Source organism: Pararoseomonas baculiformis (assembly GCF_017813395.1).
In the GTDB taxonomy this organism is placed as follows: domain Bacteria; phylum Pseudomonadota; class Alphaproteobacteria; order Acetobacterales; family Acetobacteraceae; genus Roseomonas; species Roseomonas baculiformis.
Window position 1 is genome coordinate 56772 of record NZ_JAGIZB010000018.1, and the last position, 42229, is coordinate 99000.

Annotated in this window: 35 protein-coding genes (1 of these 35 running past the window's edge); 14 read left to right on the forward strand and 21 right to left on the reverse strand. The window is 71.7% G+C overall.

Going from position 1 to position 42229, the window contains the following annotated elements; translation table 11 throughout:
• Positions 1–1084, reverse strand: partial view of a glycogen debranching protein GlgX gene (gene glgX / locus J8J14_RS17505; RefSeq protein ID WP_209380870.1) — the 5' portion only. The gene continues 1001 nt to the left of window position 1, outside the view; 1084 of the gene's 2085 nt are visible here — the first part of the coding sequence; the start codon lies at positions 1082–1084; its stop codon lies off the left edge, out of view.
• 210 nt (positions 1085–1294) lie between these two features.
• Between glgX and crcB the strand changes: the two genes are divergently transcribed.
• Both crcB and J8J14_RS17515 read left to right on the forward strand, forming a co-directional pair.
• The gene (gene crcB / locus J8J14_RS17510) at positions 1295–1669 is read left to right on the forward strand and encodes a fluoride efflux transporter CrcB (protein WP_209380835.1); all 375 of its coding nucleotides are present in this window, start codon (positions 1295–1297) and stop codon (positions 1667–1669) included.
• Positions 1670–1806: 137 nt separating this feature from the next.
• Complete coding sequence (locus tag J8J14_RS17515) at positions 1807–2403, forward strand: DUF1194 domain-containing protein (RefSeq protein ID WP_209380836.1); 597 nt, start codon at positions 1807–1809, stop codon at positions 2401–2403.
• 10 nt (positions 2404–2413) lie between these two features.
• Here J8J14_RS17515 and J8J14_RS17520 read toward each other — a convergent pair whose 3' ends face one another.
• Together J8J14_RS17520 and J8J14_RS17525 are read right to left on the reverse strand one after the other, a co-directional pair.
• Positions 2414–3748, reverse strand: coding sequence for an aspartate aminotransferase family protein (locus J8J14_RS17520; RefSeq protein ID WP_456307525.1), 1335 nt, complete (start codon positions 3746–3748; stop codon positions 2414–2416).
• Between the two features lie 5 nt (positions 3749–3753).
• A complete protein-coding gene (locus J8J14_RS17525) occupies positions 3754–4776 on the reverse strand; it encodes a phosphotransferase (RefSeq protein ID WP_209380837.1) in 1023 nt (340 codons plus the stop codon).
• Between the two features lie 107 nt (positions 4777–4883).
• On the opposite strand from J8J14_RS17525, the gene J8J14_RS17530 reads away from it, so the two are divergent.
• The 4 genes from J8J14_RS17530 (at position 4884) to J8J14_RS17545 (ending at position 9103) form a co-directional block, all read left to right on the forward strand.
• Complete coding sequence (locus tag J8J14_RS17530; RefSeq protein WP_245215908.1) at positions 4884–5777, forward strand: LysR family transcriptional regulator; 894 nt, start codon at positions 4884–4886, stop codon at positions 5775–5777.
• A gap of 97 nt (positions 5778–5874) precedes the next feature.
• Positions 5875–6756, forward strand: a complete 882-nt coding sequence (locus tag J8J14_RS17535; RefSeq protein ID WP_209380839.1) for an NAD(P)-dependent oxidoreductase — start codon at positions 5875–5877, stop codon at positions 6754–6756.
• Positions 6749–8290 carry an aldehyde dehydrogenase family protein gene (locus J8J14_RS17540; RefSeq protein WP_209380840.1) on the forward strand — a complete coding sequence of 514 codons (1542 nt, stop codon included), beginning with the start codon at positions 6749–6751 and terminating at the stop codon, positions 8288–8290. Before J8J14_RS17535 ends, J8J14_RS17540 begins: the two co-directional genes overlap by 8 nt.
• A 144-nt stretch (positions 8291–8434) precedes the next feature.
• Entirely contained in the window at positions 8435–9103 is a 669-nt protein-coding gene (locus tag J8J14_RS17545; RefSeq protein ID WP_342452480.1) for a Crp/Fnr family transcriptional regulator, read from the forward strand.
• Positions 9104–9403: 300 nt separating this feature from the next.
• Here the strand turns inward: J8J14_RS17545 and J8J14_RS17550 are convergent, their stop codons facing one another.
• Positions 9404–9949 carry a hemerythrin domain-containing protein gene (locus J8J14_RS17550; RefSeq protein ID WP_209380841.1) on the reverse strand — a complete coding sequence of 182 codons (546 nt, stop codon included), beginning with the start codon at positions 9947–9949 and terminating at the stop codon, positions 9404–9406.
• Between the two features lie 179 nt (positions 9950–10128).
• Here J8J14_RS17550 and J8J14_RS17555 point away from each other — a divergent pair, with 179 nt between their 5' ends.
• Together J8J14_RS17555 and J8J14_RS17560 are read left to right on the forward strand one after the other, a co-directional pair.
• Positions 10129–11421: an amidase gene (locus tag J8J14_RS17555; protein ID WP_209380842.1), complete on the forward strand. Its 1293-nt coding sequence runs from the start codon at positions 10129–10131 to the stop codon at positions 11419–11421.
• Positions 11422–11522: 101 nt separating this feature from the next.
• On the forward strand, positions 11523–12167 hold the full coding sequence (locus J8J14_RS17560) for a peroxiredoxin-like family protein (protein ID WP_209380843.1): 645 nt from the start codon (positions 11523–11525) through the stop codon (positions 12165–12167).
• A gap of 25 nt (positions 12168–12192) precedes the next feature.
• Here the strand turns inward: J8J14_RS17560 and J8J14_RS17565 are convergent, their stop codons facing one another.
• A complete protein-coding gene (locus J8J14_RS17565; RefSeq protein WP_209380844.1) occupies positions 12193–12681 on the reverse strand; it encodes an Lrp/AsnC family transcriptional regulator in 489 nt (162 codons plus the stop codon).
• A 113-nt stretch (positions 12682–12794) separates the two neighbouring features.
• Here J8J14_RS17565 and hppD point away from each other — a divergent pair, with 113 nt between their 5' ends.
• From hppD to J8J14_RS17590, 5 genes are all read left to right on the forward strand, one after another.
• On the forward strand, positions 12795–13898 hold the full coding sequence (gene hppD, locus J8J14_RS17570) for a 4-hydroxyphenylpyruvate dioxygenase (RefSeq protein WP_209380845.1): 1104 nt from the start codon (positions 12795–12797) through the stop codon (positions 13896–13898).
• Positions 13899–14096: 198 nt separating this feature from the next.
• The gene (locus J8J14_RS17575; protein WP_209380846.1) at positions 14097–14696 is read left to right on the forward strand and encodes a PEP-CTERM sorting domain-containing protein; all 600 of its coding nucleotides are present in this window, start codon (positions 14097–14099) and stop codon (positions 14694–14696) included.
• 135 nt (positions 14697–14831) lie between these two features.
• The gene (locus tag J8J14_RS17580) at positions 14832–15797 is read left to right on the forward strand and encodes a glutathione S-transferase family protein (protein ID WP_209380847.1); all 966 of its coding nucleotides are present in this window, start codon (positions 14832–14834) and stop codon (positions 15795–15797) included.
• Positions 15798–15888: 91 nt separating this feature from the next.
• Positions 15889–16254, forward strand: a complete 366-nt coding sequence (locus J8J14_RS17585; RefSeq protein WP_209380848.1) for a hypothetical protein — start codon at positions 15889–15891, stop codon at positions 16252–16254.
• 87 nt (positions 16255–16341) lie between these two features.
• A complete protein-coding gene (locus J8J14_RS17590) occupies positions 16342–16683 on the forward strand; it encodes an NIPSNAP family protein (RefSeq protein WP_209380849.1) in 342 nt (113 codons plus the stop codon).
• A gap of 84 nt (positions 16684–16767) precedes the next feature.
• Here J8J14_RS17590 and J8J14_RS17595 read toward each other — a convergent pair whose 3' ends face one another.
• The 13 genes from J8J14_RS17595 to J8J14_RS25505 all read right to left on the reverse strand — a co-directional run bounded on the left by J8J14_RS17595 (position 16768) and on the right by J8J14_RS25505 (position 36317).
• The gene (locus J8J14_RS17595; RefSeq protein WP_209380850.1) at positions 16768–18654 is read right to left on the reverse strand and encodes an SDR family oxidoreductase; all 1887 of its coding nucleotides are present in this window, start codon (positions 18652–18654) and stop codon (positions 16768–16770) included.
• 155 nt (positions 18655–18809) lie between these two features.
• Positions 18810–19538, reverse strand: a complete 729-nt coding sequence (locus tag J8J14_RS17600) for an endonuclease/exonuclease/phosphatase family protein (protein WP_245215909.1) — start codon at positions 19536–19538, stop codon at positions 18810–18812.
• Positions 19539–19548: 10 nt separating this feature from the next.
• Positions 19549–21639, reverse strand: a complete 2091-nt coding sequence (locus tag J8J14_RS17605; RefSeq protein WP_342452481.1) for a VTT domain-containing protein — start codon at positions 21637–21639, stop codon at positions 19549–19551.
• 189 nt (positions 21640–21828) lie between these two features.
• The gene (locus J8J14_RS17610; protein ID WP_209380852.1) at positions 21829–23163 is read right to left on the reverse strand and encodes a nucleotide sugar dehydrogenase; all 1335 of its coding nucleotides are present in this window, start codon (positions 23161–23163) and stop codon (positions 21829–21831) included.
• A 99-nt stretch (positions 23164–23262) separates the two neighbouring features.
• Positions 23263–25185 carry a polysaccharide biosynthesis protein gene (locus J8J14_RS17615; protein WP_209380853.1) on the reverse strand — a complete coding sequence of 641 codons (1923 nt, stop codon included), beginning with the start codon at positions 25183–25185 and terminating at the stop codon, positions 23263–23265.
• A gap of 18 nt (positions 25186–25203) precedes the next feature.
• Positions 25204–27858 (reverse strand): glycosyltransferase family 4 protein, encoded by a 2655-nt coding sequence (locus tag J8J14_RS17620; RefSeq protein ID WP_209380854.1) that lies wholly within the window; start codon positions 27856–27858, stop codon positions 25204–25206.
• The gene (gene wecB, locus J8J14_RS17625; protein ID WP_209380855.1) at positions 27855–28958 is read right to left on the reverse strand and encodes a non-hydrolyzing UDP-N-acetylglucosamine 2-epimerase; all 1104 of its coding nucleotides are present in this window, start codon (positions 28956–28958) and stop codon (positions 27855–27857) included. Before wecB ends, J8J14_RS17620 begins: the two co-directional genes overlap by 4 nt.
• 74 nt (positions 28959–29032) lie before the next feature.
• Positions 29033–30310: a glycosyltransferase family 4 protein gene (locus J8J14_RS17630; RefSeq protein ID WP_209380874.1), complete on the reverse strand. Its 1278-nt coding sequence runs from the start codon at positions 30308–30310 to the stop codon at positions 29033–29035.
• The gene (locus tag J8J14_RS17635) at positions 30307–31539 is read right to left on the reverse strand and encodes a DegT/DnrJ/EryC1/StrS family aminotransferase (RefSeq protein ID WP_209380856.1); all 1233 of its coding nucleotides are present in this window, start codon (positions 31537–31539) and stop codon (positions 30307–30309) included. Before J8J14_RS17635 ends, J8J14_RS17630 begins: the two co-directional genes overlap by 4 nt.
• 147 nt (positions 31540–31686) lie before the next feature.
• Positions 31687–32364, reverse strand: a complete 678-nt coding sequence (locus J8J14_RS17640; RefSeq protein ID WP_209380857.1) for a sugar transferase — start codon at positions 32362–32364, stop codon at positions 31687–31689.
• Positions 32357–33619, reverse strand: coding sequence for an O-antigen ligase family protein (locus J8J14_RS17645; RefSeq protein ID WP_209380858.1), 1263 nt, complete (start codon positions 33617–33619; stop codon positions 32357–32359). Before J8J14_RS17645 ends, J8J14_RS17640 begins: the two co-directional genes overlap by 8 nt.
• Positions 33616–34518: a hypothetical protein gene (locus tag J8J14_RS17650; RefSeq protein WP_209380859.1), complete on the reverse strand. Its 903-nt coding sequence runs from the start codon at positions 34516–34518 to the stop codon at positions 33616–33618. Before J8J14_RS17650 ends, J8J14_RS17645 begins: the two co-directional genes overlap by 4 nt.
• Before the next feature lie 29 nt (positions 34519–34547).
• Positions 34548–36317 (reverse strand): heparinase II/III domain-containing protein, encoded by a 1770-nt coding sequence (locus tag J8J14_RS25505; protein WP_209380860.1) that lies wholly within the window; start codon positions 36315–36317, stop codon positions 34548–34550.
• 86 nt (positions 36318–36403) lie between these two features.
• On the opposite strand from J8J14_RS25505, the gene J8J14_RS17660 reads away from it, so the two are divergent.
• Positions 36404–36811: a hypothetical protein gene (locus J8J14_RS17660; protein WP_209380861.1), complete on the forward strand. Its 408-nt coding sequence runs from the start codon at positions 36404–36406 to the stop codon at positions 36809–36811.
• Positions 36812–37211: 400 nt separating this feature from the next.
• Here J8J14_RS17660 and J8J14_RS17665 read toward each other — a convergent pair whose 3' ends face one another.
• The 3 genes from J8J14_RS17665 to J8J14_RS17675 are packed head-to-tail and all read right to left on the reverse strand — an operon-like array spanning position 37212 to position 41726.
• Entirely contained in the window at positions 37212–38774 is a 1563-nt protein-coding gene (locus J8J14_RS17665; protein WP_209380862.1) for an AAA family ATPase, read from the reverse strand.
• A 2-nt stretch (positions 38775–38776) separates the two neighbouring features.
• On the reverse strand, positions 38777–40975 hold the full coding sequence (locus J8J14_RS17670; protein ID WP_209380863.1) for an integrase catalytic domain-containing protein: 2199 nt from the start codon (positions 40973–40975) through the stop codon (positions 38777–38779).
• Positions 40965–41726 carry a TnsA endonuclease N-terminal domain-containing protein gene (locus tag J8J14_RS17675; protein WP_209380864.1) on the reverse strand — a complete coding sequence of 254 codons (762 nt, stop codon included), beginning with the start codon at positions 41724–41726 and terminating at the stop codon, positions 40965–40967. The genes J8J14_RS17670 and J8J14_RS17675 overlap by 11 nt, the downstream gene beginning before the upstream one ends.
• Between the last annotated feature and the right edge of the window lie 503 nt (positions 41727–42229).

Here is a 42229-nt window from a genome sequence, read left to right on the forward strand (position 1 = left end):
CCTGCTGGCAGACCTTCAGGAAGCCGCTCTGCTCGTCGAAGCCATGCGGCTCGCGCGCCAGGATGGTGCCCAGGTCGAAGCGGAAGCCGTCGATATGCATCTCCTGCACCCAGTAGCGCAGGCTGTCCGTCACCATCTGGATCACGCGGGGATGGGAAAGGTTCACCGTGTTCCCGGTGCCGGTGTCGTTGATGTAGTAGCGCTTCTGGTCCGGCAGCAGGCGGTAGTAGCTGGCGTTGTCGATGCCCTTGAAGGAAAGGGTCGGCCCCTTCTCATTGCCTTCGGCCGTGTGGTTGTACACCACGTCCAGGATCACCTCGAGCCCGGCCTCGTGCAGCCGCGCCACCATCTCCTTGAACTCGCGCAGGCTATTCGGCACGTCCGATGCGTAGCGCGGATCCGGCGCGAAGAAGCCGATGCTGTTGTATCCCCAGTAGTTCGTCAGGTCCTTCTGGAGCAGGAAGTCATCGTTGATGAAGGTATGGACAGGCAGCAGCTCCACCGAGGTAACGCCGAGGGACTTGATGTACTCCACCACATCCTTCTGGCCGAGCCCGGCATAGGTGCCGCGCAGGTCCTCTGGCACCTTCGGGTGCAGCCTGGTGAAGCCCTTCACATGCGTCTCGTAGACGATGGTGTGGTCCCAGGGCACGAAGCGGCGGCCGGGCTCGCCATGCCAGTCGAAGTTCGGGTCCACGATCACGCATTTCGGCATGAAGGGGGCGCTGTCGCGCTCGTCGAAGGTCAGGTCGTCCCCGGTTTCCATCTGGTAGCCGAAAACGGCCGGATCCCAAGTCAGGCTTCCCGCATGGGCGCGGGCATAGGGGTCCAGCAACAGCTTGTTCGGATTGAAGCGGTGGCCCGCCTCCGGCTCATAGGGCCCATGGACGCGGTAGCCGTAGAAGGTGCCGGGCCCGACATCGGGCAGATAGCCGTGGAAGATCTGGTTCGTGTATTCCGGCAGCTCGATCCGCTCGATCTCCCGCTTCCCGGTGCTGTCGAAGAGGCACACCTCCACCTTCGTCGCATTCGCCGAGAAAAGCGCGAAATTCGTGCCGGCGCCGTCCCAGTTCGTCCCGCGCATGGCGGGCGTGCCTTCCTTGATCCGAGACTTGATGATGTCCGCCAAAATACGTTCCGATCGTGATGCCTGCGGGGCGGGCGCGCCCTTGCGCGGCGGGAACGACGCAGGGTGGATGCTGGTTTGCTCCTTCGGCCCGCCTACGCGGACTTGATGAGCCGCCCTTGCCGCCAAGCCACACCCCCCGGATGATCCGGCCGAGGCGGAGGACGGATGAGGACCTATCTCTGGATCGCCCTGGGCGGGGCCCTGGGCAGCCTGGCGCGGGCCTGGGGCTCGGCGCTGGCCCTGCGGCTGGCCGGTGCTGGCTTCCCCTGGGGCACCATCGCCATCAACGTCACCGGCTCTTTCGTCATCGGCGCCTTCGCGGCCTTCAGCATGCGGTCCGGCGCGCATCCGGATCTGCGCGCCTTCGTCATGGTCGGGCTCTGCGGCGGCTTCACCACCTTCTCCGCCTTCAGCCTGCAGACGCTGGAACTGCTCCAGGACGGGCGCATGCTCTCCGCCCTGGCGAATGTCGCCCTCTCCGTCCTGCTTTGCCTGGGTGCCGCCGCGGCAGGCCATGCTCTGGCCAGCGGAGGACCGTGACGCGGGATCGTTGCCTTGCCGAATCCCCTGTTGCCGGGCCGATGGAATGCAAGTTGCGAAGCCCGCGCATGAATTCGTGATCGCAGCCCCCGCTTGACCGTTCCGTTTCACCGATAGGCCGATTCGGAACTCGCCTCATGCTCGCATGCACCCTGGCGCTGGTCCTTCTGATGGATGTCTCCGGCAGCGTGTCCCAGACCAACTACGAGATGCAGCGCGACGCCACCGCGGCCGCGCTGCGCGATCCCACCATCACCCGCCTCGTCGAGAACCAGGGCGGCGTCGCCGTCACTGCCATGGAATGGTCCTGGACACAGACCACCACCGTGCCATGGGCCGTGCTGCGGAATGTGGAGGATGCCCGCGGCTTCGCCGACCGCCTGGCCGCCACCACCCGCTCCCATGCCGGCTCCACCCATATGGGCGAGGCGATCCATGCGGCCATCGACCGGTTCGAGCAGGCGCCCTGCAAGGCGGAGCGCATGGTCATCGACATCTCCGGCGACGGCGGCAGCAATGGCGGCCGCCCCGTGGAGGAGGCGCGCGGCCGCGCCATGGAGGTCGGGATCGTGGTGAACGGGCTTCCCATCCGCACGCCGGAGGAACCCGACATCGTCGAATACTACCGCAGCTCCGTCGCCACGGTGGGCGGCTTCGTCATGGAAGCAGATGGCTGGCCCGGCTTCAGGCTCGCCATCCGCCGCAAGCTGGCGCTGGAGATCGCCTCGCGCTGAGCCGCGCGCCTCAGGCCACGCGCAGCACCTCGTCCAGCGTGCCGATGAACAGGTCCGCCTGCTCGCGCGAAAGGCAGAGCGGCGGACGGATCTTCAGGATGTTCGCGCCGGGGCCGGAAGCGCTGATCAGCACGCGGCGCTCGCGCAAGGCGTTCACGATGCGCGCCGTCTCCGCCGTGGCGGGCTCGCGCGTCGCGCGATCCGTCACCATCTCGGCGCCGATCGAAAGCCCGGCGCCGCGGACATCGCCGATGATCGGGTGGCGCTCGGCTAGGGCCGCAAGCCCGGCCAGGAGATGCGCGCCCACCGCCGCCGCATTCTCCGGCAGCCTCTCGTCCCGCAGCACCTGCAGCACCGCCAGCCCCGCGGCGGCGGAGACGGGATTGCCGCCGAAGGTGTTGAAGTAGCGCACGGAGCCGCCGAAGCGCTCCAGCAGCTCCGGCCGGATGGCCAGCCCCGCCACCGGATGCCCGTTCCCCATGGGCTTGCCCATGGTGACGATGTCCGGCTCCACGCCATGCCGCTGGAAGCCCCACATCGTCCCGGTGCGCCCGAAGCCCGGCTGCACCTCATCCGCGATGAACAGCGCGCCCGCCGACCGGGCTGCCTCCGCCGCCTGGGCCAGGAAGCCGGCGGGATCGGGGAACACGCCATCCGAGGTGAACATCGTGTCCACCAGCAACGCGCAGGGCCGGATGCCATGGCGGCGCAGATCGGCGAAGGCCGCAGCGATATCCGCCGCGAAGCGCGCCGGCATCCCGGGCCCGCCACGATACGCATCCGGCGGCGCCACCGCCGTCACATGCCGCCCCAGCGGCACGCCCTCGCCCAGGGAAGGAGACAGCTCGGCCAGCGACGCCGTCACCCCGTGATAGGCGAGCGAGGTGACCACGATGCCTTCGCCGCCCGTATGCGCCCGCGCGATCCGCAGCGCCAGGTCATTGGCCTCGGACCCCGTGCAGGTGAACATCACATGGCCCAGCGAGGCCGGGAAGGTCGCCAGCAACGCCTCGGCATAGTCCAGCACCGTCTCGTGCAGGTAGCGCGTATGGGTGTTGATCCGGCCCGCCTGCCGCGCGATCGCCTCCACCACATGCGGGTGCGCGTGCCCGAGGGATGCGACGTTGTTGTAGCAGTCGAGGTAGCGGTTGCCCTCGGCATCGAAGAGCCAGGCACCCTCGCCCCGCACCAGATGCACGGGATGCTCGTAGAACAGCCGGTAGGCCGGGCCCAGCAGCCGCTGCCGCCGCTCCACCATCGCCCGCTCCTGCGCGCTCAGCCCCGTGGCGCGGGTGGGATCGAAGGCGTTGATCATGGCCATGCCCTTGGGCGCGGTATCCGGCATCGCCGTCATCCTTCGATCGTTGCGTGGGAAAGCCGCGCGAGCCGTTCCAGCCCGTCGCGGGCCCGGGGCATGTTGCGCAGGATATAGGCCGCGTTCTCCGGCTGCCGCCGCGCGCGCCAATGGGTGATCAGCACCGTCATCGCCATGCGCGTGGCGATCAGCACGGGCAGCAGCGCCGCCTCCGCCGCGGGCAGCGGCAGCACCGAGCGGTAGCCGGCCAGGAAGGAAGCCGGGCCGGAGAGCGGGTCATCCCCGGGCGCCAGGAGATAGGCGCAGGCCGTCGCCACCTCCTGCAGGCGGGAGGCGCGGACCATGTCGCCGAAGTCGATGATGCCCGCCAGCCGCGCGGGGTCATCGGCATCCACCAGCACGTTGTGCGGGTTCAGGTCGTTATGGATCACCTGCATGGGCAGCCCGGCCAGCGCGGCCGCCGCGCCATGCTCGAAGCGGTCCAGCGCCGCCGCCGCCAGCGCCCGCAGCCCCGCATCCTCCACATCGCCCAGGAAGGCCCGCAGCGCCGGTGCCTCCCGGATATCCCAGAGCAGGCGGCGCGTATCGGCCGGATGCGCGAAACCCTCCAGCGCCCGGTCCAGCCGCGCCGCCAGCACGCCGAGTCCGCGCGCGGAGCCCAGCGCCTCCGTCATCACCCGCCCGGGCAGGAAGCTCAGCACGCGCAGCAGGCAGGGCCGCCCATCCTCGGCCGCGAAGGAGGCCGAGGTGCCGCCATCCCGCGCGCGGATCATACGCGGCAGGGGCAGCCCGGCGCCCGCCGCTTCCAGGTGCAGCAGCGCCGCCGTCTGGAAATCCGTGATGGCTGGGTCCTCGTCCGGATGCGCCACCTTCACCAGCAGCGGCGGCCCATCGGCGCGGTCCAGTCGGAAGTTCCGGTCCCGCTCCCCGCCCAGGGCATGCAGCGCGCCGTCCAGCCCCCAATGCAGGGCCAGCGCCCGGCCCAGCGCGGCCGGATCGATCACCGGCGGGGCCGCCAGGATCAACGGATCGAGCAGCGGGTCGGCGCGCTTCGGCACGGTCGGGTTCAGCCTCCTGGCCTGCAGGGATGCCGGGCCGGTCTAGCCCATGCCGCCTGCCCCGGCCATTGCCGCCGGCACCCACGCCCGCCACCCTGCGCCCCCGCATGAATGATCGCGCGCTCCGCTATTTCCTGGCCGTGATCCGCGCCGGTTCCATCCGCGGCGCGGCCGAGGCGCTGAACCTTGCCGCCTCGGCCGTCAGCCGGCAGGTGGCCGAGCTGGAGGCCGAATGCGGCGTCGCGCTGCTGGAACGCCTGCCCCGCGGCATCCGCCCCACCGAGGCCGGCCGCATCGTCACCGCCCATGCGCTGCGCCAGGCCGAGGATTCGGCCCTTCTGGCCGAAAGCCTCCAGCGCCTGCGCGGCATGCGCCAGGGCCGGGTGCGCCTGCATTGCGGCGACGGCTTCCTGCCGGACCTGATGGAGAACGGCCTCGCCGCCTTCGCCGAGGCGCATCCGGGACTCTCCTTCCAGGTCGCGCTCGGCACCACCGACGCCATCCTGGCCGCCCTCGCGGAAGGCGAGGCCGAGCTGGGCTTGGCCTACAACCCGCCCGCCCATCCGGCGCTGCGTTCCCTCGCGCTTTCGCGCCAGCCCCTGGCCGCCATCCTGCCCGCCGCCCATCCGCTGGCCGGCGACCCGCGGCCCCTGCGCGACTTCGCATCCCTTCCCGCCGCCCTGCTGCCGCCCGATCACGGGGTCCGCCGCCTGCTCGGCCGGGTGGAGGCGGATGGCGGCTTCCGCCTGCCGCCACGCCTGGAATCCGCCTCCTTCGAGATGCATCGCCGCTTCGTCCTCGCCGGTCTCGGCGTCGCCTTCCTGCCCCGCTTCGCGGCGGCCCGCGAGATCACGGACGGCACGCTGGTCGCGGTGCCACTGGCCGATCCCATCCTGGCCGAGGCCAGTGCCCATCTCCTCGCCCGCGCCAGTGGCCGCCTGCCGGAAGCGGCGGAGCGCATGGCGGACTGGCTGATCGCCCATCTCCGCGCCCTGCGGTGAAGCGTTGCCGGAGCGGCAACGAGCCGTTCGAAAAGCTCTGCTTGTTGGAACGCCCGGCCCACCCGATCCTGCCCCGGCAGGGCATCGGAAGACGGGCATGGCGATCGCGACGGTCGGGGTGGTGGGCCTCGGCAATATGGGCCTGGGAATGGCGGCCACCCTGGCGCGCAAGGGTTTCGCCGTGCTGGGCCACGACATCAGCGAGGCGCGCCGCCCCGCCGCCGAGGACGCCGGCATCCGCTTCCTGTCCCTGGCCGAGGTGCTGAACGGGGCGGACGCCCTCGTCTTCTCCCTGCCCTATGCGCGCGACGTGGAAGCCGTCGTCACCGCCCCCGGCGGCCTCCTCACCCGATTGGACCGGGAGGTGGTGGTGATCGACACATCCACCTCCGATCCGGTCACCACCCGCCGCCTCGCTGCGCGGCTGGCCGAGGCTGGCCATGGCCTGCTGGACGCGCCCGTCAGCGGCGGCCCCTCCGGCGCGGCCGAGGGCACGTTGACGGTGATGATCGGCGGGGACGAAGCGCATCTGAACGCGGCCCGGCCGGTGATCGAAGCGATCTCGGCCAGGGCCGTGCATGTCGGCCCCTCCGGCGCCGGCAACATCGCCAAGCTGGTGAACAACCTTCTCGTCGCGGCCCATCTCATCACCACGGGCGAGGCGATGCGCCTTTCCGAAGCCGCGGGCCTGCCGGCGGAGGATGCGCTGAAGGTGGTGAACGCCGCCACCGGCCGCAGCGCGATCAGCGAGGTGATGATGCCCCGCTGGATCCTGCCCGGTACCTTCGACAGCGGCTTCGCGGCGGGGCTGATGCGCAAGGATGTGCGCCTCGCCCTCGAACTCGCGGAAGCCACGGGCAGCGAACTGCCCCTCTCCGCCCATGTCGCCCGGATCTGGGACGAGACGCGCGCCCGCATCACGGATGCCGATGACTTCACCCGCATGGCCGACCACCGGAAGGACAACCCCGATGCCTGACGGCGCCACCCTGCCCAACGCCTCCGCCCGCATCGCGGAGCTTCTCGCCACCCTTCTCCCCGGCGCCCGGGTCGGCAGCTTCGTCGCGGGTGAGGTGGTGGAAGGCACAGGCGAAAGGCTGGACCTCACCAACCCCGCCGATGGCCGCGTCTTCCTCTCCTATGCCGATGCCGGCCCCGCCGTGGTGGATGCCGCCATGAGGGCCGCCCGCCAGGCCCAGCGCCAGTGGTGGGGCATGACCGCCGCCGCGCGTGGCCGCGCCATGTGGGAGGTCGCGCGCCTCATCCGCCAGCACGCCGATGCCCTGGCGGAGCTGGAAACACTCTCCGCCGGCAAGCCCATCCGCGACACGCGCGGCGAGGTCGCGAAGGTGGCGGAGATGTTCGAATACTATGGCGGCTGGGCCGACAAGCTGCATGGCGAGGTCATCCCCGTTCCCACCAGCCACCTGAACTACACGCGCCCCGAGCCCCATGGGGTGGTGGTGCAGATCACGCCCTGGAACGCGCCGGTCTTCACCGCCGGCTGGCAGATCGCCCCTGCCATCTGCGCGGGCAATGCGGCGGTGCTGAAGCCATCGGAGCTGACCCCCCTCACCTCCCTCGCCCTCGGCGCCCTCATCGACCGGGCCGAGGGCATCCCGCGCGGCCTCGTCTCCGTCCTCGCCGGCGCGGGACCGAGCACGGGGGCGGCGGCGGTCTCCCATCCCGAAACCCGCCTTGTCGTCTTCGTCGGCAGCGCCGAGGCGGGCGCGGCCATCGCCGCCGCCGCGGCGCGCAATATCGTTCCCAGCCTGCTGGAACTCGGCGGCAAGTCCGCCAACATCGTCTTCGCCGATGCGGACATCCCCCGCGCCCTGATCGGCGCCCAGGCCGCGATCTTCGGCGGGGCGGGCCAGAGCTGCGTCGCGGGCTCCCGCCTCCTGGTCGAGCGCTCCATCCATGCCGAGTTCGTGGAGCGCCTGGCCCGCGCCGCCGCCCACATCCCCTTCGGCCAGCCCACCGATCCCGCCACCCAGATCGGCCCCATCAACAACCGTCGGCAGTTCGACCGGATCACCGGCATGGTGGACGAGGCCGCACGCGCCGGGGCCCGCATCGCCACGGGTGGCGGCTGCCCCGAGGCACTGCACCGCACCGGCGGCTTCTTCTACGCCCCCACGATCCTCGACGCCGTCTCCCCCAACGCCGCCATCGCGCGGGAGGAGGTCTTCGGCCCCGTCCTCGCCGTGCTGCCCTTCGATACCGAGGAGGAAGCGATCACCCTCGCCAATGCCACGCCCTTCGGCCTGGCGGGCGCCGTGTGGACGGGGGCTGTCGGCCGCGCCCACCGCGTCGCGGCCGGGGTGCGGGCCGGCACCTTCTGGATCAACAGCTACAAGACCATCAACGTCGCCTCGCCCTTCGGCGGCTTCGGCCGCAGCGGCTTCGGCCGCTCTTCCGGGCGGGAGGCGCTGGCGGCCTATACCCAGGCGAAGAGCGTGTGGGTGGAGACGGCGGCGCAGCCGGGGGTGGCCTTCGGCTATGTTGGGTAGCAGGCCGGGGCACGGCACCTTCGCTGCCATTCGCCGGGCGCGCGCCCTCCATCTGAACAATCCGGTCCAAATCCCGCGCATGGGCGCCTATACTGCGACCACTGCAGGGAGGCTCTCGCCATCAGCACCGTCTGTTCCGAATGCGTGGTCCGTGACCAGTCGCTCTGCGGCAGCCTGAACGACGAGGAGCTGCTCACCCTCAACCGCATCGGCCGCCAGCGCCGCCTGGCGCGGGGGGAAACCCTCGTCTGGGCGGGCGAGGAGGCGGTGGTCTGCGCCAATCTTCTCACCGGCGTGCTGAAGCTCAGCGCCACCACGGCGGATGGGCGGGAGCAGATCGTCGGCCTTCTCTACCCCGCCGATTTCGTCGGCCGCCCCTTCGCCGAAGAGGCGGAGCACAGCATCACCGCCCTCACCGATGTCGAGCTCTGCGTCTTTCCGCGAAAGACCTTTGAGACGGCGCTGGAGAACCATGTGCGGATGGAGCGCCTGCTGCTCCGCCGCACCCTCGCCGCGCTGGACGAGGCACGGGCCCGCATGCTCCTGCTCGGCCGCAAGACCGCCGAGGAAAAGGTGGCGAGCTTCCTGCTGGACATGGCCAGCCACCTGGGCGGCCCCTGCAAGCCCGGCGAGGCAAGCTTCGACCTTCCCCTCACCCGCGCCCAGATCGCGGATGTGCTGGGCCTGACCATCGAAACCGTCAGCCGGCAAATGACGAAGCTGAAGCGGGATGGGCTGATCGGCCTTCCCTCCGGCCGCATGGTCACCATCCGCGACCGGCAGGCGCTGCAGCACCGTGCGGAAGCAGCCTGAGGCGGCGCGACGCTCGTTCTGATCCGCCGGTTCCCGGAGAGGGCTCTGCCCTCTCCGGACCTCACCCGCCAAGGGCCTGAGGCCCTTGGAACCCCGTCTGGCTGCCGCGGATACGGTGCAACACGGGGTTTCTTAGGTCCCATCCTACCCCTGCAGTCGCCTCGGGTCGTGGACCCGAGGCGCACCGTCAGCCGAGCTTTTCCAAACATCTAAAAGAAGATGATGGTGAGGGGTCCGGGGAGAGGAAGAATTCCTTCTTCCTCTCCCCGGGACAGACCACCACAGCAAACCTGAACAGCTTCAGGCCGCGGCGGTGCCCGTCCGCAGGCAGGCTTCCAGCAGGGCGTCCGTATCCCGCGAGAGCCGCGGCCCTGCCAGTTTGAGCAGCGCCAGTTCCTCGAAGGCCATGGCGCGCCGGCAGCCATCGAAGAAGCAGCGGAGCATGTAGCCCAGCGCCTCCGCTGCCATGCCGGGGCTTGCCGTTTCCAGCGCCCCCGCAAGGTCCTGCGCATGGACCGCGTCCGTGATGTGCTGGCCCCGGATGCGCTCGATCAGCGATCGTTCGATCGCCGAGCCGCCTCCGGAGGGCAGAAGGGAAGTCAGCAGTTCGTCTTCCCGGTCCTGGTGCGGCGGAAGCAGCGCCGCCAGATGGCGAGCCAGGAGCTGGCGTTCCTCTTCCGGGGGCAGGCCGGGCAGGCCATCCGCGATCGTCTCCAGCCGGTCGCACAGCGCGCGCAGCGCCACGTGCTCGGCCACCAGCGCGCGCACCCGCCTGTCCACCCGGTCGTGCCAGGATTCGCAGAACCGCGCCCGGGCCGGCCCGCCGCCACTTCGTTCGAGCACCATCCGGCCTCCTTTGCCGGATGGGTTTGCGCCAGCCCTGATGCCCTTTCTTTGACCTCGATCAACCGGTCTGCGGATGCCTGTCCTCGCGCATGGTCGCGCCTCGGCGGCGGCGGGCACGGCCCGCTGTGGGCTGGCGGCCCTGTTGCTCCGCTGATGCCCGGGGCGGCATGCTGCCCGGGATGACCGAAGCCAGCCCGCTCTCCGCCACCGAGACCGCCCGCCGCATCCGCGCCGGCATCCTCAACGCCACGGCGGTGATGGAAGCCTGCCTGGAACGCGCCCGGGCGCGGGAACCGGTGCTGCGCGCCTTCGCCCATCTGGATCCGGAGGCCGCGCTGGAGAGGGCACGCGCCGCCGATGCCCGCGCCGCCTCCGGCGCCCCCCTCGGCCCGCTGCATGGCCTGCCCCTGGGAGTGAAGGACGTGCTGGATGTGGGCGGCATGCCCTGCGGCTACGGCTCCCCCATCTGGCAGGGCCATGTGCCCCGCGCCGATGCCGCCTGCGTCGCCCTGGCCCGCGAGGCCGGGGCGGTGGTGATGGGCAAGACGGTGACCACCGAATTCGCCACACGCCAGTCCGGCCCCACCACCAACCCGGTGAATCCGGCCCATACGCCGGGCGGTTCCTCCTCAGGTTCCGCGGCGGGCGTCGCGGCGGGGCTCTTCCCCCTGGCCTATGGCACGCAGACCGCGGGCAGCGTCATCCGCCCCGCGGCCTTCTGCGGGATCGTCGGCTTCATGCCCACCCATGGCTCCATCCACCGGGCCGGGATGAAGGTGATGAGCGAATCGCTCGACACCATCGGCGCGCTCGCCCGCACGGTGGCCGATTGCGCCCTGCTGATCGGTGCCGCTTCCGGCCGCGACCTGGGTGACCCGGAGCAGCGGCCGGAACGCGCGCCGCGCCTGTTGCTCTGCCTCGGCCCGCATGCCGCGCAGGCTGCCCCCGAGACCCTTGCACTGATGGAGCGTGCCGCCGAGGCGGCCAGCCGCGCCGGCGCGCAGGTGGCGCGGGGCGAGCTTCCCCCCGTGGTCACCGCTGCGGCCGAGGCCCATCCCATCGTCATGAACGGCGAAAGCGCCCAGGCCCTGGCCTGGGAGCTGGCGCATCACCGGGACCAGGTCTCCGCGGTGCTGCGGGAAAAGCTGGAACCCGCCCGCGCCCTGGGCGCCCGGGCGCTGGAGGAGGCGCGCGCCAGCTTCGCCGCCGCCCAGGCCGCCTTCCCCGGCGCGATCGCGGAATACGACGCCATCCTCACCCCCGCCGCCCCCGGCGAGGCGCCGGAGGGCATTGGCTGGACCGGCGACCCCGCCTTCAACCTGCTCTGGACCGCTCTCCACGCCCCCGCCGTCACCGTCCCGGCCGGCACCGGGCCCCGGGGCCTGCCGCTGGGCCTGCAGCTCGTCGCCGCTCCTGGCCGCGACCGCGACGCTCTCCGCTGGGCGGAGTGGATGCGCCAGGTGATGGGCTGAGGCGTTAGGAGTGAATAACGGGCGGGCATCGAAACCATGCCCGCCCGGCGGGCTGACGGCGTTCCGCCGATCGCACAGATTGCAGCCCATAGGAGGCCCGCATGAGGCTGAGCGAAATTCTGGACGGCATCCGGACCGGCGCGGAGGAAACCCCTGCCGTGATGGCCGCGATCAGGGAGGCGGTGGCGGAGCTGCGCCGCAACGGCACGGGGCTGCATGCCCTGACCGTGGGCGAACCCTTCCCCGATTTCATGCTGCCCTGCCCCACCGGCCGGCTGGTGGAGCGGGACGAGCTGCTGGCCACGGGGCCGCTGGTCGTCACCTTCTTCCGCGGCCACTGGTGCCCGATCTGCGTCGCGGCGCTGGACGCGATGCTCGAATGCCTGCCCGCGATGCGGGAGAGGGGGGCTGGCCTCGTCGCCGTCTCGCCCGAGACAAGCGGCAATGCGCTGCGCCCGGGCTTCAAGGCGCCACCTGGCTTCCGCTTCCTCTCGGATGTGGATAACGGCCTGGCCCTCTCCTGCGGCATCGCCTTCAAGACTCCGCCCGCCTACCGCGCCCTGCTGAGCCGGGAAGGCTGCGACCTTGCGGAGCGCCAGGGCAGCAGCGCCTGGTTCCTGCCCGTGCCCGCCACCTTCCTGGTGGACCGGGAGGGAATCGTGCGCTGGTCCTTCGTGGATGTGGACTTCACCCGGCGCGCCGAACCCGCCGAGGTTCTCGCCGCCCTCCGCGCCCTGCCGGGGTGACGTCCCCCGGCCATCGCCGGGAGCCCTATTCCCGCCGCAGCGTGCGCAGGGGCAGCCGCTTCGATTCCTTCAGCCGGTCCAGCACGATCGATGAACGCACGCGCGCCACGCTCTCATGCGGCAGCAGCACGTCGTTCACCAGCGCCGAAAGCCCCTTCAGGTCCGGCACCACAGCCTTGATGAGGTAGTCGGCGTCGCCGGTCATGGCATAGGCCTCCTGCACCTCGTCGATGCGGGCCACGAGCTCGCGGAAGCGCTGGGCATTGTCGCGGCTATGGGCCGCCAGCGTCACCTGCACGAAGACAAGCAGCCGCAGGCCCAGTGGCTCCGCCGCCAGCTCGGCATGGTAGCCGCGGATCACCCCCGACGCCTCCAGCGCCAGGCGCCGGCGCGAGCATTGCGATGGCGAAAGCCCCACCCGCTCCCCCGCTTCCTGGTTGGTCAGCCGCCCATCCTCCTGCAGCGCTGCAAGGAGGCGGAGGTCGATCGCGTCGAGATGAACGGTTTCCTGCACCAGGAGACGTTAACGCGCACGGAACGTGCATTCAACCACCCGGATCCGCGCGAGTTCGCACGCCTCTCGCATGCGAAGAGGCTTAGCCTTCTCCATAATCAGAGGAGACTTCCATGGGTCCGTTCCCCCACGACGCCCCGCGCGCGATCATCTCCGACCACAACCCTGCCGGCACGGACGGCTTCGGCTTTGTCGAATATGCGAGCCCCGAGCCCGAGAAGCTGCACGCGCTGTTCCGGCAGATGGGCTTCACCGCCGTCGCCCGGCACCGCGCGAAGAAGAGCACCCTCTACCGCCAGGGCGACATCAACTACCTGCTGACCGAGGAGCCCGGCTCCCACGCCATGGGCTTCGCCGCCGAGCACGGGCCCTGCGTGCCCTCCATGGCCTTCCGTGTCGTGGATGCGCAGCACGCCTTCGCGCATGCGGTGAAGAACGGCGCCGAGCCGGTGACCGAGGGCAAGACCATGGACCTGCCTGCCATCAAGGGTATCGGCGGATCCTATCTCTACTTCATCGACCAGTATGGCGAGGGCCGCTCGACCTATGACGCCGAGTTCGAGTGGCTGGGCGAGCGCGATCCCCGGCCGGCGGGCGCGGGCCTCTACTACATCGACCACCTGACCCACAACGTGTTCCGCGGCCGGATGGATGTCTGGTACGCGTTCTACAACAAGATCTTCAACTTCCGGCAGATCCGCTACTTCGACATCAAGGGCGAGTACACCGGCCTCTTCTCCCGCGCGCTCACCAGCCCGGATGGCCGCATCCGCATCCCGCTGAACGAGAGCGCGGATGACGAGAGCCAGATCGAGGAATACCTGCGCGCCTACAAGGGCGAGGGTATCCAGCACATCGCCTGCGGCTGCGACGACATCTACGGCACGATCGAGGGCCTGCGCGAGGCCGGGCTGAACTTCATGCCCGCCCCGCCCGAAACCTATTACGAGAAGGTCGATGCCCGCCTTCCCGGCCATGGCGAGGACCTGGCCCGGCTGAAGAAGAACGGCATCCTCGTGGATGGCGAAGGCGTGGTGGAGGACCGCAAGGCGCGGCTGCTTCTGCAGATCTTCTCCGCCAATGTCATCGGGCCCGTCTTCTTCGAGTTCATCGAGCGCAAGGGCGATGACGGCTTCGGCGAGGGCAATTTCCGCGCGCTGTTCGAGAGCATCGAGGAAGACCAGATCCGCCGGGGCGTGCTCTCCAGCGCGCGCTAGGCGGCGGAGTGACGGGATGGGGGAAGCGCTCCTTCCCCCATGGCCCGCCCGGGCTCGTCGGCAGGGTTTACAGAATACGGCTGACACTCGCCTGTCATACGATAGGTCTTTGATCTAAAAGGGCAAAAAGCTCTGGCCCCGATGTTGCTGCTTCCTGTTCGTGCGCCTCACGGCGCCTGAACCGAGGAAGGAGCCCCTATGCTGCTCAACATGAAGGCCCTGGCACTGACGACCGGGGTTGCGCTGCTCTCCATGGCTGCTCCGGCACATGCGGACGTCATCCTGTCCTTCAACCAGGTGACGCCGGCCCCCTCCAGCGCCGCCTCCTTCTCCGGCCGTGCCGTCCTGACGGACGATGCCTTCGCGAATGGCGGGACGCTCTCCTATTCGCTCGACAGCAGCGGTGCGACCGTGACCGGCGCCGAGGGGGTCATCTCCCTCTTCGTCTCGGCCGTCATCCAGGGCTTCAGCCTCACCCTGTCCGACCAGGACTTCCTCCAGCCCGGCGCCTTCCCCGCCGGCACCACCGCCACGGCGACCATCACCACCGCGCCGGGTGGCCTGCCCTTCGGCAGCATCAACGTGGACAACCCCCTTTTCTCCCTGGACGTCACCCTCGCGGGCGCCAGCTTCTCGGGCCTCTTCAGCTCGGGCTTCCTCTGCACGACGGCGCCCTGCAGCTTCACCGGCGAAACCACCGTTGCCATCCCCGAGCCCGCCTCGATGGCCCTGCTCGGCGCCGGCCTGCTGGGCCTTGGCATGCTGCGCCGGCGCAAGCCCGCCGAAAACGTCGCCTGATCCAGCGCCCCCGCTCTCCCCGCCCCACCATCGGACATCCGCCGCAACGGCGGGTCCGGGCGGGGGGAGCGCCCTTGCGCCAGGGCGGACGAATGCCCGGCCCGCGCGTTACTCCCGGCGATCAGGAGTGATGCGATGGGCTTGCTGGTGGACGGCCAGTGGCGGGACGAGGGCTATGACACGACATCCACCGGCGGCCGCTTCATCCGGAAGGACAGCGCCTTCCGGAACTGGATCACGCCCGATGGCTCGCCCGGCCCATCCGGCGAGGGCGGCTTCGCGGCCGAGCCGGGCCGCTATCACCTCTATGTCTCCCTCGCCTGTCCCTGGGCGCATCGCGCGCTGATCATGCGCGCCCGCAAGGGGCTGGAGGAGGCGATCACCCTCTCCGTCGTGCATTGGCGCATGGGCAAGGATGGCTGGAGCTTCGAGGAAGGCCCCGGCGTCATCCCCGATACGGTCAACCACACCCGCTTCCTGCACCAGGTCTACACGGCGGCGAACCCGCGATATTCCGGCCGCGTCACCGTGCCCGTGCTGTGGGACAAGCGGCGCGGCACGATCGTGAACAACGAATCCGCCGAGATCATCCGCATGCTCGACCAGGCCTTCGGCGCAGGCGAGCACCATCCGCCGGAGTTGCGCGCAGGGATCGACGCGCTGAACGCAGCGATCTACGACCGGGTGAACAACGGCGTGTACAAGGCCGGCTTCGCCACGACGCAATCCGCCCATGAGGACGCCGTCCGCCCGCTCTTCGACATGCTGGACGAGCTGGACAGGCGCCTGTCACGCCAGCGCTACCTGATGGGCGAACGCCTGACCGAAGCCGATATCCGCCTCTTCACCACCCTGGTTCGCTTCGACCTCGTCTATCACGGCCACTTCAAGTGCAACCTGCGGCGCATCGCGGACTATCCCGCGCTGTTCCCCTATCTGCGCGACCTGTTCCAGACGCCAGGCTTCGGCGAGACCTGCGATTTCGGCCACATGAAGCGCCATTATTACGAGAGCCACGCCTCCATCAATCCAACCGGGATCGTGCCCCTCGGCCCCATCCAGGACCTCGCCGCCCCGCATGGGCGGGATGCGCTGGGATAGCGTTCCGCAGGCCGGTCCCGACCCGCCTTGCGCATCTTGGAAGCCCCGTCCTCCTCCCGGCAGAGTTCCCGATGGCCGGGAGGAGGATCCCATGAAGCACAACACCGCAAGCCGCCGCTTCCTGATCGCGCTCGGCGCCGCGGCGCTGGCCGCGCCCGCCCTGGCCCAGGATTCCGGCATCCGTCTCTTCAAGGTTGTCAGCCCGCGTGACGAGGTGACGATCGGCCTCACCACCGCCGAGCTGAACGCACTTGGCGGCGGGCCGGAGGTGGAGCGCATCGCCCGCAAGCTCGTGGCCGATGGCCAGCTCACCGCCTGGCTCTATGCCGTCGGCCGCGCACCGGACGGGTCCACGCGCTGTGCCGCGCTGCGACGCATCGCGCTGCTGCGGAACGAGACGCTGCGGATCGAGCCGCTCGCCCCCGCCCTCCCGGTCGCCCCGCCACCATCGGGCTGAACGCGGCACCCTGGACGCGGATCCGGCCCTCGGTGAACCTGCTCCGCGCCGGGCGCCAGCCCGGCATGGACGACAAGGAAACCGCCAATGATCGTGGACCTGCGGATCTACACCTGCCAGCCCAACCGCATGGCCGAGTTCGTGAAGCTCTACGAAACCATGGCCTGGCCGCTGCAGAAGAAATACCTGGGCCGCTGCCTGGGCTGGTACACCACGGTGGAAGGGCCGCTGAACCGCGTCGTCCATCTCTGGGCCTATGACAGCCAGGCGGATCGCGAGCAGCGCCGCGCCGCCATGGCAGCGGATCCCGAATTCCAGGCCTACCTCAAGAAGACCGCCGAGCTGGGCGTGCTGCGGGAGATGGAGAACCGCATCGTCGCCCCGGCCCCATTCTACAAGGCCCATCTCGAAGCCGGACAGCAGGCATAGGAAAAGCGGGAAGGGCAGCCCTTCCCGCTCGTCTCGCCCTGTTTTCGCCGGCGCTGCTCGGCGCCGGCGAAAACGCCGCCTCTCCTACAGGCGGGACTTGAGGAAGGCGTTCACGCGCTCCAGCAGGCTTTCGCCCTCCTCCGCCGCATGGCGGCCGCGCCGCTCCGCCTCGTGCCGCGCATGGCCGAACAGGCTCCAGCCACGGTCGCGCGCGTCGTCATAGGTGTCGCGCCCCTCGGCGCGTGCGCGCTTGAACAGATGCCAGCCGCGATCGCGCGCATCGTCATACGCCTCCTCGCCACGATCACGGGCGCGGCCGAACAGACTCCAGCCACGGTCGCGCGCGTCGTCATAGGTGTCGCGCCCCTCGGCGCGCGCGCGCTTGAACAGATGCCAGCCGCGATCGCGCGCCTCGTCATACGCCTCCTCGCCACGATCGCGGGCGCGGCCGAACAGGCTCCAGCCACGGTCGCGCGCGTCGTCATAGGCGTCGCGCCCCTCGGCGCGCGCGCGCTTGAACAGGTGCCAGCCGCGGTCACGCGCCTCGTCATACGCCTCCTCGCCGCGATCGCGGGCGCGGCCGAACAGGCTCCAGCCACGGTCGCGCGCGTCGTCATAGGCGTCCTCGCCCCGGCCGCGCAGGTCGCGGTAATAGGCGCGGCCACGATCCCGCGCGCCCTCATACAGGTCGTCGCCCCGCTCCCGCGCATCGTCATAGAAGGAGGAAGCATAGCGGCGCGCGCGATCGGCGAAGCGCTCGCCCTCCTTCCGCGCCTGGCGCAGATAGGGGCGTGCCCCGCGCCCGGCATGATCCGCATAGTCCCAGGCGCGATGGGCGATCCGGCCCGCCCCGCCGCCCAGGGAACCGATGCCATGCCGCGCCTCATGCGCCAGGGACCGGCCATACCGCCAGGCGCGGTCGGAGAGGCGCTTCGGCGCGGGCTCCTGCCGGCGCAGCGTGTAGACGCCCAGCGCCGCCCCGGCGAGCAGCGCCGCCGCCCCCAGCATCAGCCCGGCCGGCCCCAGCGGGTTCATCTGCGCCTCCAGCAGGAAGGAGGTGCGCCGCGGCGGCGGACCGTCGAGCGAGGAGGTCTCGGCCAGGTCTTCCCTCGGCTCGTACATGTTGTCGCGCCGCTGCTCACGGCCCGGCTGCTCGGAGGATTGGGAGGGCTTGGCGATCTTGCTCATGATCAGGTCCGTCAGTTTCGGGGCGAGGCGGCCCATGGCCGAAACCACCCATCCGCCGCCGCCCACCACCAGGTCCCGAACCGGCGTAGAGCAGGCATAGAGGATGGCCCGCGCCACCACGCGCGGGTGATAGGCCGGCGGCGGGTTCCGCACGCCCGGCGTGCCCATCAGGTTGCGGGCATGCTCCATGTACGGGGTGTCGATCGGGCCGGGCTTGATGAGCGTCAGGCTGATCGGATAGCCCTCGGCGTCGAACTCCGTGCGGAAGCTCTCCGTCACGCCCTTCACGGCGAACTTGGCGGCGGAATAGGGCCCCTGCAGCGCCATCGCGCGGTCGGAGAGGACGCTGCCGATATTGATGATCGCGCCGCCCCGGCCCTTCAGGTGCCGTGTCGCGACCAGCGTGCCATGCACCACGCCCCAGTAGTTCACGTCGAAGACCCGCCGCTGGTCCTCCAGCGGCACATCCTCCAGTTCGCCATAGAGGGCGATGCCGGCGTTGTTGCACCAGGAATCGAAGCCGCCGAAGGCGGCAATGGCGGTCTCGCTGATCCGCTCCACATCCTCCATCCGGGACACGTCGGCCACCACGGGCTCCACGCGCCCGCCCTTGCCGCGGATCTCGGCCGCCAGCGCGTTCAGCGCATCCTCGTTGCGGGCCGCGATCACCAGGGCGGCGCCCTGGTCCGCCGCCTCGCGCGCGGTGGCCAGGCCGATCCCGGAGGTGGCGCCGGTGATGACGATGACCTGTTCCGAGAGAGGCTTCAGCTTCAATGCGGGCATGGGTTGGTTCCTGGGATTTCGGGGTCTCAACGACGGAAGCCCCCCAGGGTTACGCGCCGCGCCCGGCGCGGGAACCGCGCCCCCGCCGGGCATTTTGCGGGGCGGGATCAGCACGATCCCGGGAGGATGGCGGCCCGCCCCCCAAGCCCCGCCCGCTACGCGACGAGGGCCCGTGTCACCCGCCCCTCTGGCTCCGCCATGGCCACTTCCGCGATCACCGGCAGATGGTCCGACGCTTCCCGCGCCGCCTTGTCGGTCCAGCTCCGCAGCAGGGCCGCGCGCGGGCGGGCATAGATCCGGTCCAGCGCGAAAAGCGGCCTGCCCACGGGAAAGGTGCGCGCGAAGGTGCGGGAGGGCAGCGTGCCCAGAAAGGCCCGGTCCACCGGACCATGCGGCTCCCAGTCATTGAAGTCGCCAAGGGCCAGCAGCGGATCCGGCGTGGCGCGCGCGATGGCGGCCAGCCTGGCGGCCTGCATCCGCCTCTCCCGGAATCCCAGGCCGAGATGCGTCGCCAGCAGCCGCAGCGGCCCCGCCGGTGTCTCCACCCGGGCCGTGATCGCGGTGCGCGGCTCGCGCCCGGGCACGGAAAGGTCGTGCAGCACGCCCTGCTCCAGCGGCCAGCGGCTGACCAGCATATGGCCGTAGCAGCCATCCGCCGCATGGAGCGTGGGCGCCTCCATCGCATGCCCGCCCAGCGCCTCCCGCAGCATGGCGAAGGGCTGCGTGCCCGGCCGGCCGCGCCCCTCCACCTCCTGGATCGCCACGATATCCGGATCGTGCTGCCGGATCAGGTCGATCGCCCGCTGCAGGTCGTGCCGGCCGGAACGGCAGACAGCGCCATGGATGTTCCAGGTCATCGCCCGGAGGGTGGCATGCTCCGCCATGCCGGGCGGCTTACTCGCGGCGGAAGCGCCGGAACAGGGTCTGCAGCCCCCAGGTCACCGCCGCCCAGGCCGTGAGCACGAGCAGCAGGATCCCGATGTTCCGCGGCGTCGGGTTCTCCAGAATGCGCGAGAGGCTCTCCCCCGCCAGGGAGAGCAGCGCAATGCCCGGAAGAAGGCCCAGCGCCGTGCCGACCATGTAGTCCAGGAAGCGGATGCGCATCGCGCCGGCCACAAGGTTCACCAGGGTGAAGGGCGCCACCGGCAGCAGCCGGATCGTCGTCACCGCGAGAATGCCGTTGCGGTTCACCGCCTGGCTCACCCGGTTGATCCGCGGCCCGAGCACGCGGCGCAGCAGGTTCGGCCCCAGCTTCCGCCCGGCGCCATAGGTGGCCGCGGCCGAGACCATGGCGCCCACCGCCGCATAGGCCAGGCCCGGCCAGGTGCCGAAGGCCGCGGCCGTGCCGAGGATGAGCACGTTCACCGGGAAGGCCACGAAGCCCAGCAGCAGGAACAGCCCCACCGAGACCGCCGGCCCCCAGGCCCCGCCAGCCGTCAGCGCGTTCCGCATGGCCTCCGGCGTCATGTAGCCGGACAGGGGCGTCATCTTCCACAGCAGGATCAGCAGCGCCACGGGCAGCAGCATCAGCGCGGCCCGGGCCAGCAGCGGCCAGGGCTTGCCGGAAGGCGGGGCGAGGTCGGGGCTGCCGAGGTAATCGGCCAGCGCCTCCCCGGATTCGATCGGGCGGCGCGGATCCGCCGCGCGCTCGATCCCGGGCAGCAGGGCGCGGGCGGGGCGGTCTCCATCCTCCACGCCGCGCAGGCTCTTTCCCCCGGCCGAAAGCCCCTCGACCGCCCGGAGGATGGAGCCCGTCGCGCGCAGCCGCTCCGCCACCTCCTCCGGCGAAACGCCCGTGTGCTCGGCGATCAGCCGGTCGCGCAGCGCCGCCACGGCGGCCGCCTGCTCCGGGCTTTGTGCCTCCACGACCAGGTCGCACTCGGTATCCGTGCCCATGGAGCGGTTGCAGAGATTGGAGGAGGCCACGCGCAGGAACCGGTCGTCCACCGCCATCACCTTCGCATGCACCATCACTTCCGTTTCCACCTCCCCATTGGTCACATGCGGGAACACCAGCCGCACCCGGTCCCCCAGCCCCGCGCGGCGGATCGCGCGCATGAAGCGGATGCGGCCGGCCAGCATGGTCCGGTGCTCCAGCCAGGTATGATGGGTCCTGGGCGCGACGATCAGCGCCTCCAGCTCCGGCCGCTCCTTCAGGCGGCGGATCAGCGCCCGCGCCAGCCTGCCGCAGGTGAGGAACTGGTTCTCGATGTAGAGGATGCGCTCCGCCGCGCCGATCATGTCGCGATAGAGCGCCTCCACCTCCCGCACCTCGGGCAGGCCGCCATGGCCGGGCATGGTGCGGGCGATCCCGATCCGGACCCCCTGGACATCGGGCCGCACCGAGGCGGGCCAGGGATCATGCCCCGGCTCCGCCGGTGAAACAGGCAGGTCCAGGCATTCCTCGCAGGCGCGGTTCCAGCGCTCCTGCACCAGCTCGGCCAGGGCGGCGGCCGCGTCGCCATCCACCAGCATCTGCACGTCATGGAAGGGCGGATAGGGCCGGCCGGCCGGATCCACCCGCAGCGGATCGGCAGGGTCATGCGCGCTGCGGTCCCAGCGCCGGATGGTCAGGTCCAGCCCGCCGGAAAAGGCGATCTTTCCATCCACCACCACGATCTTCTGGTGGTGGGAGGCCCCGAAGGGGGTCTGGTCGTCCAGGCAGAGCTCCACCGCATCCGGCGTGTTCCAGCGCAGATGCAGCGCCGGCAGCGGCTCCCGCTCCAGCGCATAGAGCACCGAGTAGTCCCAGAGCAGCAACTTCACCGAAAGCCCGGGCCGCCGTTCCACCAGCGCCGTGATGAAGGCGCCCAGCTCCACCGGCAGCCCATCATCGGGCGGCACATCGCCGATCAGGCGCGTGCGGCTGTCGATGTCCCATCCAACGACATGGATGCTGTGGCGGGCATTGCGCATGGCCTCGCGCACCGCGCCGAAATAGCTGGCGCCATTCGCCAGCACCGCCATGCGCCCGGCACGTGCCACGCGCCAGACATTCCGGCCCGGATCGAAGAGGGAGGCAGGGGAAGCGGCCGGGCGCGCAGGCGCAGGGGAGGGCCGCACGAGGGGGGGCGCTTCGGTCAGCATCGTTCCGCTAACGCAGGAGCAGCAGCTTCGTTCGCTGCCCGGGCGACACCCGTTTTCGCGGGATTCTCGCCCGACCCGCCGGGCCGCTCAGGCGGCGACCACCACCCCCGGCCCTGCCCCGCGCAGGGCGCCGCGCGTATCCACCACCAGCCGCGCCGCGCGCCGCACCAGCTCCAGATTCATCCCCGGCTGGGGCGTGACCAGCAGCACCGCGTCCTGCGCCGCCACCATTTCCTCCTCCAGCGCCACGCTCGCCAGATCGGGGGAGGTGCCCTGCAGGCGGCGCGTGGCGGGGAAGCGCGGCACCAGCGGATCATGGTAGGAGAGCATCGCCCCCCTCTCCTCCAGCAGGCGGAAGATCTCCACCGCCGGGCTCTCCCGCGTGTCCGGCACCCCGGGCTTGTAGGCCAGGCCCAGCAGCAGGATGCGCGCCCCGCGCAGCGTCACGCCGTGCTCGTCCAGCGCATCCCGCAACCGTGCGACGGCATAGCCGGGCATGGCATCGTTCACCCGCCCAGCCAGTTCCACGAAGTCGCTCGGCACGCCCAGCTCCCGCGCCTTCCAGGCCAGGTAATAGGGATCGACCGGGATGCAGTGCCCGCCCAGCCCCGGCCCGGGGCGGAAGGGCATGAAGCCGAAGGGCTTGGTCGCCGCGGCGTCGATCACCTCATGCACGTCCAGCCGCATGGCATGCGCGATGCGCTTCAGCTCATTCACCAGCCCGATATTCACGGCGCGGAACACGTTCTCGTAGCACTTGGCCAGCTCCGCCACGGCCAGGGACGAGACCGGCACCAGGCTGCCCGCCACGGGCGCGTAGAGCGCCTCCCCCACCGCCAGACAGGCCGGGGTGGCACCGCCCACCAGCTTCGGCACCCGCGCCACCGTGCCATCGGGATTGCCGGGGTCCTCGCGCTCCGGGGAGTAGACGACGAAGGCATCCTCCCCCACGCGGAGCCCGGCGCGGGCGAGAACAGGCAGCACCAGCTCCTCCGTGGTGCCGGGATAGGTGGTGCTCTCCAGCGCGATCGCCTGCCCGGGGCGCAGATACGACGCCAGCGCGGCCAGGGTATCCCGCACCGCGGCCAGGTCCGGCTCCTTGTGCGTTCCGATCGGCGTGGGCACGCAGATCACCAGCGCATCGCATCCCGCCGCCGCCTCCGCCGTGGCATGGGCGCGCATCCCGCTCTCCGCCACCCGCGCATCGGGGATGCCATGCACCGGGCTCCGCCCCGCTCCGATGGCCGCGACCTTGGCGGGATCGATGTCGAATCCCTCCACCGCGAAGCCCGTCTCGGCGAAACGCAGCGCCAGGGGCAGGCCGGCATAGCCCAGCCCCACCACGCCGATCCGCGCGGTCCGGAGCCGAAGCCGGGCGATCAGCCCTTCACGCCACAGGGCCGGGTGGTCCGAACCATCCATGCGGGTCAGGCCGCGCCAGGGCGCGCAGGGCCCCAAGCCATGTTGCTCTCCGTTTCGTGAACAACATGGAAGCCCAGGCGGAACGAAGCCGCAAGCCCGTCAGGCGCGCCCTGCCGCCGGGGCGTTGGGGGCGTGCTCGAACTCCGGCACCAGCCGCGCGAGGCCCGCCAGGGCCAGCCGCGCCTGCCCGCCCCGCGCGGCCGCCGAAACCTCGTCGATCGCGCGCCCGACCAGCGCCGCATCCGCGGTGCGGGGCGTGGCCACCAGAAGGCCGGGGAAGCCGGTCGGCCGCGGCGGCTCCTGCCCGTGGAACAGCTCCTCGAACAGCTTCTCGCCGGGGCGCAGCCCGGTGAAGCGGATCTCCACATCCACCTCCGGCTGCAGTCCGGCCAGGCGGATCATGCGCCGCGCCAGATCCACGATCTTCACGGGCTTGCCCATGTCCAGCACGAAGATCCCGCCATCCGCCAGCTCCTTCGGCTGGTCAGCACGGTCCTCGGCGCCGATCACGCTGGCCTGCAGCACAAGGCCCACCGCCTCACGCACCGTCATGAAGTAGCGGCGCATATCCGGATGCGTCACCGTCAGCGGCCCGCCCCGCTCCAGCTGGCGGCGGAACAGCGGCACCACGGAACCGGTGGAGCCCAGCACATTGCCGAAGCGCACGGTCACGCAGCGCATGCCGCCCCCCTGGCGCGCGGCGACGTCCAGCGCCTGGCAATACATCTCGGCCAGCCGCTTGGAGGCGCCCATCACGCTGGTCGGGTTCACCGCCTTGTCCGTGGAGATGAACACCATCGCCCGGCAGCCATTCGCCCGCGCCGCATCGGCGATCAGGCGGGTGCCGAGCACATTGGTCAGCAGCCCCTCCAGCGGGTCGTTCTCGACCATCGGCACATGCTTCAGCGCCGCGGCATGGAAGACCAGCTCCGGCCGGATATCCTCCATCAGCCGCCGCAGCCGCGGCTCATCCCGCACATCCGCCAGCACGGGGCGGCGCGCCACGCCCGGATGGCTCTCCGAGAGTTCCAGGTCGATCTCGTAGAGCGCGAACTCGCCATGATCGAGCAGGGTGAGCGTGGAAGGACCCAGCGCCGCGATCTGGCGTGACAGCTCGCTGCCGATCGTGCCGCCCGCGCCGGTCACCAGCACGCGCCGGCCCTGGATCAGCCGCGCCATGCCCTCGCGGTCCAGCGGCACCTGCGGCCGGTCCAGCAGTTCCTCGATGGAAACTGGGCGCAGGTCCATCCGCCGCTGCGCCTGGGGCCGCGCCGTGGCGGGATCGAGCGCGGTGGGGCGCGGTGCCCGGCGCAGCGGCACGCCATGCCGGTCCGCCGCGTCCAGCAGCGATTCCAGCGCGGCGCCCGAGAGCGCGGGGTCGGTCAGCACCAGCAGCGCCGGCAGCCGCCCATCCGTCCGGAGCGCATCCAGCACCGCCCCCGCATCCTCCACTGCCCCCAGGATGGGAACGCCCAGGATGCGCCGCCCACGCTGCCGGGCGCGCGGGGCCAGGATGCCCTCCACCCGGTAGCCGGGCGCGCGCTGCGCGATCAGGGCGCGGATGAACAGGTCCGCCGTATCGCCGCTGCCGGCCAGCAGCACGGGCTGGGCGGGCAGGTCGGAACCCGGCCCCGCGCGATGCGCGGAGCGCAGCCGCCCCATCAGCCGCGCACTGCCGACAAGCGCGGCCATCACCCCGGCATGCAGCACCGGAAAGGCCGCGTTCGCCGGGCGCCAGCCGCCCAGGACCAGCAGCCCCACCCAGAACAGCGCGGCGGCCAGGGCCGAGGCCCCCAGCACCGGCAGGAGATCGGGCAGGCCGGCATAGCGCCAGTATTGCCGCGGCAGCCGCAGCGGCAGCGCCGCCGCGGCGAAGGCGGCCAGGGCACCCGCCAGCCCGCCCGGCCACCAGCCCATAGGGGGCCATTGCCCGGGGGCGGCGAGCCAGAGGGCGGCCGGCAGGGCCAGCGCCGCCAGCGCAAGGTCCAGGCCAAGATTCAGGAGGATGCGCTGTGGCGCCATGGCGCCCCCTTAGCGGCCCTAGGCCGGCGGCGCCACTCCCTCAGTGCCCGTCGCCCTGCCTGACTGCAGCAGGGTCCATTCCGGCGGCACCGGATCGGGCGGCGCCCGGCGCACGGACAGCCGCAGCCCCGCCTCCACCAGCGGAACATCGGAGGTGACCGGCGGCAGCTCGGGCGGCGCCGGCGGCTCCTCCGGCGCGCGTGCCAGAAGGGTGGCGACGGAACTGGGCAGCCCCTTGCTTCCCGAAAGCCCCGCCTCGTTCAGCAGGCGCGGCCCATCCGCGTCCGGCGGCAACTGGATCGGCTGGCCCGTCAGCGCAGGCCCGGCCAGCTCCGGCGCCTTCGGGGCGGGGCGCGGCGGAGGGGGCGGCGGGGGCGGCGCCCCCGCGGCTTCCCGCATCCCGGCCAGCAGGGCGAAGACCGGCTCCGCCGGCGCGGCGGGGCGCGGCCCGGGCGGCGCGCCGGTCCGCAGCGCCTGCACCATGGATCCCAGGGCCAGGGTGGGCGTGGGCGGGCTGGCGGCAGGCTCCCGCCTCGGCAGCGCCGCCTCGTCCGGAAGGGGCCCGAGCACCTGGGAAGGCGGCGGCAACTCATCCCGCGATGCCGGAACCGGGGGCGGCCCGGGCGCCGCCTCGGCCTCCTTGCGGGCCAGCAGCGCGGCCAGCCCCGCAGGCATCGCCTGCCCATCGCCCAGCGCGGCGTCCAGCAACAGGCGCGGCGCGCCCTCTCCCATAACGCCCGGGGGAGGCGCCATCGGCAGAAGGCCGGGCGCGGGCGGCGCGGCAAGCTGCGGAGCACCGGCAGGAGCCGCCGGTCCCGCGGAAAGCCCCGCATCCAGCAGGAGGCGCGGCGCAGGCGCGGCGCCCGGCGTGGCCGGGGGCGGAGGCACCGCCGCGTCCTGGCGCGCGAAGAAGCTGGACAGGGCGGCGGGAACCTCCCCGGCCGCCTCCGGCGCGGCATCCAGCAGAAGGCGCGGCGCGGCGGATGAGGCCTCGGGGGCCGGATCCGCCGGCCGGGATGCCACGCCGCGCATGGCGGCGGAAAGGCTCGCAAAGGCCTCGGCGGCATTGCGCGACACGGGCTGGGGCGGCACGGCGGCGTTGGATGCCGCCGGCGCGGGTGCTGGCTGCGCGGGTGCCGGCGGCGCAGGCGCGGCCAGAACGCGCGGCGGCTCCGGTGCAGGCGGGGCGGCAGGTGCCAGCGACGCGACCGGAGAGGCTGCTGGAGAGGTTGCCGGAAAAGGCTGGAGCAGCGCGGGCAGCGCGGGCAGCGCGGGCTCGGGAAGCGGCGTCGCCGGCGGTTCCGGCACCAGGGCGGGAGCCGGCGGGGGCTGCTGCGGCGTCGCGGCCGCCGCGCGCCCGGCGTCCAGGAGCAAGGGCGGCGGGGGCGCCGGAAGAGGCGGCTCCGGCTGGCCTGCCTCCAGCCCGGCCAGCCGCGAGGCCGGCAATGGCGCCAGCTCTTGATACAACCGGACCAGCCGGTCGGCTTCGCCCGCCCAGCCGAAGCGGCCCAGGGCGGCGGCGCGGCCCGCCGCGCCCATTTCCGCACGCAGATGGGGGTCGGAAAGGGCGCGCACCGCCTCGGCCACCGTCTCCGGGTCGGCCGTGTCCACCAGCACGCCGCATCCGGTCTCGCGCACCACCGCTGCCACTTCCTCGGCGAAGCTGGGCACGATCACGGGCAGGCCGGCCAGCATGCAGTCGAACAGCTTGTGCGGCAGTGCCAGGCGGTGGTTCTCATGGCCGGGCTGGAACAGCACCAGGCCGATATCGGCCTCGGCCGCCAGCTTCACCGCGGCCTCGTGCGGCAGCCAGCCATGGCGCTCCACCGCGCCGCCCAGCCCCAGCCGCCGCGCCTCGGAAAGGAAGTCGGTCTCGGAGGAATCCGTGAAGCGCCCGATCAGCGAGAGGCGGGTGCCCTCCGGGCACTTCGCCAGGGCCCGCAGCATCTCGAAGGCGCCCCGCTCCCGCGTCAGCGCGCCGAGATGCACCAGCGTCACCGGCCCGTGGCGATGGGCGCGCGGCTGCACGGGCACGGCGGCGGCGTAGTTGCGCACCGGCACCACCTCGGTCCCGGGGAAGGCGTCCTCCAGCCCATCCTTGGCCACCACCACGGCATCGGCCCGCTCCGCCATCCAGCGGCAGGCGGCCCGCACGGCATGCCGGCCCAGGCCGCGGAAAAGGCCCGGCAGCCTCGTATCCAGCCGCGAGGGATAGTGCTCGTGCACGTCCAGCACCACGGCGGCGCCGGTCTGCCGCGCGGCCAGGATGGCGGCGTACCAGCTATCCGGCTCATGCGCGTGGATCACGTCGGGCTTCAGCCGGATGGCGCGCTTCGCCAGCGCGCGGGCGCCCCGCATCCGGCCCAGCCAGCCGGAGCTGCGGGGATAGGTGGCGATCTCCACCCCCGCCATGGCCTGCGGCACGTCCCTGGCGCCCCGCAGCGGCGCGGGGGCGAGATGGGTGACGCGCCAGCCGGCCTCCGCCAGCGCCGCGCCCTCCTTGCCCACGATGCGCAGATCCGCCGGCGGATGCGCGGCCGAGAGCATCAGCACCAGCGGCGCGTCCTGCGCCGCGGCCCGCTTCAGCGCGGCCGCCGCCTTTGCGGCATGGTCACCCGATGCCCGCTGGACCTTGGGTCCTGACTTGGATGGGGCCTGGCGCGTCCCGCTCATGCCGCGATCTCCTGATGCGCGGCGCTCAGCCGCTCCGCCAGATGCGCCACCATGCGTGCCCCCGCCCGCCCGTCCCAGAGCGGGATGGGCCGCGCGCGCGGCGCCTCCCCCGCCATCACGGCGTCCACGGCCCCGGGCAGCAGCGCGGGCGCCACCAGCCGGTTGGTGCCGGCCTCCAGCGTCACCGGCCGTTCCGTCGAGGGGCGGAGGGTAAGGCAGGGCAGGTTGAGCGCCCAGGCCTCCTCCTGCACGCCGCCGCTATCGGTCGCGACCAGGCGCGCATGGGCGAGAAGGCCCAGGAAATCCAGGTATCCGAGCGGCGGCAGGAGCATGACCCCTTCTGGCACGGAGAGGCCGAATTCCGATAGGCGTCCCGCGGTGCGGGGATGGACCGGCCAGGCGAACGCAAGGCTCCGTGCCGCGCGCGACACGGCATCCAGCAAGGCGCGCAATGCCCCGGGATCGTCCACGTTTCCCGGCCGGTGAAGCGTCAGCACCCCATAGCAACCGGGCTCAAGCCCCGGGGGCAGCGGGCGGGCCCGGGCGGCGGGCAGGGCGCGCAGCAGGCTGTCGATCATCGCGTTGCCCACGGCCCGCACCGCGCCGGGGTCATGCCCCTCGGCCAGGAGGCGCGCGGCCGTTGCCTCATCAGGGGCCCAGAGAAGGGTGCTGATCGCATCCACCGCCCGCCGGTTGATCTCCTCCGGCATGTCCAGGTCGCCGCAGCGCAGGCCGGCCTCCAGATGCGCCACGGGGATCGCCAGCTTCCGGGCGGCCAGCGTCGCCGCCAGCGTGCCGTCCACATCCCCGGCCACCACCACCATGGCCGGGCGCCGCGCGGCCCAGAGATCGGCGCAGGCCATCATGGTGCGCCCGGTCAGCCCCGCATGGCCGCCGCCGGACACCCCCAGCGACACATCGGGCGGCGCCAGGCCGAGATCGGCCAGATGGCCGCCGAACATCGCGGCATCATGGTGCTGGCCCGTATGCACCAGCACCGGGCGGCAGAAGGGCGGGGCCTCCGCCAGGGCATGGATCAGGGCCGCGAGCTTCGGCAGGTTCGGGCGCGCGGCGGCGACCAGGTGGAGTTCAGGAAGCACGCGTCACCACCGGGGAGGTATGCCCCGGCCCTTTCTGCTGTCGTGGATGCCGGCCCTGCGGGTGCCGCTTCGCTTCAGGCGGCGCGCGCCAGGGGCCGTTCGCCCGCCGCGGCCTCCAGCAGGTCGCAGAACCGCGCGGCATGCAGCCGCCGGTCCCAGAGCCGCACCGCCCGCCCCCGTGCGGCGGCGCCCATCGCGGCCCGGCGAGCCGGATTCGCGGCGAGCGCCGCCAGCGCGTCGGCCAGGGCCGGCGCGTCGCCGGGGGGCGCGGCGATGCCGCAGGCGCCATCATCGCCATGCGCCTCCACCAGCCGCGCGGCGCGGCCCGGGGCGTTGGTGACGACCGGCAGCCCGGCGGCGAGATAGTCCATCAGCTTGTTCGGCGCGGTCCATTCGGCGAAGGCCGGCACGGGCGCCAGCAGGTGCAGCCCGATCCCCGCGCCGGAGAGCAGCCCGGCCAGCCGCGCCTTCGGCATGGGATCGAGGAAGGTGACGTTCCGCAGGTCCCGCCGCGCCGCTTCCTCCACCAGCCGGGCACGCTCCCCGCCCTCCCCCGCCAGCAGCAGGCGCAGGCGGCGTTCGCCCCCGTTGCGGAGGATGGTCGCCGCCCCGATCGCGGCATCCAGCCCGTTCGCGCGGCCATGCGCCCCGGCATAGACGGCCAGCACCTCCCAGGCCGCCGCCTCGGGCGGGCGCCATGGGGCGACATGCGGGCCGAACAGGTCCAGGTCGCAGCCATTCGGCACCACATGCACATGCGCCGGATCGGCCCCGCGTGCGATGGCGGTTTCCGCCATCCCCTCGGTCAACCCGATCACGGCGCGCGCCCGGCGGCAGGCGGCGTCGGCCAGGCGCTCCATCGCCGCCAGCGCCGGCGCCGGCACCACGCCGCCCATACCGGCCTCGGACAGGGCGCGGGGCAGCTCCGGCCAGGGATCCCGGATCTCCAGGATGAAGGGAAGGCCGCGCAGCCGCTGCGCGGCCAGGGCCGGCAAGGCCACGGTAAGCGGGGTGGAGGAGGCGAGCAGCAGGTCGAACCCGCCGCCCAGGGCCAGCCGGGCCGCCCGGTGGGCGTAGCGCAGGAAGGCCAGGCTGCGCGCCCCAAGCGCCATGGCGTTGCCGCAGGGGATGTCGAACTCCACCACCCGGAAGCCGGAGACGCGCCCCTCCCGCATGCCCCGGCGGAACGGTCCCTCCAGCCCGGTCACCGCGCCGTCGTAGCGCCCGCAGGCCAGCGTCACCTCATGCCCGCGCGCCGCCAGGGCCCGCGCCATGGCATGGGCGCGCGTGGCCGTGGCGCCGCCCGGGCCGGAATAGTGCTGGTGGAGATAGAGAATTCTCAGCGCCGTCAGCCCCTGGCCAGCCGCCGGATCACCTCGATCACCCGCGCCTGCTCGCCGGGCGCCATGGCGCCGGAAGGCAGGCAGAGGCCCCGCTCGAACAGCCCGGCCGCGATCCCGCCGCCGATGCTGCGCGCCCCGCGGAAGGCCGGCTGGAGGTGAAGCGGCTTCCAGACGGGCCGGCTCTCGATCCCTGCCTCGTCCAGCGCGCGCCGGGCCATTTCCCGGTCCGCGCCGAAGCGCTCGGGGTCGATCAGCATCACGCTCAGCCAGCGCGAGGACCGGCCCCAGGCGGGTTCCGGCATGAAGGAGATGCCCGGCAGATCGGCCAGTGCGGCGACATAGCGCGCGAACACCGCCCGCCGCGCCGCCACCCGCGCCTGCAGCGCCCGGAGCTGCACCAGCCCCACCGCCGCCAGCACCGAGGAGAAGCCGTAGGAATAGCCCGTCGTCTCGTGCTGGTAATGCGGCGCCGCCTCCTTTGCCTGCATCCCCAGGTGCCGGGCGGAGGCGATCAGCCCAGGATCGTCGGAAACCAGCGCCCCGCCGCCCCCGGCGGTGACGATCTTGTTCCCGTTGAAGGAGAAGCAGGCGAGCCGCGCCCCCTGCCCCGCCGCGCGCCCGCGGCCCATCGCGCCCAGGCTCTCGGCGGAATCGCTCATCACCGGCACGCCCCAGCGGTCGCAGGCCGCCACGATGGCGTCGAGATCGGCGCATTGGCCATAGAGATCCACCGGCACCACCACGCGCGGCAGGCGCCCCTCCCGCGCCGCCTGGGCCAGGGCATCGCGCAGCAGCTCCGGATCCAGCGTCCAGGTCTCGCGCGAGACATCCAGGAAGGTGATCCGCGCGCCCATCTGCGCGGCCGGCGCCACCGTGGCCACGAAGGTGAGGGTGGGTGCCCAGACCTCGTCCCCCGGCGCCACGTCCAGCACGCGGTACCCCAGATGCAGCGCGGCGGTTCCCGAGGAGGTGGCCAGGGCATGGCCAAAACCCGAAACCGCCTCGAAGGCCGTCTCGAAGGCCTTCGGGATCGGCCCGGCCGGTGCCAGCCAGCCGCTGCGCAAGGTCTCCTCCAGCGCCTCCATCTCCCCGCCCGCCAGCTCCGGCGGGGAGAGGTGAAGGCGCGGCCGGGCCACCGCGCCCGCGCCGGGGCGGCGGAAGGGCAGCACATTCACCGCCTCCCCGGAGCCCCCCGCCTCGGCGGGGGGCTCATCCTCTGGCGTCAGGCACAGCGTCATCGTTGCGACCTCACGAAATCGCGAGCGCAAGTTGAAACGCCTCCGGGCCGATCCGCAAGGGCTTGTTCAACCCCAGGTGAAAATTCTGCTCCGCCTGCCACCGGCCCTGCAGCCCGGTGCAACCGCCGGCAGCGGAAGGGCCGCGGATCACGCGGAACCCCGCCGCCTCCTGGCGCGGGACGGCTTGCGGGCTCCCTTCGCACGCCGAAGGGCAGGGGAGGCGCGCGGCGGCAATTCCGGCATGGTCGCATGGCCCGGCGCCGAGGCGCCGCGCCTGGCCAGAAGCACGCCGAGCGTGCCCAGCACGGCCGCGACATCCCCACGGGCCGTGACCCGCGCCGCGTAGCGCGCATCCCATTCCAGCCGGGCCTGCCAGGGCACCGCATTCCGCCCGCGCGCCTGGGCCAGCCCCGCCAGCCCGGGCAGCACCCGGAGCCGCTGCGCCTGGCGCGGGGTGTAGCGGGGCAGGTATTCCAGCGGCAGCGGCCGGGGGCCCACCAGGCTCATCTCCCCGCGCAGCACATTCACCAGCTGCGGCACCTCATCCAGCGCCGAGGCGCGGAGCAACCGCCCGAAGCGCGTCAGCCGCGCCTCGTCCGGCTCCCCGGGAAAGCGCGGGTTCCGCATGGAGCGGAACTTCAGCAGGATGAAAGGCCGGCCGCCCTGGCCGGCACGGGGCTGGCGGAACAGCACGCCCGGCCCCAGGGCCACCCGCACGGACAGCGCCACCACGGCCAGCACGGGCAGGAGCAGCACCAGCAGCAGCGCCGCCACGCCCAGGTCCAGCCAGCGCTTGGCATGGCGGGCATAGAAGCCTTCAGCCAATCCCCGGCTCCCCGGCCCGGCGCGGCTCGGCCTCCAGCCCGGCCGAAAGGGCGAGGCCCAGCGCGAACCAGACCATCCGGTTACCCATGTCGGTGGAAACCATGGCCCCCAGGGCGATCGGCAGCACCAGGGCAACGAGCCGCCCGCCGGCCCCGGGCGGCAAGGCCCGCAACCGGCCCAGCAGCAGCAGGCCGCCCCCGCCGAAGGCTCCGAGCCAGAGAAGAATGCCCGGCAGCCCTCCCTCCGCCAACGCCTCCAGGGCGTGGTTATGGGGATAGAGGCCCCGCCGCTCCCCGTTCCCCGCGGCCAGGGTGAAGGCCCCTGTCCCCAGGCCCCAGGGCAGGGTTTCCCCCGCCCAGCGCAGCGCCTCGGCCCAGAGGAGCGGGCGGGCGGAGGCGGCCAGCCCGTCCCCCGTGAAGCGTTCCAGCGTCCGCAGCCCCTCGGCCCGGCCGGGATCGGCGAGCAGCGCCGCGATGGCCAGCAGCCCGGCCCCGCCCGTCAGCGCCACCCAGCCCAGCGCCGCCCGGCCGCGCCGCGCGGACCACAGATGCGCAGCCGGCGCCAGCATCACCGCCAGCCCCAGCGCGATCAGCCCGGCCCGCCCGCCCGGCAGCAGTCCCGCCAGGGCGAGGACAAGGGTCAGCCCCGCCCAGGCCAGGCGCAGGAGGCCCCGTGTCTCCACCACCTTCAGCGCGGCCAGCCCCGCGGCGCAGGCGATGGCCAGCCCGGCCAGCTGGTACTGCACCCTCACCATCTCCGGATTCGCGCCCACCATCCCGCCCAGCACCACCTGCCCATGGGCCAGCCCCCAGGCCACGGTGCCCGCCACGAAAGGCCCAAGCGCCAGCGTGGCTGCAGCCAGCCCCCGCCGCGCGCCGGGATCGCCGCCCACCACCATCCCGGCCAGCAGCATGGCCGGGGCCGCCAGCACCGCTTCCGGCAGCTTGGCCGCCAGCACCTCCCGCGAAGGGCTCCAGAGCGCCGCGACCACGAGCCAGAGCCAGAGCAGCCCCGCGCAGGCCAGCGGCGGCGCCAGCACCGGGCGCGCCCGCCAGCGCGTGCCGGCCGCCAGCAGGACCAGCCCGGGAAGGAGCAGCGCGGCCGAGACCAGGGTGAGGTCGAAGGGCAGCCCGGCCAGGGGCGGCGTGGATTTCAGCGCGCCGGCGAACTGCATGGCGGCGGCCGGCAGCCCGGCCAGCGCGGCAAGGCCGGCGGCGCCCGGGCGGGGAAGGACGAGGAAGGGCGCCGTGCTCATTCCTCGCTTGCCCGGGCGAGCACGGGCTGCACCATCCTCGCCCCACCCCGGCGCGGCGCCCCGCCCGGGGGAAGGCCGAAGAGCAGGACATGGCAGGCAGCCAGCACCAGGCAGGCCAGCGGCGCCGTCACCCCGAGCAGGACCAGCAGCAGGGGCCGGTTCGGCAGGGCGGGCGCGATCCCCACGCTGGGGGCGGAAACCAGCCGCGCCGCCACCGCCTCGTCCGCCGCCGCGATCACCCCGGCCCGCTGGTGCTGCGCCAGCAGCTCATACATCGGGGTGCGCATGTAGATGTCGCGCTCGGCCGCCAGCCGCGCCTCCAGCGCCGCCACGCGCCGCCGGGCGAGCTCGTCCAGGCTCTGCCGCACCCGCGCCTCCCCGAAGCCGTGCAGGCGCGCAAGGATGTCCAGCGCCGCCTCACGGTCCCGATGCGGCAGGGAGAGCGTCGTGGTCACGGTGGCGAGGGACTGGGTCACGGCCAGGTTCCGCTCCAGCCAGCGGTCCACATCGTCCAGGTCCGCCGGGGATGGCGGGAAGCCGAGCAGCGTGCGGACCTGCCCCGTGAAACCGTTCATCCGCTGGGCCGTCAGCTCGGCCAGGATGCCCGTTTCCCGCGCCAGCATCGCCGCCGCCTCCGGGCTGCGGAGATTGGCGAGATAGATGGCGAAGTTGCCGCCCGCCCGCGTGTCCAGCAGGCCACCAGGCATGACCAGCCCACCCTGGATGAGGGTGGAGGCGGCCAGCCCCGTGGTCTCGGCCGGGGCGACCACCGCCTCCGCCACGTATTGCCGCGGCCAGAGCAGGATCAGCGTGGCGCCCAGCAGCAGCAGCCCCATGGCCGCGCCGGCAACCCGCCAGCGCAGCCGCCAGACACCCAGCAGGAGAAGTTCGAGCGGCATTCCCAATCACGATTTCGTGCGCCCGCAGTTTAGGCCGCGACCCCGGCCCCAGCGCAATCGGTGCGGAAGCGGATTCGTGTGGTGATCCCCCGCACGGGCGCCGCCGCCCGCGCCACCAGCACCGGCACGGGCCGCGCCACCCCATAGGCCGGGCTCTCCCAGCCCGGTTCGAGGCTGATGGCGAGCTCCGCGTCGGAATGCAGCACGATGCAGGCTTCCGGCCGCGCAACGCCCCGGCCGGTGAGGCGCCAGGGACCGGGGGCGAGATGCCAGCGCAGGGCAAGGCTGCGGAAAGGCCCCTCCACCGCATCCTCCACGGTCCACTCGGCCTCGCCCGGCATCACGCGCCGCGCATGGCGGTTGCCGCGCGAATCGCGGGTGAAGGCGCCATCCGGCAGCAGCCCCGTCCGCACCCAGCGGGAGAGCAGGAAGCGCCCCGCCCGCGGCATCGGCTCCGCCTCGTCGAACAGGATGAGGTTGTGAGCGGTGGCACCGGTGAAATAACCGGCCCACCAGGCCTCGGCCGGGAGCGGGTTGTAGGCGCCCGTGCCCGTGTCCCGCAGCAGGTTCAGCGGACCGTGCCAGAGATCGAGATGCAGCAGGTCCGCCTGCCCCGGGCGGAAGCGCAGCGGCCCCGTGCGGAGCAGCGCCCGCGCATTCCCCCGCCGCCAGCCCCGCGTGCCCTGCGCCAGCCATTCGGCCTCGGCCGGCAGGGCGGGGGCGGGTGCCAGGCCCAACCAGGCGCAGCCGGGATCGCCGGGAACCCCCGCTGAGGCTCCGGCCAGCAGCCGCGCCGCCCGCTCCACGCTGCCGCGCGCATCATGCGGGCCGCACAGGGAGAGATCCGCGAAGGCGGAGCCATCCTGGTGCCCAAGCCGGGGCAACGCGCCGGTTTCCGGCTCCACCAGCCGCGCCAGCCAGCGCGCGGCGGAGGCGGCGCGTGCCTGGCAGGAGGCGGGCAGCGGCGCGGCGCCATGCCGGCGCCGGAGCCATTCCAGGACCGAGAGCACATCGACCAGCAGCCGGTGGTAGCCGGTGGAGACCTGGGCAAAGCCGCCATCCGCCGCCACCAGCCGCCCGATGGCGCGCACCAGGCCCTCCCGGCCGCTCCGCGCCAGCGCCTCATCCCCCAGCAGCCAGGCGCAGGCCAGCAGCCCCGCGGGCTCGCTGACGGAGTGGTTGTTGTCCTGCGCCACAGCATAGGCGCGGGTGGCCTCGATCCGCCGCGCATGCAGCCGCAGCAGCCCGGCGAGCCCCGGGGAGGCCGGGCCGCCGCCCAGCAACCCATGGGCGAGGGCCAGGTGCAGCGCGCGAAGCGCCGCCTCCTGCCCACAGGCCCAGTTGGGGCCGCGGAAGGGCGGGTTGGCCGCCAGCCAGGCCGCCAACTCCGCTTCGGCGCGGGCGAGATGCCCGCCGCCGGGCTCCAGCCGGTGCGCCTGGACCAGGAGGGGCAGCCAGGCCAGCCGGTTCGCCTCCCAGACCGGGCGGATATCGCCCGGCCCGAAAAGATCGAGCCGCAATGCACCCGCGCCCGGATCGAAGGGCCCGTGCACCACCACGGGGGGCAGGCTTCGCGCCCGCTCCAGCACCGCCTGCCGCGCTGCCCCGGGCAGGGCCGGTGCAGGAGGAGCAGCGAGGGGCAGGAAGGGCCCATCCGGCACCCCGTGGCCGCGCAACGCGCGGCGCGGCGCGCCCCCCGCGGTCAGGAGCCTGTGCCAGGCCAGCCAGAACAGGGGCCGGGTTCCCAGCCGGCGGGCCGCATCGAGGCGGAGAAGCAGGCGGGGCGCTTGGAGAGACATGACGCACCCTGTTTACCACGATCACGAAATTGTTAACTTACCGGATCACCGGCTGCCGGTGCGCAGAGCGGAACGGAGGAGCGGCATTGGCGAAGGCGGGCAGGGCAGCACGGCTGGCAATGTCCCTCCTGCTGGCGTTTCCGCCCGGCGGAGGGGCCCTGGCGCAGGGGCAGCCGCTCGCGCCGCCCGCTCTGCCATCCACCCTACCGGGGGGCACGCTCCTCCCCGCCCTGCCGCCCGGCACCCAACAGGATATCCTGCAGCGGATCCTGGATGCGGCCGGCGGGCGCCCGGCCAGCCCCGCGCCTCCGGCCGCCATCCCCGCGCCCGTCCCCAACGCACCGTTCCAGCCCACGGCCATCCAGCCAGGCGGGGTCCCGCAGCCACCCCTCCGCGCCGATATGGGCGAGCCGCTCTCCAACACGGAAGCCTTCTTCGCCGCGCTGGATCAACAAAACGAACTTCGTTTCTGCCTCTCCCCATTAACCCTTTAATCGAATTAGCGAATTCCCAAACTCATATGCGACGTTTAACTCCTTCGCAGAAAACGAAGACACTTTCCCGGACGTCTCCACGCCCTCGCAGCGAAAACGAAGATTGTCCCCGACGTCCGCTCTCGGGCGATTGGATATCGCGATCCGTATGGGCTGGACCTCCAGGGACGTCTCACCGTTCGCCTCCCGGCATCGAAGGCGGCCGGCCTTGAGACGCAAGGACGCCGTCCGGTACGGTGATCAATCGAACGCGTGGGGCGCTCGGAAAGTCCGGGGTGTCCGAAGGGGAGTTGATGCGGAATTCTTCTTGCTAGCTTGCATGAGCAAGGCAGATCCCCAGCGCGAATGCCCGAAGGCGCGCTTCCGGACGCGGAACTGACGGGAGTATGGGCGGGCGGCGTCAGCCCACCACGTCGCCCCTCTCCCCGGTCAGGGGACGCCCAAGCATCCCGCACGCCCGCAGTTCCGCGACCGAGGCCGCCCCCCTGTCGGGGTCGGCCTTCCTGTCCCGGTGCGGCGGCGACGGCTTCCTTACACGCTTCCGCTTGGCCGGTGCCTCGCCGGGATGGGCGGGCTTATCCCTCCTCTCGTCGGCGTCAGTCCCCCCCACCGGCGCCGCAGCTCTCGGAGCGACGGGGAAAGCAGGCTCGACCTTTGCGAACGACCCGGGCATGAACGCGTTCCGCATCGCATCCCACTCAGCGTCGTCCACCTGCCCGCCCTTTCGCATCCGGCGGATCACGTCGTGCAACATCGCGAAGTCCACCTCGTACACGGTCTTGAAGACCTCGGGCGTGAGCGTCTCCCCGCCGACCTCAAGCGCGCGGCATTGGGCGAGCATGAAGCTCTTCACGACGAGGTCGTGGATGCCAGCGGTCATGAGCCAGATCGTCCGCAGGATTGCCTTGCGCTGACCCTCCTCCAAGGCATCCCAGTCCGGCGTCTCCCGGACGAGGCGGCGGCTCCAGAGCCTGCGGACGAAGCCGTCGAGTTCCGGACCCCGCGCGAGGGGACCCATGGGGAAATGGCCGCCGCTCGAGAAACGGCGCCCCGATTGTAGTTCCTTGCTGAGGAAATCCTTCGCTCCGCCCGTGCCGATTACGACGACCGGGACGCGCAGGTCGTTCATCATGGTGAGCAGGAAGTTCATTATGCTCTCGGCGTTGTCACCCTTCGAGCGCTGCAGGATCTGGATCTCGTCGATTACGAGGACGCCCAGTGCGTGCAAGTGCGCGAGCGACACAGCGGCGGCCCGCATCGTCTCCGCGGAGGCCCGGCTCCGGATAAAGCCGTCCGACAGGTTCGTGCCGAGGACCACGTCAAACGCGCGGATGATCGCGCGAGCCAAGCCGACGACGCCCCCGTCCCCGGGGCAGGTGATCATGAGCCAGACGAGCTGGGTGGTCACCGGCATGTCGTCCGCCTCGGCGCCGTGCACGATCACCTGGGGATAGCGGGACAGGATTCGCTTCACCGAGGTGGTCTTTCCGCACCCGGAGGTTCCGATCACCGAGAGGCCGGTGGAGTGGGCCTGCACCACCTTCGGGGCTGCCTTCCGCCTCCCGGGCATCACCTTCGCCTCCTGGGCGTCCGCCGCACGGGCGAGATCGGCCCGCGCCTGCTCCATGGTCTCGTACCAGCGGCGCAGGTCGCGCGGGTTCCGGGCGAAGTAGCCACTCCGAAGCATCGTGGAGATCCGCCCCTCAAGGACCGCGTGCACGGGCTGCGGCATCCAGAGCTGGCGCAGGAGGTCCAGCTCGTGGAGGCGAATCCGTGCGGGCGCATCCTTCAGTTCCGGGTCGAACACGACGTCGTTCAGGAGCGAGCGGAGGATGTCGACCCGCTCGACGAGGATGGGCGGCAGCGCCTCGATGAGCGGGTTGCCGCGATGGCTCGGGGCGAGCGGCATCCTATACACGGCGTCCTCGACGCGCCCCGAAAAGAGGTCTTCCTCGGCATCCACCGCTAGGTTTCCCCCATGAGATCGTTCAGGAGCGCGTCGTGTTCCCCGGCATGCCCGTACGGCGAAGGGGCGGGCGGCGCCGGAGACGCGACGTCCTCCGCCGGTTCGGCGCCATCATCCTTGAGCGGGTTCGCCCTTGAGGACTTGCGGAAGGCGCCGCGCACCGGGTCGTCGACGGCGCGCAGGCGGGCTGATGCCTCCGAGGGCGTCGCGACCACTCCTCCGGCCTCGTCCTCCGCCTGGCGGACGAGGGCGTCCTGGCGTGCCCGAATCTTCGACGCCTCGTGGTCCAGGAGGTCGCGCTTCGCGGGCTGGTTCCCGGCGCCGCGGTCCCGCTCCTCCTGCACCTCGTCGTACGTCCAGCGGGGAAAGCGCTTCTCTAGGCCCTTGGCGAGGGCGAGGGGCAGGCGCGTGCCGTCCGGCAGGTAGATCGCCGCTTCCTCCACTGCGTCTGGATTGACCGTGCCGGTCCACCGCTCGGCCCGGCGGCGCGCCAGCCGCTCCATGGACACCTCGTCCGAGTCGGTGTGGTAGAGCAGGTCCGTGCCATCCAGGCGCAGGCCGTTCGACGTCCAGGCAAAGGTGACACGCGGGTAAAGGGCGCGCTCAATCTTTTCGTGATCGGCCACCTTCGGCACGCCGTGACCGTGGACCCCAAAGTGCCAGAGCTCGTCGAGCGTCGGCTTCGTCGCGTCCGCGCTCGTATAATCCGGCGGAACTCTTTGGACCTGGGTGGAGCGGTTCAGCAGGAGGATCTCGTAGGCGACCAGGCGCCGCAGCTCCGGCAGGGTAAGGACGCCGTTCAGCCGGTGCCGAGGCGCGACTTCGCCGAGGCCGTCATGGTTCGCAACTTTGCGGTTCAGCAGCGACTGCTCGCCCCGAACGAAGCTGTTCTCAACGAAGGGCTTGAGGAACGGCTTCCGGCTCGGCGTCTTCGTCGGTAGTACGCCGAGAGGACGCGCCGCGTCGCGCAGGTCGACCGCCGTGAAGCCCGGCCCGCCGTCCGTCACGATCTCAGTCGGGACATGATGCATGGGCCAATCGTCGGGCCCGATCTCGATCCCGATCGAGCGCATGAAGCGGACCTTATCCATGCACGCAACCGCCAGGGCCATCCGGGCGCCGCGGCTGTTTTCCGCGTCGAGTGAGATGTGGAACCCTACATAGGCCTGAGAGTACTGGTCGACGACGAAGTAGAGGGTGCCAAGACCGATGTCGTCCACGGTGGATCGCCGGCTGCGGAGCCGGACGGGCCACTGTGTCGCATCGATCTCGTAAACTTGTCCGGGGCCGCGCGCACCGGTGACGGCTGTGCCGGACCGCTTCCTAATATCCTTGTCGAAGCGGTCCCGCGACGTCCGCGAGCGTTCGATCCTCGCCCGCGTAGTGCTCTTCATCGCGTGGTAGTGGAGGACCGCCCGGCTCGGAATATGTGGTGCGGAAGGCGGGAGGACGTCGGCGCCGCCCTCCTCGTCGGGGGTGCCGTCGAGCGGTCTGCCCGTCACGTTCGACCATTCCTCCTTTACGCAGTAGACGCCGAGCCGGACCTGGAAGTAGGCCTCGCGCGGCGTGGTGCCCTGCGCGATCAACCGGCCGTACAAGTCCGCGGCATTCGTCAGCTTCTCCGGATCGAATGGTTCGGCGAGGAGGCCGCGAAGTCCCTTGGCGGGGCGTCCCGGGCGGCGCCCGTCCGCGGGCGGCACGAATTTGTCGCGCCCGCCGCACCTGTCCCAGCGCGGCAGGAGTGCGTTTTCGACCATGCCGCCGCGCCACCAGAGGCGCAGCAGTCGGTACATCGTAGGTTCGGCCCGTCGGCTGCGCACGACGGCTAGCGTGATCATGCGACCCCGTTCCACCGGGTGCAGAAGCCTGCGCTCGTTCTCCTCGCGCTCCCGCTCGTTCTCGCCGATTAGGCACTGCAGGCTCACCCAGTTCGTGTTGCGACGGGTCTTGTATTTCTCGGGGATGAGGTCGTCGTGGGTCGCGGGCGCGTAGAAGGAGTCCTTTGGCGCGAAGCGGAGCGGCAGTTCGGGGAGCTGCGACACGTGGAACAGTTCGGGCATCGCGAGCCGGTCCGCGCAGTCGAAGAGGATAAGGACGTCCTCGCTCGGTCTGTTGCGGAGCACGCGCATCGGGCGCGCGGTCTCCCGGTCCTCCCCGAACAGCAGCAGCCGGTTGCGCGCGACGTCCTCAGGGCGCATCTTGATCCTCCAAGGGCAGGAGCCAGCGGCCCCCGATGCGGTAGGGGCGCTCCGCCCGCAGGCGACGTCCGAGGTCCATGCTCAGGCGCCGCATGCTCAGCAGGTGCTTGAGAAGGGCGATGTGGCTTCCCTCGGGGGAGAGTGTCGCCCAGTCCAGGCTGAGGCAGACGCGCCGGAGCGGCGCGTAGGACGACCCGTCGAGCGCGGTCCTCAACGCGTCCAGGCATGCCCGCTGACGTTCGGGATCCGCGAACCCCTCGGGTGGTTTCTGGTGATCAAGGAAGATCTCTAAGTTCGTGATCAACCCATCCGTGAGTTCCTCGTCAGTGAGGATGCGGAAGCCGACGCCACGCCGCCGCCAGAACTCCGCCTCGATGGCAGCCTTGTCGGACTCGCGAGGGAAGTTGAGGAGTACCTCCATCGGCTTGACGAACACCCCCTCCCTCGTGCCGTCCTCGCGGAAGAGCAGGAAGTCCGTGGTCACTACATAGGGCTTGCCCGTCCTGTCCCGCAGCCGACGGAAGCCGAGGCTGCGCGCGATCTCGTCAGTCTCCTCGATCGGCCACAGAGCCACCTGCTCCCGGTACTCGACAATGGTGGGATCACGGCGGAACAGCAGGAGGGCGCCCTTCTCGAGGCGCGAGAAGACGTGCTCGCTGCGCGCGCCGTCCTTGCTCGGGACGGCTGAGGTGAAGCCGCTCGACGAGACGTCCCCGACCTCAAGGAAGGGGCGGTAAGTCGCCCCGTCCATAAGCCCCCGCCCCTGGGCGATGCGACGCTCTGGCGCGATTCGTCGTCGGCTTCTCACCTGAATATCTTTTGGTCGGAAGAGCCATATCCGGAGCTTTCAGCATTCCGCTGAGCCGTAAGGTGCTTCACGCGCGGCTCCACCGTCGCTTTTCTCTCGCGTCTGACTTCAAAAGGCTTCAGAGCGCCCGTGGTGTAATGATTCGTCATGGGAGCAGCTTGTTCCCGGATAGGATAGCGCGCGAGATGCACTCGTTGAGACGCTCGGGTGACAAGGAGGGGTAGAAGCGCTGCAGACGCAGCAATGCCGCGACTGATACATCGTCTACGCTGCCATGAGTCGCCTGGAGACGCCGGACGGCCCAAAGCACCAATCGCTGTAGATAGTCGGCCTTGAATAACCAGCAACCTGTTGATCTGGAGCAGGAAAGTTCGGGATTTGGGATGCTGGAATTGCAGGGTTCAGTTGGAACGATGCGGTATTCCTGCGATTCTGTCAGCCATGAA

Excerpts from the sequence above, each read along its gene's own strand:
- J8J14_RS17595 (WP_209380850.1), bottom strand. The coding sequence starts at position 18,654 with ATGCCCGCATTGAAGCTGAAGCCTCTCTCGGAACAGGTCATCGTCATC.
- J8J14_RS17560 (WP_209380843.1), top strand. The coding sequence starts at position 11,523 with ATGAGGCTGAGCGAAATTCTGGACGGCATCCGGACCGGCGCGGAGGAA.
- J8J14_RS17540 (WP_209380840.1), top strand. The coding sequence starts at position 6,749 with ATGCCTGACGGCGCCACCCTGCCCAACGCCTCCGCCCGCATCGCGGAG.
- J8J14_RS17650 (WP_209380859.1), bottom strand. The coding sequence starts at position 34,518 with ATGCCGCTCGAACTTCTCCTGCTGGGTGTCTGGCGGCTGCGCTGGCGG.
- J8J14_RS17635 (WP_209380856.1), bottom strand. The coding sequence starts at position 31,539 with ATGACGCTGTGCCTGACGCCAGAGGATGAGCCCCCCGCCGAGGCGGGG.
- J8J14_RS17555 (WP_209380842.1), top strand. The coding sequence starts at position 10,129 with ATGACCGAAGCCAGCCCGCTCTCCGCCACCGAGACCGCCCGCCGCATC.
- J8J14_RS17600 (WP_245215909.1), bottom strand. The coding sequence starts at position 19,538 with ATGGCGGAGCATGCCACCCTCCGGGCGATGACCTGGAACATCCATGGC.
- J8J14_RS17550 (WP_209380841.1), bottom strand. The coding sequence starts at position 9,949 with ATGGTGCTCGAACGAAGTGGCGGCGGGCCGGCCCGGGCGCGGTTCTGC.
- J8J14_RS17575 (WP_209380846.1), top strand. The coding sequence starts at position 14,097 with ATGCTGCTCAACATGAAGGCCCTGGCACTGACGACCGGGGTTGCGCTG.
- J8J14_RS17615 (WP_209380853.1), bottom strand. The coding sequence starts at position 25,185 with ATGGCGCCACAGCGCATCCTCCTGAATCTTGGCCTGGACCTTGCGCTG.
- J8J14_RS17535 (WP_209380839.1), top strand. The coding sequence starts at position 5,875 with ATGGCGATCGCGACGGTCGGGGTGGTGGGCCTCGGCAATATGGGCCTG.
- J8J14_RS25505 (WP_209380860.1), bottom strand. The coding sequence starts at position 36,317 with ATGTCTCTCCAAGCGCCCCGCCTGCTTCTCCGCCTCGATGCGGCCCGC.
- J8J14_RS17670 (WP_209380863.1), bottom strand. The coding sequence starts at position 40,975 with ATGCGCCCTGAGGACGTCGCGCGCAACCGGCTGCTGCTGTTCGGGGAG.
- J8J14_RS17645 (WP_209380858.1), bottom strand. The coding sequence starts at position 33,619 with ATGAGCACGGCGCCCTTCCTCGTCCTTCCCCGCCCGGGCGCCGCCGGC.
- J8J14_RS17675 (WP_209380864.1), bottom strand. The coding sequence starts at position 41,726 with ATGGACGGGGCGACTTACCGCCCCTTCCTTGAGGTCGGGGACGTCTCG.
- J8J14_RS17515 (WP_209380836.1), top strand. The coding sequence starts at position 1,807 with ATGCTCGCATGCACCCTGGCGCTGGTCCTTCTGATGGATGTCTCCGGC.
- J8J14_RS17620 (WP_209380854.1), bottom strand. The coding sequence starts at position 27,858 with ATGAGCGGGACGCGCCAGGCCCCATCCAAGTCAGGACCCAAGGTCCAG.
- J8J14_RS17520 (WP_456307525.1), bottom strand. The coding sequence starts at position 3,748 with ATGCCGGATACCGCGCCCAAGGGCATGGCCATGATCAACGCCTTCGAT.
- hppD (WP_209380845.1), top strand. The coding sequence starts at position 12,795 with ATGGGTCCGTTCCCCCACGACGCCCCGCGCGCGATCATCTCCGACCAC.
- crcB (WP_209380835.1), top strand. The coding sequence starts at position 1,295 with ATGAGGACCTATCTCTGGATCGCCCTGGGCGGGGCCCTGGGCAGCCTG.
- J8J14_RS17585 (WP_209380848.1), top strand. The coding sequence starts at position 15,889 with ATGAAGCACAACACCGCAAGCCGCCGCTTCCTGATCGCGCTCGGCGCC.
- J8J14_RS17580 (WP_209380847.1), top strand. The coding sequence starts at position 14,832 with ATGGGCTTGCTGGTGGACGGCCAGTGGCGGGACGAGGGCTATGACACG.
- J8J14_RS17610 (WP_209380852.1), bottom strand. The coding sequence starts at position 23,163 with ATGGATGGTTCGGACCACCCGGCCCTGTGGCGTGAAGGGCTGATCGCC.
- J8J14_RS17590 (WP_209380849.1), top strand. The coding sequence starts at position 16,342 with ATGATCGTGGACCTGCGGATCTACACCTGCCAGCCCAACCGCATGGCC.
- J8J14_RS17530 (WP_245215908.1), top strand. The coding sequence starts at position 4,884 with ATGAATGATCGCGCGCTCCGCTATTTCCTGGCCGTGATCCGCGCCGGT.